The sequence below is a fragment of the Bacillus sp. B28 genome, assembly GCF_029536185.1.
Classification (GTDB): Bacteria; Bacillota; Bacilli; order Bacillales; family Bacillaceae; genus Bacillus; species Bacillus halotolerans.
Genome location: NZ_CP120511.1, coordinates 977501 through 1035171, shown reverse-complemented (window position 1 = coordinate 1035171; position 57671 = coordinate 977501). Strand labels below are relative to the sequence as shown.

Annotated in this window: 56 protein-coding genes, 15 tRNA genes, 3 pseudogenes and 1 riboswitch (2 of these 75 running past the window's edge); of the genes and pseudogenes, 13 read left to right on the top strand and 61 right to left on the bottom strand. The window is 44.0% G+C overall.

The genetic code is table 11. The features are described from left to right. The 12 genes from P3L57_RS05045 to P3L57_RS04990 form a co-directional block, all read right to left on the bottom strand. On the bottom strand, positions 1-95 hold the 5' portion of the coding sequence (locus tag P3L57_RS05045) for a GAF domain-containing sensor histidine kinase (protein WP_069486301.1). It extends 1048 nt beyond the left edge of the window; 95 of the gene's 1143 nt are visible here — the first part of the coding sequence; the start codon lies at positions 93-95; its stop codon lies beyond the left edge, outside the window. A 147-nt stretch (positions 96-242) separates the two neighbouring features. After that, on the bottom strand, positions 243-1988 hold the full coding sequence (locus tag P3L57_RS05040; protein ID WP_069486300.1) for a phospho-sugar mutase: 1746 nt from the start codon (positions 1986-1988) through the stop codon (positions 243-245). Between the two features lie 133 nt (positions 1989-2121). Beyond that, on the bottom strand, positions 2122-3789 hold the full coding sequence (glpD, locus tag P3L57_RS05035; protein ID WP_083244442.1) for a glycerol-3-phosphate dehydrogenase: 1668 nt from the start codon (positions 3787-3789) through the stop codon (positions 2122-2124). Positions 3790-3933: 144 nt separating this feature from the next. After that, positions 3934-5424 (bottom strand): glycerol kinase GlpK, encoded by a 1491-nt coding sequence (glpK, locus tag P3L57_RS05030; protein WP_069486298.1) that lies wholly within the window; start codon positions 5422-5424, stop codon positions 3934-3936. Positions 5425-5442: 18 nt separating this feature from the next. Continuing rightward, positions 5443-6267 (bottom strand): glycerol uptake facilitator protein GlpF, encoded by an 825-nt coding sequence (gene glpF / locus P3L57_RS05025; protein ID WP_059293161.1) that lies wholly within the window; start codon positions 6265-6267, stop codon positions 5443-5445. Between the two features lie 170 nt (positions 6268-6437). Then, positions 6438-7013, bottom strand: coding sequence for a glycerol uptake operon antiterminator GlpP (gene glpP, locus P3L57_RS05020; protein ID WP_029441192.1), 576 nt, complete (start codon positions 7011-7013; stop codon positions 6438-6440). 30 nt (positions 7014-7043) lie between these two features. Continuing rightward, positions 7044-8396 carry an aspartate aminotransferase family protein gene (locus P3L57_RS05015; protein ID WP_083244441.1) on the bottom strand — a complete coding sequence of 451 codons (1353 nt, stop codon included), beginning with the start codon at positions 8394-8396 and terminating at the stop codon, positions 7044-7046. Positions 8397-8533: 137 nt separating this feature from the next. After that, positions 8534-9448: an AEC family transporter gene (locus P3L57_RS05010; protein ID WP_069486297.1), complete on the bottom strand. Its 915-nt coding sequence runs from the start codon at positions 9446-9448 to the stop codon at positions 8534-8536. 107 nt (positions 9449-9555) lie between these two features. Continuing rightward, entirely contained in the window at positions 9556-11097 is a 1542-nt protein-coding gene (locus P3L57_RS05005; protein ID WP_024120710.1) for a bifunctional GNAT family N-acetyltransferase/carbon-nitrogen hydrolase family protein, read from the bottom strand. A gap of 15 nt (positions 11098-11112) precedes the next feature. Then, complete coding sequence (locus P3L57_RS05000; protein WP_044156626.1) at positions 11113-11775, bottom strand: HAD family hydrolase; 663 nt, start codon at positions 11773-11775, stop codon at positions 11113-11115. Positions 11776-11899: 124 nt separating this feature from the next. Further along, a complete protein-coding gene (locus P3L57_RS04995) occupies positions 11900-12322 on the bottom strand; it encodes a CBS domain-containing protein (protein WP_024120708.1) in 423 nt (140 codons plus the stop codon). 136 nt (positions 12323-12458) lie between these two features. Then, entirely contained in the window at positions 12459-12854 is a 396-nt protein-coding gene (locus P3L57_RS04990; protein WP_024120707.1) for a YhcU family protein, read from the bottom strand. 111 nt (positions 12855-12965) lie between these two features. Here P3L57_RS04990 and P3L57_RS04985 point away from each other — a divergent pair, with 111 nt between their 5' ends. After that, complete coding sequence (locus tag P3L57_RS04985; RefSeq protein ID WP_069486296.1) at positions 12966-13874, top strand: RluA family pseudouridine synthase; 909 nt, start codon at positions 12966-12968, stop codon at positions 13872-13874. Between the two features lie 28 nt (positions 13875-13902). On the opposite strand, the gene srtA is transcribed toward P3L57_RS04985, so the two are convergent. Together srtA and P3L57_RS04975 are read right to left on the bottom strand one after the other, a co-directional pair. Continuing rightward, positions 13903-14496, bottom strand: a complete 594-nt coding sequence (gene srtA, locus P3L57_RS04980; RefSeq protein ID WP_069486295.1) for a sortase SrtA — start codon at positions 14494-14496, stop codon at positions 13903-13905. After that, entirely contained in the window at positions 14493-18056 is a 3564-nt protein-coding gene (locus tag P3L57_RS04975; RefSeq protein WP_069486294.1) for a 5'-nucleotidase C-terminal domain-containing protein, read from the bottom strand. The genes srtA and P3L57_RS04975 overlap by 4 nt, the downstream gene beginning before the upstream one ends. Positions 18057-18200: 144 nt before the next feature. On the opposite strand from P3L57_RS04975, the gene P3L57_RS04970 reads away from it, so the two are divergent. Beyond that, complete coding sequence (locus P3L57_RS04970) at positions 18201-18848, top strand: spore coat protein (RefSeq protein ID WP_069486293.1); 648 nt, start codon at positions 18201-18203, stop codon at positions 18846-18848. On the opposite strand, the pseudogene P3L57_RS04965 reads toward P3L57_RS04970, so the two are convergent. Together P3L57_RS04965 and P3L57_RS04960 are read right to left on the bottom strand one after the other, a co-directional pair. Further along, positions 18780-19746 (bottom strand): annotated as a pseudogene (locus P3L57_RS04965) (gluzincin family metallopeptidase). The gene P3L57_RS04970 and the pseudogene P3L57_RS04965 sit on opposite strands and share 69 nt — an antisense overlap. 121 nt (positions 19747-19867) lie before the next feature. Next, entirely contained in the window at positions 19868-20437 is a 570-nt protein-coding gene (locus tag P3L57_RS04960) for a YhcN/YlaJ family sporulation lipoprotein (protein WP_024120703.1), read from the bottom strand. 154 nt (positions 20438-20591) lie between these two features. Here P3L57_RS04960 and P3L57_RS04955 point away from each other — a divergent pair, with 154 nt between their 5' ends. Beyond that, the gene (locus P3L57_RS04955) at positions 20592-21032 is read left to right on the top strand and encodes a hypothetical protein (protein WP_059293169.1); all 441 of its coding nucleotides are present in this window, start codon (positions 20592-20594) and stop codon (positions 21030-21032) included. Positions 21033-21075: 43 nt separating this feature from the next. Here P3L57_RS04955 and P3L57_RS04950 read toward each other — a convergent pair whose 3' ends face one another. After that, positions 21076-22467 (bottom strand): L-cystine transporter, encoded by a 1392-nt coding sequence (locus P3L57_RS04950; RefSeq protein ID WP_044156640.1) that lies wholly within the window; start codon positions 22465-22467, stop codon positions 21076-21078. Between the two features lie 172 nt (positions 22468-22639). Here P3L57_RS04950 and P3L57_RS04945 point away from each other — a divergent pair, with 172 nt between their 5' ends. Beyond that, a complete protein-coding gene (locus tag P3L57_RS04945; RefSeq protein WP_044156642.1) occupies positions 22640-23731 on the top strand; it encodes a diguanylate cyclase DgcK in 1092 nt (363 codons plus the stop codon). Here the strand turns inward: P3L57_RS04945 and P3L57_RS04940 are convergent. Beyond that, positions 23721-24551, bottom strand: coding sequence for a MetQ/NlpA family ABC transporter substrate-binding protein (locus P3L57_RS04940; protein WP_069486292.1), 831 nt, complete (start codon positions 24549-24551; stop codon positions 23721-23723). The two genes, P3L57_RS04945 and P3L57_RS04940, sit on opposite strands and share 11 nt — an antisense overlap. A gap of 444 nt (positions 24552-24995) precedes the next feature. On the opposite strand from P3L57_RS04940, the gene cspB reads away from it, so the two are divergent. Beyond that, positions 24996-25199, top strand: coding sequence for a cold shock-like protein CspB (cspB, locus tag P3L57_RS04935; protein ID WP_010333511.1), 204 nt, complete (start codon positions 24996-24998; stop codon positions 25197-25199). 91 nt (positions 25200-25290) lie between these two features. Here cspB and P3L57_RS04930 read toward each other — a convergent pair whose 3' ends face one another. From P3L57_RS04930 to queG, 18 genes and pseudogenes are all read right to left on the bottom strand, one after another. Next, on the bottom strand, positions 25291-26232 hold the full coding sequence (locus tag P3L57_RS04930) for an ABC transporter permease (RefSeq protein ID WP_069486291.1): 942 nt from the start codon (positions 26230-26232) through the stop codon (positions 25291-25293). After that, the gene (locus tag P3L57_RS04925) at positions 26225-27142 is read right to left on the bottom strand and encodes an ABC transporter ATP-binding protein (protein WP_044156647.1); all 918 of its coding nucleotides are present in this window, start codon (positions 27140-27142) and stop codon (positions 26225-26227) included. The genes P3L57_RS04930 and P3L57_RS04925 overlap by 8 nt, the downstream gene beginning before the upstream one ends. A gap of 16 nt (positions 27143-27158) precedes the next feature. Continuing rightward, complete coding sequence (locus P3L57_RS04920; RefSeq protein ID WP_069486290.1) at positions 27159-27857, bottom strand: ABC transporter ATP-binding protein; 699 nt, start codon at positions 27855-27857, stop codon at positions 27159-27161. Next, the gene (locus P3L57_RS04915; RefSeq protein WP_277617508.1) at positions 27854-28225 is read right to left on the bottom strand and encodes a GntR family transcriptional regulator; all 372 of its coding nucleotides are present in this window, start codon (positions 28223-28225) and stop codon (positions 27854-27856) included. The genes P3L57_RS04920 and P3L57_RS04915 overlap by 4 nt, the downstream gene beginning before the upstream one ends. Before the next feature lie 5 nt (positions 28226-28230). Next, positions 28231-29010: a hypothetical protein gene (locus tag P3L57_RS04910; protein ID WP_069486288.1), complete on the bottom strand. Its 780-nt coding sequence runs from the start codon at positions 29008-29010 to the stop codon at positions 28231-28233. Between the two features lie 169 nt (positions 29011-29179). Beyond that, on the bottom strand, positions 29180-29554 hold the full coding sequence (locus tag P3L57_RS04905; RefSeq protein ID WP_044156652.1) for a hypothetical protein: 375 nt from the start codon (positions 29552-29554) through the stop codon (positions 29180-29182). A gap of 12 nt (positions 29555-29566) precedes the next feature. Continuing rightward, positions 29567-30097 (bottom strand): NAD(P)H-dependent oxidoreductase, encoded by a 531-nt coding sequence (locus tag P3L57_RS04900; RefSeq protein WP_044156653.1) that lies wholly within the window; start codon positions 30095-30097, stop codon positions 29567-29569. Between the two features lie 22 nt (positions 30098-30119). Beyond that, positions 30120-31724: an MFS transporter gene (locus tag P3L57_RS04895; RefSeq protein ID WP_044156655.1), complete on the bottom strand. Its 1605-nt coding sequence runs from the start codon at positions 31722-31724 to the stop codon at positions 30120-30122. 40 nt (positions 31725-31764) lie between these two features. Next, positions 31765-32431 (bottom strand): annotated as a pseudogene (locus P3L57_RS04890) (biotin/lipoyl-containing protein). Positions 32432-32466: 35 nt separating this feature from the next. Beyond that, positions 32467-32931: a MarR family transcriptional regulator gene (locus P3L57_RS04885; RefSeq protein ID WP_044156656.1), complete on the bottom strand. Its 465-nt coding sequence runs from the start codon at positions 32929-32931 to the stop codon at positions 32467-32469. A 159-nt stretch (positions 32932-33090) separates the two neighbouring features. Then, positions 33091-34269 carry a sporulation protein YhbH gene (gene yhbH / locus P3L57_RS04880; RefSeq protein ID WP_059336478.1) on the bottom strand — a complete coding sequence of 393 codons (1179 nt, stop codon included), beginning with the start codon at positions 34267-34269 and terminating at the stop codon, positions 33091-33093. A 178-nt stretch (positions 34270-34447) separates the two neighbouring features. After that, positions 34448-36343 (bottom strand): serine/threonine protein kinase PrkA, encoded by a 1896-nt coding sequence (gene prkA / locus P3L57_RS04875; protein ID WP_024120689.1) that lies wholly within the window; start codon positions 36341-36343, stop codon positions 34448-34450. 357 nt (positions 36344-36700) lie between these two features. Then, positions 36701-37408, bottom strand: coding sequence for a polymer-forming cytoskeletal protein (locus tag P3L57_RS04870; protein WP_059352593.1), 708 nt, complete (start codon positions 37406-37408; stop codon positions 36701-36703). Positions 37409-37418: 10 nt separating this feature from the next. Beyond that, entirely contained in the window at positions 37419-38132 is a 714-nt protein-coding gene (locus P3L57_RS04865; protein ID WP_059352592.1) for a bactofilin family protein, read from the bottom strand. After that, a complete protein-coding gene (locus tag P3L57_RS04860; protein ID WP_069486287.1) occupies positions 38123-38764 on the bottom strand; it encodes a YhbD family protein in 642 nt (213 codons plus the stop codon). Before P3L57_RS04860 ends, P3L57_RS04865 begins: the two co-directional genes overlap by 10 nt. Before the next feature lie 112 nt (positions 38765-38876). Then, on the bottom strand, positions 38877-39359 hold the full coding sequence (gene trmL / locus P3L57_RS04855; RefSeq protein WP_081638260.1) for a tRNA (uridine(34)/cytosine(34)/5-carboxymethylaminomethyluridine(34)-2'-O)-methyltransferase TrmL: 483 nt from the start codon (positions 39357-39359) through the stop codon (positions 38877-38879). 37 nt (positions 39360-39396) lie between these two features. Next, positions 39397-40326, bottom strand: a complete 930-nt coding sequence (locus P3L57_RS04850; protein ID WP_081638259.1) for an amidase domain-containing protein — start codon at positions 40324-40326, stop codon at positions 39397-39399. Positions 40327-40405: 79 nt separating this feature from the next. Beyond that, positions 40406-41551, bottom strand: a complete 1146-nt coding sequence (gene queG, locus P3L57_RS04845; protein WP_069486286.1) for a tRNA epoxyqueuosine(34) reductase QueG — start codon at positions 41549-41551, stop codon at positions 40406-40408. An 83-nt stretch (positions 41552-41634) separates the two neighbouring features. On the opposite strand from queG, the gene P3L57_RS04840 reads away from it, so the two are divergent. Then, positions 41635-42258, top strand: a complete 624-nt coding sequence (locus tag P3L57_RS04840) for a hypothetical protein (RefSeq protein ID WP_083244439.1) — start codon at positions 41635-41637, stop codon at positions 42256-42258. A gap of 90 nt (positions 42259-42348) precedes the next feature. Here the strand turns inward: P3L57_RS04840 and P3L57_RS04835 are convergent. Further along, positions 42349-42422, bottom strand: a tRNA-Gly gene (locus P3L57_RS04835). Positions 42423-42615: 193 nt separating this feature from the next. Here P3L57_RS04835 and P3L57_RS04830 point away from each other — a divergent pair. Together P3L57_RS04830 and P3L57_RS04825 are read left to right on the top strand one after the other, a co-directional pair. After that, entirely contained in the window at positions 42616-42816 is a 201-nt protein-coding gene (locus P3L57_RS04830) for a helix-turn-helix transcriptional regulator (RefSeq protein WP_010333491.1), read from the top strand. A gap of 1 nt (position 42817) precedes the next feature. Beyond that, positions 42818-43291: a hypothetical protein gene (locus P3L57_RS04825; protein WP_059352588.1), complete on the top strand. Its 474-nt coding sequence runs from the start codon at positions 42818-42820 to the stop codon at positions 43289-43291. A 17-nt stretch (positions 43292-43308) separates the two neighbouring features. Here P3L57_RS04825 and rpsN read toward each other — a convergent pair whose 3' ends face one another. The 6 genes from rpsN to P3L57_RS04795 form a co-directional block, all read right to left on the bottom strand. Further along, complete coding sequence (rpsN, locus tag P3L57_RS04820) at positions 43309-43578, bottom strand: 30S ribosomal protein S14 (RefSeq protein ID WP_069486284.1); 270 nt, start codon at positions 43576-43578, stop codon at positions 43309-43311. Between the two features lie 107 nt (positions 43579-43685). After that, positions 43686-44216, bottom strand: coding sequence for a hypothetical protein (locus tag P3L57_RS04815; protein WP_069486621.1), 531 nt, complete (start codon positions 44214-44216; stop codon positions 43686-43688). A 91-nt stretch (positions 44217-44307) separates the two neighbouring features. After that, a complete protein-coding gene (gene ssuD / locus P3L57_RS04810; RefSeq protein WP_069486283.1) occupies positions 44308-45444 on the bottom strand; it encodes an FMNH2-dependent alkanesulfonate monooxygenase in 1137 nt (378 codons plus the stop codon). Positions 45445-45463: 19 nt separating this feature from the next. After that, positions 45464-46297, bottom strand: a complete 834-nt coding sequence (locus P3L57_RS04805; RefSeq protein WP_081638258.1) for an ABC transporter permease — start codon at positions 46295-46297, stop codon at positions 45464-45466. Continuing rightward, positions 46291-47292, bottom strand: coding sequence for an aliphatic sulfonate ABC transporter substrate-binding protein (locus P3L57_RS04800; RefSeq protein ID WP_069486282.1), 1002 nt, complete (start codon positions 47290-47292; stop codon positions 46291-46293). The genes P3L57_RS04805 and P3L57_RS04800 overlap by 7 nt, the downstream gene beginning before the upstream one ends. 17 nt (positions 47293-47309) lie before the next feature. Beyond that, positions 47310-48077, bottom strand: a complete 768-nt coding sequence (locus P3L57_RS04795; RefSeq protein ID WP_069486620.1) for an ABC transporter ATP-binding protein — start codon at positions 48075-48077, stop codon at positions 47310-47312. Positions 48078-48474: 397 nt separating this feature from the next. Here P3L57_RS04795 and katA point away from each other — a divergent pair, with 397 nt between their 5' ends. Further along, positions 48475-49926 (top strand): catalase KatA, encoded by a 1452-nt coding sequence (gene katA / locus P3L57_RS04790; protein WP_069486281.1) that lies wholly within the window; start codon positions 48475-48477, stop codon positions 49924-49926. 39 nt (positions 49927-49965) lie between these two features. Here the strand turns inward: katA and P3L57_RS04785 are convergent, their stop codons facing one another. From P3L57_RS04785 to P3L57_RS04775, 3 genes and pseudogenes are all read right to left on the bottom strand, one after another. Beyond that, positions 49966-50151 carry an FbpB family small basic protein gene (locus tag P3L57_RS04785; protein WP_044156673.1) on the bottom strand — a complete coding sequence of 62 codons (186 nt, stop codon included), beginning with the start codon at positions 50149-50151 and terminating at the stop codon, positions 49966-49968. A 142-nt stretch (positions 50152-50293) separates the two neighbouring features. Then, positions 50294-52066 (bottom strand): phosphomethylpyrimidine synthase ThiC, encoded by a 1773-nt coding sequence (gene thiC, locus P3L57_RS04780; RefSeq protein ID WP_069486280.1) that lies wholly within the window; start codon positions 52064-52066, stop codon positions 50294-50296. Between the two features lie 132 nt (positions 52067-52198). Further along, positions 52199-52306: riboswitch (TPP riboswitch) on the bottom strand. 68 nt (positions 52307-52374) lie between these two features. After that, positions 52375-53066: pseudogene (locus tag P3L57_RS04775) on the bottom strand (Type 1 glutamine amidotransferase-like domain-containing protein). Positions 53067-53167: 101 nt separating this feature from the next. On the opposite strand from P3L57_RS04775, the gene P3L57_RS04770 reads away from it, so the two are divergent. Genes P3L57_RS04770 through P3L57_RS04760 form a run of 3 tightly spaced genes read left to right on the top strand, consistent with a single transcriptional unit; the run spans position 53168 to position 54905 of the window. After that, the gene (locus P3L57_RS04770) at positions 53168-53392 is read left to right on the top strand and encodes a hypothetical protein (protein WP_024120670.1); all 225 of its coding nucleotides are present in this window, start codon (positions 53168-53170) and stop codon (positions 53390-53392) included. After that, positions 53389-53748 (top strand): spore coat protein, encoded by a 360-nt coding sequence (locus tag P3L57_RS04765; RefSeq protein WP_010333479.1) that lies wholly within the window; start codon positions 53389-53391, stop codon positions 53746-53748. The genes P3L57_RS04770 and P3L57_RS04765 overlap by 4 nt, the downstream gene beginning before the upstream one ends. A 20-nt stretch (positions 53749-53768) precedes the next feature. Next, positions 53769-54905: a zinc-dependent alcohol dehydrogenase gene (locus P3L57_RS04760; protein WP_069486279.1), complete on the top strand. Its 1137-nt coding sequence runs from the start codon at positions 53769-53771 to the stop codon at positions 54903-54905. 40 nt (positions 54906-54945) lie between these two features. Here the strand turns inward: P3L57_RS04760 and P3L57_RS04755 are convergent, their stop codons facing one another. After that, positions 54946-55143: a hypothetical protein gene (locus tag P3L57_RS04755; protein WP_010333477.1), complete on the bottom strand. Its 198-nt coding sequence runs from the start codon at positions 55141-55143 to the stop codon at positions 54946-54948. Between the two features lie 153 nt (positions 55144-55296). Between P3L57_RS04755 and spo0M the strand changes: the two genes are divergently transcribed. Then, positions 55297-56073 carry a sporulation control protein Spo0M gene (gene spo0M / locus P3L57_RS04750; protein ID WP_069486278.1) on the top strand — a complete coding sequence of 259 codons (777 nt, stop codon included), beginning with the start codon at positions 55297-55299 and terminating at the stop codon, positions 56071-56073. A gap of 98 nt (positions 56074-56171) precedes the next feature. Here spo0M and P3L57_RS04745 read toward each other — a convergent pair. The 14 genes from P3L57_RS04745 to P3L57_RS04680 form a co-directional block, all read right to left on the bottom strand. After that, positions 56172-56253: transfer RNA gene (locus P3L57_RS04745), tRNA-Leu, on the bottom strand. A 253-nt stretch (positions 56254-56506) separates the two neighbouring features. Further along, a tRNA-Leu gene (locus tag P3L57_RS04740) sits at positions 56507-56595 on the bottom strand. Positions 56596-56602: 7 nt separating this feature from the next. Next, positions 56603-56673, bottom strand: a tRNA-Cys gene (locus P3L57_RS04735). A gap of 5 nt (positions 56674-56678) precedes the next feature. Next, positions 56679-56753 (bottom strand) — tRNA-Gly (locus P3L57_RS04730). A gap of 49 nt (positions 56754-56802) precedes the next feature. Continuing rightward, a tRNA-Gln gene (locus tag P3L57_RS04725) sits at positions 56803-56874 on the bottom strand. Between the two features lie 9 nt (positions 56875-56883). Beyond that, positions 56884-56959, bottom strand: a tRNA-His gene (locus P3L57_RS04720). Between the two features lie 24 nt (positions 56960-56983). Continuing rightward, positions 56984-57057: transfer RNA gene (locus P3L57_RS04715), tRNA-Trp, on the bottom strand. Between the two features lie 5 nt (positions 57058-57062). After that, a tRNA-Tyr gene (locus P3L57_RS04710) sits at positions 57063-57147 on the bottom strand. A 22-nt stretch (positions 57148-57169) separates the two neighbouring features. Next, positions 57170-57242, bottom strand: a tRNA-Thr gene (locus P3L57_RS04705). Positions 57243-57247: 5 nt separating this feature from the next. After that, positions 57248-57323: transfer RNA gene (locus tag P3L57_RS04700), tRNA-Phe, on the bottom strand. A gap of 12 nt (positions 57324-57335) precedes the next feature. Then, positions 57336-57412, bottom strand: a tRNA-Asp gene (locus tag P3L57_RS04695). A 56-nt stretch (positions 57413-57468) separates the two neighbouring features. Beyond that, a tRNA-Met gene (locus P3L57_RS04690) sits at positions 57469-57545 on the bottom strand. 7 nt (positions 57546-57552) lie between these two features. After that, a tRNA-Val gene (locus P3L57_RS04685) sits at positions 57553-57628 on the bottom strand. Between the two features lie 9 nt (positions 57629-57637). Then, positions 57638-57671, bottom strand: a tRNA-Glu gene (locus P3L57_RS04680); it runs 38 nt beyond the window's last position.

Genomic DNA, 57671 nt, shown 5'->3' with positions numbered 1-57671 from the left:
ACTTCATTCAGCGTTGCTTTGACATCGTGTCCTTGATTCAAAGTCTCGGCAATGGTTTTCAGCGTTCTTAATTTTTCCACCCTCGGTTTGGTCACGTCTCTCACTCCGGCTATGGTTATTATCTAAGATTATACCAGTTTTTTGAATATTGTTACTTCACATGAAGGTTGATTTTCTTTCAGACTTTTGGATGAGAAATAGAAAAAAGCTGGATCACATTGCGTGATCCAGCTTTTTTCAAATTATTTTGCTGTTGCTTCGACAATTTCGTCAACTGTCTTCATGACATCGTCAGAAAGTGCGGCAAGACGCTGTTCACTATCTTGTAGGGATGTTCCTTTTACAGCGAAATAAAATTTGACCTTCGGCTCAGTACCAGAAGGACGGAGGCAGAACCAAGATCCGTCTTCCAAGAAATATTTCAATACATTTGATTTTGGCAGGTCGATGGCTTCTTCTTTATTTTCCGTCAAAACCATCCGTTTGCTTACAGCGTAATCCTCTGCTGAGACAACCTGTTTACCGGCCATTGTTTGCGGCGGATTTTGTCTGAAGGAAGCAAGAATCGCTTCAATCTGCTCCGCTCCCTGTTTTCCTTTCAGCGTCAGTGATTTCAGCCCTTCACGGTAAAAACCATATTCTTTGAAGATATTCATTAACGCTTCGTATAATGACGTTCCTTGTTTCTTATAGAACGCGCAAACCTCAACTGCCAAAAGTGCGGCCTGAATGGCATCCTTGTCGCGGGCGAAATCTCCGATTAAATAACCATAGCTTTCTTCATATCCGAATTGGAAAGTGTACTGGCCTGAGGCTTCGTATTCTTTAATCTTTTCACCGATAAACTTAAAGCCCGTCAGTGTATCAATCGTATCGAGTCCGAATGAAGATGCGACATCGCGGCCGATTTCACTTGTTACGATTGTTTTGAGAACGACGCCATTCTCAGGCAGGATTTCTTGTTTTTTCTTTTCAGAAAGCAAATAATGAAGCAGCAGGGCACCGGTTTGGTTTCCTGTCAGCACTGTATATTTGCCTTCATCATTTTTCACCGCAATGCCAAGGCGGTCCGCATCTGGATCTGTTGCAATAAGAATATCTGCATTTTGCTCTTCGCCGAGCTTAATAGCGTATTCAAATGCAGCATGCTCTTCCGGGTTCGGAGATGTTACAGTTGAAAAGTCCGGATCTGGCAGTTCCTGTTCCTTCACGACCGTGACATTTTGATAGCCGAGGGCTTCGAGTCCGCGTCTGACCGGTTTGTTTGCGGTTCCATGCAGCGGAGTGAAAACCACTTTCACATCCACTTCTCCGGATAACTCAGGGTGAACGGAAATAGATGTCAGTTTTTCAGTATAGACCTTATCAATCTCTTCACCGATGATCTTTATTAAGCCTTTTTCTTTTAACGTTTCTTCATCTTCGACTGTGATTGTCAGTTCATTTTCGATGGCGTTTACCTGCTCAATGACGATGTCTGCTTCACGCGGAGGCAGCTGGCCGCCGTCATCACCGTACACTTTGTACCCATTATATTCAGGCGGGTTATGGCTAGCCGTCACAACAATTCCTCCGTAAGCGTTCAGTTGTCTGACAGCGAATGACAGCTCCGGCGTCGGGCGAAGCTCATCAAATACGTACGTTTGGATGCCTTGTGCAGCAAGCGTTTTTGCCGCTTCCATCGCAAACTCCGGTGATTTATGGCGGGAATCATACGCAATGACAACGCCCCGTTTTTTCGCTTCCTCACCCTGCTGCAAGATGTATGCCGCAAATCCCGCTGATGCCTTGCGCACCGTGTAAATATTCATCCGATTCGTACCGGCGCCAATTTCTCCGCGCATACCCCCAGTTCCGAATTCAAGGTTTTTATAGAAGCAGTCTTCAAGAGCCTGATCATTCCCCTCTAATTCAGTGAGGAGCTTTTTTAATTCAGGATCTAAATTTTCTGTCTGTTTCCAGCGTTCATAGCTCTTTCTCCAAGTCATAATTCGTCCTCCTATGTATCAGCCATATGCCATTATTTTAATATGAAGAGAGCGTCTCTGTCACTTGATATCTTGAGATCTGACGCTTTCTGGCTCATAAAAGAAAAAACGGGCTGCAGACAGCCCGTTATTTTTATTGTTCGACCGGTACAACCGCATCGTGTAATAGCTTGTTAAGGTTTTCTGTATGTTTGTTTTGCGTCTGCTCATCCCACTGGAATCGCTCGCTCATAAAATCAATAACGGCGTCTTTATATGTTTTTACCCAATTGATATCAAAAAATAAACGTCCCGTTCTGCGGACAAAGAAGTCAGCAGGCGTTGCAGTCAATTCTTCTTCAATGCTGTATTCTGCCTCGGCAAGGATATGAACCGGGATATTTCGCTTCACAGCCTCGTCTTTCAGTGCCTCGACCCGATTAAAGACACGCTCTACGTTGGAGCCGTATCTGATAGCCAGCTGTTTCGCATCCTTTTCTGATAAGCCGGCCGCAATGCCTTCTTTCGTTTTCGCCGTCACGAAGGATGCAAGGTTTTTAGAACCGCCGACGTGCCCGCCTGAAATCGGCATGTTTTTCGTTTTGCATGGGCCGAAATCCTTTTCGCCTTCCTCTTTTAATCGATCACGAACAAGATCGACAATGTGCTCCGCCATTTTTCTGTACCCGGTCAGCTTACCGCCGGCAATAGTAATCAAGCCTGAATCTGACGTCCAAATTTCATCTTTGCGTGAAATCTCGGAAGGGTCCTTTCCTTCTTCATGAATGAGCGGACGCAGGCCAGCCCAGCTTGATTCGATATCATCCGCTTTCATATTCAGTTCCGGGAACATGTAATTGATTGAATTGATGACGTAATCGCGATCCTCAGTTGTCATGCGCGGATGCTCCAGGGCCTCTTTGTAAACAGTATCGGTTGTGCCCACGTATGTTTTGCCTTCACGAGGAATAGCAAACACCATGCGGCCGTCCGGTGTATCAAAATATACCGCTTGTTTCAAAGGAAAGACAGATTGGTCAAATACAAGGTGAATACCTTTTGTATGCTGAAGGTGCTTTCCGTTTTTAGAATGGTCTTTTTCTCTGAGCTGGTCTACCCAAGGGCCTGTCGCATTGACGATTTTTTTCGCGTATACTTTATATTCTTTTTTCGTCAAAACGTCTTCAATTAATACACCGACTGCTTTGCCTTTTTCATAAAGGAGTTCTTTTACTTTGGAATAATTCACAGGCTCTGCCCCGAATTTGACCGCTTCCTTCATGACCTCGATTGTCAGTCTCGCATCGTCAGTGCGGTATTCAACATAGTAGCCGCCGCCTTTTAAGCCGTCTTTTTTCACCAAAGGCTCTTTTTGCAGCGTTTCTTTTGCTGAAAGCATGCTTCTGCGTTCGGATTTTTTTACGCCGGCTAAGAAGTCATAAACTCTTAAACCGATAGAGGTTGAGAATGAACCGAATGTGCCGCCTTTATGAAACGGAAGCAGCATCCATTCCGGTGTGGTAACGTGCGGGCCGTTTTCATAGACAATCGCCCGCTCTTTCCCTACCTCAGCGACCATTTTCACTTCAAATTGTTTTAAATAGCGCAATCCGCCATGAACCAATTTTGTTGATCTGCTTGATGTTCCAGCCGCGAAATCCTGCATTTCGCTGAGTGCGACCTTCATGCCCCTTGATGCCGCGTCAAGAGCTGTACCAGCTCCTGTAATTCCTCCTCCGATAATAAATAGATCATATGTTTTTTTCGTCATGTCTGTCAGCATGCGATCCCGCTCAAGACTTGAAAATTGATTTTTCATTATTACGTTTCCTCCTTGTTGTCACGGTAAGTAAATAGAAAAAGAGACCACAACACCCAAAGTGCATGTTCACACTTTGGTGCTGTGGTCTCTCCTCATCTCAGGACCGTTCTTATTAACTTGTAACCATTATAACATACTCTTATTTTATTTAAAAGCCATAGCTGCTTTAACGGCTTTTTGCCAGCCTTTATACAGCTCATTTCGTTTTTCTTCTTCCAATTTAGGTTCAAAACGCTTATCCAGATTCCACTGGTTAATAATGTCAGAACGATCCTTCCAGAATCCCACAGCGATACCTGCCAAATATGCCGCGCCAAGCGCAGTTGTTTCATTGATTTCCGGTCGTTCCACAGGCACATCTAAAATATCCCCTTGAAACTGCATCAAAAAGTTATTTTTAACAGCTCCGCCATCCACACGAAGCGTTTTCAATGAAATGTTAGAATCCGCTTCCATTGCATCAAGCACATCTTTCGTCTGATAAGCCAATGACTCCAGCGTGGCCCGGATAAAATGTTCTTTTGTTGTGCCTCTAGTCAGGCCGAAAACTGAACCGCGCACATCGCTGTCCCAGTAAGGCGTTCCCAAGCCGACAAAGGCCGGAACGACATATACGCCGTCAGTTGAATCAACTTTCTCTGCGTATGATTCGCTAAGCGAAGAGTCCTGGAACATTCTCATTCCGTCTCTGAGCCATTGGATGGCTGAGCCTGCGACAAAAATACTTCCTTCTAAAGCATATTCAACTTTACCGTCAATGCCCCAGGCGATTGTTGTCAGCAGCCCGTGTTCCGACTTAATTGCTTTTTCCCCTGTATTCATCAGCATGAAACATCCTGTGCCGTATGTGTTTTTCCCCATGCCTGCTTCAAAGCACGCCTGGCCGAACAGCGCGGACTGCTGGTCGCCTGCCGCTCCAGCAATCGGAATATTTTTTCCGAAGAAGTGATAATCAACTGTCTCCGCATACACATGAGAGGACGGTTTCACTTCAGGGAGCATTGATTTCGGAACGCCTAAAATCTCAAGCAGCTCATCGTCCCATTTCAAATCGTAAATATTAAACATCAGCGTTCTTGAGGCGTTGGAATAATCCGTCACGTGTGCTTTTCCGCCTGACATTTTCCAAATGAGCCATGTGTCAATCGTTCCAAACAGCAGCTCGCCTTTTTCCGCTTTTTCTCTTGCGCCTTCCACATTGTCTAAAATCCATTTCACCTTCGTGCCAGAAAAATATGGATCTATCAAAAGGCCTGTTTTCTCTCTGAATGTATCATTAAATCCTTTTTCACGAAGCTCCTCGCAGATTCCAGATGTCTGTCGTGACTGCCAAACGATCGCATTATACACAGGCTTTCCTGTATCCTTATCCCAAACAACTGCTGTTTCCCTTTGATTGGTAATGCCGATTCCGGCAATTTGAGAAGCGCTGATTCCCGATTCAGAAATGACAGAGGCGATAACAGCAAGGACAGATCCCCAAATTTCATTTGCATTATGCTCAACCCACCCTGGATGCGGGAAGTATTGTGTAAATTCCTTTTGAGCGGAGTGAACGATTTTGCCTTCTTTATTAAACAGAATCGCTCTTGAACTTGTTGTCCCTTGATCTAAGGATAAAATGTAAGTTTCCATAAGATGTCTCCCCTTTGCTTAAATATATTTTGAATTTGATAGTGTTTTAGCTGTATGTTTTTTCGTATAGCCATAGAGTCCTAACAATACCACAACCAATACAACGCTTACAATCCAGAAACTGCTTGTAATCTGCCCCTGAAACGCGGCGCTGTAAAATACACCGCCGAATGATCCGCCCAAAATCGGGCCGGCAACAGGAACCCATGCGTACTTCCAGTTTGATGAGCCTTTCCCCGGAATCGGCAGAAGTGCGTGGGCAATCCGCGGACCTAAGTCGCGGGCGGGATTAATTGCATATCCCGTGGTTCCTCCAAGAGAAATACCGATAGCAACGATGAGAAAACCGACGATTAAAGGGTTAAGTCCCTCTGTAAACTCATTTGCCCCAATCGCCAAAATTCCAAGCACAAGGACAAATGTCCCAATAACCTCACTTAAAACGTTTGCAAACGTATGCGGAATGCTGGGTCCGGTTGAAAAAACACCCAGCTTGGCAGCGGGATCATCGGTAGACTTCCAATGCGGCAGGTAATGAAGGTAAACAATTACCGCACCGATCATTGCACCGATCATTTGCGCCGCAATGTAAACCGGAACCTCTTTCCACGGAAAATCACCAACAAAAGCAAATGCTATCGTTAACGCGGGATTGAGATGGGCGCCGCTGATGCCGCCGACCGCATAAGCGGCCATTGCCACACCTAATCCCCATCCAAATACAACAACAATCCAGCCAGATTGATATGAAAGCGATTTCTTCAAATTGACTCCTGCACAAACACCTGCGCCAAAAATAACAAGCAGCATCGTACCGATTAGTTCTCCCCAAAATGCTGTCATAGATAATTCCTCCTAAGGTTGCGATTAAGAAGTATGATAGAGAATAAAAAAACCACAACAAACCGCTTTACGGATGTATAACTTTTACCGTAAAGAGCTGCTGTGGGTCTCCGGATTCTCCATCACATTGTATTAACCTAGTGCAATTGTATCAGTGGATGAAAGCGGTGTCAATCACTTTCTGTCAAAAAGTTTTCATATTTTTTCCATAATTTGGTGTTAGATGTGGTGACAGCAACGGCACCAGCTTTCAGTGCCTGTTCTACATCTTGTTCTGTGCGGATGAAACCTCCCGCAAAGATAGGGATACCTGTTTTCTCTTTAATTTCCTGAATAAGTGACGGCACGATGCCCGGCAGCACTTCAATGAAGTCAGGCTTATGCTTGCCGACAAACTCCATGCTTTTTTCCATTGCGCTTGTATCAAGCAGAAACAAACGCTGGATCGCATAGATTTTCTTCTGCTTCGCTTTTGCAATCACGTTTGATCTTGTTGAGATAATCCCCGCTGGCTTGATATCCTGGCAGATGAATTCCGCTCCGTATTCATCATGTTTGATCCCTTGAATTAAATCGACATGCACCATCATCTTCTTCCCGTGCTTTTGCGCCTCTCTGATCACGCCCTTTAATTGTCCGAGATGAATATCAAGTATCACGCCGTACGAAAACGAGCTGTTTAAAAACTCATCAAATTGCTTCATATTGCGAATAGCCGGTAAAATAGGCTGGTTGTGAAAACTCATAGTGTGCTCCTTTAACAAATCACTTTTGTATCAAATCGTCAGTATGCTTTCCTTCACCGTTTTTACGATAAATGCAAGGTCTTCTTCTGTCAGACAAAATGGCGGGGCGAGCTGAATGACATTGTTATATCCGGCGACTGTATCGCCGTTTTTGCCGATGATCAGCCCTTTCTCTTTGCATGCCGCAACCACTTGGTTCACTTGGTCAGCGCCAGCCGGCTCTTTAGTCAGCTTATCTTTGACAAGTTCGATTCCGACCAGCAGCCCTTTTCCCCTTACATCCCCTACTGCAGGGTGTTCTCTCAACGACTGAAGCTCACCTAAAAGCTTTGCTCCGAGATCGCGGGATCGCTGAATCAGCTGTTCATCCTCCATAATTTGCAGGTTTTTCAAAGCCAATGCGCAGGCTGCCGGGCTGCCGCCGAATGTGTTGACGTGGCGGAAACGGTCATAAGGAGCTTCTCCTTGGTATGCTTCAAAAATCTCCCGTTTAACCGCGGTCGCTGACAATGGCAGATACGCGCTTGTAATCCCTTTCGCCATTGTAATGATATCGGGCTTCACGCCGTAGTGCATAAATCCGAACGGCTCGCCAGTCCGCCCAAATCCGCAGATGACTTCGTCACAAATCAGCAGGGCGCCGTGCCGGCGGCAGATTTCCTCCACTTTCTTCATATATCCGTCCGGCGGCATTAAAATGCCTCCGCCAGTAATAATGGGCTCCATAATGACACCGGCAATCGTTTCGCTTAATTCCCATGTCATGATGCGGTCAATTTCATTTGCGCTCTCTAATGTATTGGCGTCCTCAGGATTTCGGTAGACATCAGGCGGGGCGGCGTGCAGGAATCCTTGGCTTAACGGTTCATATTTATATTTCCGCTGTGCCTGGCCGGTGGCAGAGAGCGCTCCCAACGTATTGCCGTGATAGGCTCTATATCTAGAGATGAATTTATAACGGCTGTGGTCACCGTTTTCCAGATGGTACTGGCGAGCGATCTTAAAAGCGGTTTCATTTGCTTCCGATCCGCTGTTGGAAAAGAAAATCACATAATCGCCGCCAAGCCACTCATTCAGCTTCTCCGCCAAGTGAATCGCAGGTGCGTGACTTTGCGTTAACGGGTAATACGGCAGTTCCTTTAATTGTTCATAGGCAGCCTCCGCAAGCTCTTTTCTGCCGTAACCAATATTAACGCACCACAAACCGGACATCGCATCAAGATAGCGGCGTCCGTCTATATCAGTCACCCAGGCTCCTTCCGCCTTTTGGGCAATCAGACTGTCCGCTTGATGCGCTCCCTTCATAGCATGCCACACGAATTGCTCATCCTTTTGCTTTAATCCCTGATTTTGCTGAATGTTTTCCATCCCCATCATCTCCATTTCATTAGCGTTCAATAAATAAATTGAAACAGACCTTCTCTTATGTGATGTCTAGGTGATGATTTCCCTGACTTCAATATAAAGCCAGACGACAAAGGAGTCAATAAACCGCCGGGTAATTAAAACATCCTCTTTCATCAAGAAGAAAGAGGATGCAGCATCCAAAGCAGGACCGGCAAAGTGACTATGCTCAGCATTGTGCTGATAAAAGTGGCACTGGAAACGACTTCGGGCCTTGTATTAAACTGAACGGCTATTAAGGTCGTATTGGCAGCGGTCGGCATGGCCGCTACGAGGATCATAATTTGCTTCGTCATGTCATCCACAGGCAAAATCAATGTGAAGGCCAGCGCAATTAACGGTGATACCATCAGCTTCAGCAGCAGAGAATAAGAAATTTTTCTGTATTCAATATTCCTGAAAGAGATCAGCGCAAGCTGCATGCCAAGAATAATCATGATCGCCGGAATCGTCGCATTTCCGACCAGTTCAATGCCTGTCATTAACTCTTTAGGGACTGAAATATGCATAAGCTGAAGAATTGCGCCTAAAAGTGCTCCGTACGCCACAGGCATACGGATAACCCGAGTCATCACCGTTTTACATCCGCCTTCCTCCGAACCGCCCTTTGCAGCGTAATACATGCCGATAGTACTCATAATTAACTGCTGCAGCACCATTAACACAACAGCCGTATCCAGCCCCGCCGTCCCAAACACAAGCAGTACGACAGGCGTGCCGTAATTGCCGTTATTCATAAAGGCTGATGAGAGAATCATGGCACAGCGATCTTGGTTCGGATACCTATGTAAAAAGGATAAAAAGGAGACCAACAGCACAAGAACCAGGTATAGACCCAGCACAAAAATAGACAGATACACATAGTCCATCGTCAGCTCGTTTGAATAAAACGTATCAAAAGCCAAAAAAGGAGACATTAAATATAAGGACATTTTGGACAGTGTCTGAATATCAAAACCAAGTGTTTTCTGTCCGATATAACCAATTGCGAAGATTCCGAAAACGGGAACTAAAACAAGCAGAAACTCCATAAGGCACCTTCTTTTCCGATGTACACACATTTATATCTATTTTACGGCAGAGTTTCAATTCCGCTTTTTTTTTTAAAAAAACCCGCCAATTCAGGCGGGTTTCCGGATTATTTCTTATAGTGAATATGATAAATATCACGCCGTCTGTCTTTGAGCTGACGCACCGTTCCGTTTTGGCGCTGTCTTCTGAGAATTTCTAAGTCAACATCGCCAATGACGACCATTTCAATATTCGGGTTGGTTTCCCCAACGATGCCGTCTCTTGCGAATTCAAAATCAGAAGGGGCAAAGATGCCGGACTGAGCATATTGAATATCCATATTTTCAGTTTGCGGCAGGTTTCCAACCGTTCCGGAAATGACGGTATAAATTTGATTTTCGACCGCTCTTGCCTGTGAACAATATCTGACACGCAAGTAGCCTTGGCGGTCTTCCGTACAAAATGGCGTAAAAATAATTTTTGCGCCTTTATCGGCCGCAATGCGGGCAAGCTCAGGAAACTCAATGTCATAGCAAATTTGGATCGCAATTTTCCCGCAGTCCGTATCAAACACACGTACCTGGTCGCCCGCGCTGATTCCCCACCATTTGCGTTCATTCGGCGTAATATGCAGTTTATATTGCTTCTCAATCGTTCCATCGCGTCTGAACAGGTAGGCGATATTATAAATTTTCCCTTCCTCTTCTACAAAATGAGATCCGCCGATAATGTTGACATTATACTTAACAGCCAAGTCTGTAAACAGACTGATGTAATCCTCAGTATACTCGGTAATTCTCTGTACCGCCAAGCTTGGTGAACGTTCCTCAAGGAAGGACATCAGCTGGGTTGTGAAAATTTCCGGGAACACTGCAAAATCAGACCTCGCGTCAGATGCGACATCGACATAGTACTCTACTTGATTCGCAAATTCCTCAAAGGAATAGATTTTTTTCATTTCGTATTGAATGACACAAATTCTCACAGGGAAGGCCGATTTATAATAACGCTTTGTCTGCTGCGGCAGATAATCGACATTATTCCATTCCATCAGCGTCGCATATTTAATTGAAGCTGTATCATCCGGGAGATAATCCGGGTTAATCCGCATCAGGGTAAAACCGTTCATCAGCTGAAAAGAAAGGACGGGATCGTAAATTTGATGGCGTGTTACCTGTTCAACATACTCTCTTGCAGTCATTTCATCAGCATATTTATGATAGTTCGGTATCCTTCCGCCTATGATGATGCTTTTCAGATTTAAACGTCTTGCCAAATCCTTTCTTGCCTCATACAAACGATGGCCGATTTTCATCCGTCTGTAATCAGGATGCACCATGACCTCGATCCCGTACATGTTTAAGCCATCCGGATTGTGATTGGTGATGTATCCGTCATCTGTAATGTCCTGCCACGTATGGCGGTCATCATATTCATCAAAATTAATCAGGAGGCTTGAGCACGAACCGATAATTTCACCTTCGAATTCTGCACAAAACTGCCCTTCCGGAAAATGCTCCAGATGGCTGATTAAATGCTCGCGCTTCCACGGCTCCATGCCTGGAAAGCAGTCCTTTTGAAGGTCTATAATGTTGTCGATATCTTTCTCTTCGATATTACGGATGACCATTTTCTTTTCAAAACGGGTCAAATCTAATTTCTCAGACAATCTACTCGCTCCTTTCTAGTTTTGTGCGTTCAGATGATCAAGCAATAGGGCGAGCTCCATCTCCGCCATTGATTCGAGCCTGTGATCATATTCTTCAAACATCAAGGTGCCTGTTACTTGATTCGGAACGATTACACACTTCATGCCCGCTCGCTTGGCAGCAATCGAACCATTGACGGAATCCTCGAATGCGAGACATTCCGACGGCGATACTCCAAGATTCTTTGCCGCTAACAAATACAGCTCGGGATTGGGCTTGACCTCTTCTACATCATCAGCTGTCTGAATCACTTCGAATTCGTCAAACAGGCCAAGTTGCTTCAAATGGCCGGATACCCATTTATAATCTGAGCTGGAAGCCAGTCCTACTTTTAAGCCTAAATCCTTTGCCGCATTCAGATACGCTTCAACACCAGGTCTCGCTTTTTCTGTTTCCATGCGTTTTGCAAACCGGTCTCTTCTCAGTTTTGTCAGCTCTTCATGGTTCAGCTTTTTGCCTATCTGCTTTTCTAAGTATTCAAATGGCCGAAATCCCGCCGCTGTTCCGATAACCTTGCCCCAAACGGATAACGGCAGAACTGAGCCATGTTCCTCAAAAATTTCCTGAAGGACTTCATATTCATGTGTTTCTGTATCAAGAATAAGCCCATCAAAATCAAAAATTAACGCTTTTATCACTGCGTACAACTCCTTTGGCCCGAATTGAGACATATATGTATACACTATACCCCGAAACGTCTCTGCTTTCAAAAAGTAAGGGTTTATGTGAAGAAAGAGCCTGCACACTGCAAGCTCTTTCTTATTAATGCAAGTTTTGATGAGAAATGTTTGTCAGCGCTTCTCCAGCAGACTCGTTCGACATCTGATTGACAGCCAGGTCTCCAAGCGCAACGATCCCGACTAGATTGTTTTGATCTACAATAGGAAGGCGGCGGATTTGGTGCTGGGCCATCAGATGCGACGCGTCTTCCAGACTCATATTAGGATTTCCTGATACGAGGTCTGTTGACATCACTTCTGAAACGGGTGTCTGGCCATCTCGGCCTTGAGCTGTGGTTCTCAATGCAATGTCACGATCAGTCAGCATTCCTTTTAAAACACCTTGCTCTACCACGGGAACCGCCCCGACGTTATGCTGTTTCATCAGAGAAGCCGCTTCCTGAATCGTTTGATTCGGAGAAACGGTTGCTACCTGCGTTGTCATTGAATGTTTAACTGAACTCATTGGTCAGCACCCCTTTCAATCATTAGTATGTTCAGACACCGGATGATTAAAAAGGGAGTTGCAGGAAAGGATTTGTGGTATGATTTCTCTGATGCAAAAAGAGCTTTTCTCAAAATGGAAAAGCTCTTGCCGCAGATTATATCAGCCTTCTGTGACCAGAAAAGGCATTGTTTGTTTTCGGTTGAAAATCAGATAAAGCAAACGGAAAATATACTCCGCAATCATTCAGCATCTTGCTGTTTTTATCAAAAATGGCTTGATCACTCAAGTCATCGTGCGGTGAAGGCTTTGTCAGAATAATATGTATCATTTGCAGACAAGCCATAATTTGAAAAGCTTCTTTTAATGTTCCTTGGTAATATTGGTTATTTAAAGACAGAACGCCTTTCTTTTTAAAGCGCTGAATGTCCAGTTCGGAGAAATAAAGAGGAAATACATGATGGAAAAGCTCCATTGACAGTTCCTTGATAAAGCTTTCCTGTTCTTCAGTTGCTGCGTTCACGATTCTCACGTCTATCACCTTTCTTGCCATCGAATATCCAAAGTCTTTCTCAAGAATATCACAGAAAAAAACGCGAAAGCTAAGGTAAGTGTTTCCTATGAGAAGCAGCGGCCTTTCGCGCAAAAAAGGAGCCATTTGATCATGAAAGAAAAAGGCAAAGGGCTAGAGCTGATAATCAGTGAAAAACAGGACGGACAATGGCTGTTTTCTGTGCTGAAAACAGAGCTCAAAGCTTCTAAACCCGTTATCCAAGAATGGATGACTTATCACAATATAAAGGTCAATCACGAGCCTGTCAAAAACAACATACTCGTAAAAAAGGGTGACCGCCTGTTTATTGATCTTCAGGAAAACGAAGAGTCCTCCGTCATACCTGAGTATGGAGAGCTTGATATTTTATTTGAAGACCGCCACATGTTAATCGTCAATAAACCAGCTGGCATTTCCACTCATCCCAATGAAGAAGGCCAAACCGGCACACTCGCCAATTTGATCGCATATCACTTTCAGGTCAATGGAGAAACAATCAAAGTGCGCCATGTCCACCGTCTTGATCAGGATACATCAGGCGCTGTCGTATTCGCCAAGCACCGTCTGGCGCATGCCATCTTAGACCAGCAGTTAGAGCAAAAAACGCTGAGGCGTACGTACCTCGCAATTGTTGAAGGAAAACTGAAACCGAAAAAAGGCAAAATCGATTCACCGATTGGAAAAGACAGATCACACCCGACAAGACGGCGGGTTTCGCCAGGCGGACAAGCCGCCGTCACCCATTACCGTACCCTTGCTATCAATGCGAGAGAACAGCTCTCGCTTGCTGAATTAGAGCTGGAAACAGGCAGAACACATCAAATCCGTGTGCATATGGCAAGCATCGGCCATCCGCTTACGGGGGATACACTTTACGGAGGCGGGAGCCAATTTCTTAACAGACAGGCGCTGCATGCCAAAAAGGTACAGGCTGTTCATCCGATTACCCAAGAGCTGGTCGTTGCCGAAGCACCTCTTCCCGCTGATATAGAAAGCATATGCCATACGTATTTATCATGAAAAAAGCCGCAGGGATTGTCCTGCGGCTTTAAATACGTTTTCCGTAAATAATATAACGTTTCGGGGCATTCCCGACGTATGAAAAAGGGTAGCAGGTGGTCAGAATGAGCTCTTCCTTTTCGTGCTGCAGCGTAATAATGGAGGTATCATCCTTGTCCACGATTTTTGTTTTGTCAATTTCATATGTGAAATCACCATATGAAAGGATGATATTGAGCCGGTCACCTTTTTCAAGCTCTCCTGTCCGGCGAAACACGGTGTCCCGATGTCCTGACAGTACAATTTGCCCGTTTTCATCTGGATAATAGCTGTCCTTGTAATGCCCCACACCCTTTTCTAAATCATCCGCATCGGTCCCTTCCACGATCGGAAGCTCCGCATTGATTTTCGGTATTTCCAGTATGCCGCTTGCTTGGCCGGTCTTCGGCTTAAACGATGATTTTTTCTCGGCTTGATTATCGTTTTTCTTCGTGCCTGCAATGGCCCGCGGCTGTTCAGCCGCCTTTTTTGCTTCTTTTAATGTCTGCTCTGTTTTCATGCTGGTATCAATCAGTTTGAAGCCCCCGTAGCCTGTGATCACAAGACCGATCACAATGATCACAAGAGGAATATATTTTTTCACGACGTAGCGGCACTCCTTTTCCTTCTGATATATAAATACGTTCCGGACAGTGAGACCGCTGCGCCGATCACAATAAAGTTGTAGTATCCTGCTGACGTATCCGGAAGCTTATGATCAAAACCGCTTCCCTCCCTTTCTTTATGCAAAGGCAGTGTGTTGATACGGCCGGCGGCAGTGGCAGGCTGTTTGGTCTCTGTTAATTCTTCAAAAGCCGAAATGACTGCAGGCGGCAGCTGATGGACCGGAGCTGTAACCGGAGTCTCTCTTAGATCAGGCTGTTCTTCCCCAGGTGTCGGATTTGCCTTGCCCGGATCGTCTGTTCCCGGACTGTCTGCCGGGTCTTCAGTGACTGGGTCTTCAGCATGACTGTCTTCAGCCAGTTTAATTCTGCCTTCTTTTGTATATGAAATCGGCTTATCAAAGCTTTTTACATACTCTACAGTCGCTTCTAAATCCTCAGGCCCTGTAACCGGATGTTTCCCAAGCAATCCGATTGGCTGGTATTTGGCTCCTGTCGCCGTCGCCATAAAATTATTGACGGTTAAAGTGTATGTAGCATCCGGCTGGATTTCAGTTCCGTCTGCCATCTTTATATCAACCGCTTTGCCTGTTTCTGTATCCCACGTATACGTAAACCCGCTTATGCTGTAGTCAGGGCCGAAAACCGGTGAGATTTGCGCATTGATGATCTCCCGCAAATCTTTTCCTTTAATCTCAAGCTTCGTCAGCACATTTCCAAACGGCTGAATGTTATAAAGGTCTCCCCATGTAATTGGGCCTTTCTTCAGTCCTTCCCGTATCCCGCCGCCATTCATTAGCGCAAAATCCGTTTTCATCGCCGCTCTCATGCCATCAGCAATTAAATTCCCAAGAGGTGTGTCGCCATCATTAGAATAACCGCCTTCCATATCAACAGCCGCTTCACCGACGACTTCGCTGATAATCGGTTCAGCAAGGGCCTGATACTTATCTAAAATAACTGAGGCGCTGGCATCAGGTTTTTTCTTGCTTTGATCGACGTATTCGATTTCAGCCGACTTTTTGACGATGTCTTTTGTCTGTTTATTAATCTCCAGATCGACGACACCTATCGCTTTTCCGTATTCAAACGCCTGAACGATCAGCTTGCCGTTCACTTCACCATTGACGACCTTATGGTTATGCGCTGCAAAAATGATGTCTATCTCAGAATCTGATTTGTTTGCAAGGTCAGCGGATTCACCTGTAATTGTGGTGCCGTTTTGTTCGGCAGACATATGCGCGAGCACTGCAATGGCCCTGATGCCTTTTTTCTTCAGTTCTTCGGCAGCGTCATTTACCGCTTGTACTTCATCGGTAAACTCAATATCCTTTATTCCGTCAGGCATGACCATTCCTGCCGCCGACTGTGTGACAACCCCAATAAAAGCAACGGGTATGCCCTCTACGTTTATAACGTCATAAGCCGGCAAAAAGGGTTCTCCGGTAGACTTCATTTTACAATTGGCGCACACAAGGGGAAAGTTTTGTCCGTCATAGCCGCTAGTGCCTTTCGGGTGATCTCCCCCTTTTAACATTCTCATGAGTTCATCCGTACCTTCATCGAACTCGTGATTGCCCACAGTTCCGACATCAAATCCGATATCCTCCATCAGTTCCACAGTTGGTTCATCTTGAAGAAGAGATGATACGGGCGAACTTCCCCCGATCATATCCCCGGCGTGCACAGTGAGCGTGTTTTTCTTTTCCGCCTTTTTTTCTTTCAAATAGGCAGCTGCATAGTCCATGCGTCCGAATGTGCCATCTGGAGTGCCGTCTCCATCAAGATCAAGCTCGTATTGCTGATCGATTTTCCCATGTAAGTCGTTCATGCTTAACATCCTAAGCGGTATATTTTCTTGGGAGGTTTGCTTTTTCTTGTAACCGGCACTCTCTGCTTCAGCTGCTGAAGAAAAGAAGATCCTGTTTTCCACAGCCACCTGCTTCCAGTCTGCTGGCGAAACATAGGTCTTGTTTGATGAGTCTCCCACATACCTTGTCAGCCCTTTCCCCTGGTCTCTGGCTCTAAATTCAAACGGCATTTCCATAAGAGGATCCGCTTCATCCCAAATGCCTTTTTGCTCTTTTTTAGCATTGGCGGCTGCGGCCTGAAATTCCTGATAATCCTCTTCATTTTCAACAGGCCAAATAAAATATGTTGGAGCATAGCCATTTTTCACGAGTTCTAAATTTACATTTGCCCCTGTCTCAGTCACAACCTGTCCAAGAAGTCTGCCATAGCTGTCCTTGGCTTCGCTGCCGACTTTTACAGTAATGTGATCTCCTGGAGACAAAACCGTTTTTAAATAGTCAGAGGCTTTCTTTCCAAATCTTAATTGATTTTCATCCGCTTCATTTTTAGGTGTATGGTACGTTTCTGGCGTGTCTACATTTACAAAACGGATTTTTGCCGTGCCAAGTATCGGTTTTTTGACATGAATGGTATCACCGTCTACAACGCGATCAACCACAGTTTCATATTCGCCTTCTGAAGACGGCGGGGCAGGCTGCTCATGAAGCAGCTTCATGTCTCCTGATTTTCGCGGAAGAAGCTGAAGGGATTGATATCTGCTCAACACGCCAGTGATTTTATACCATTTATCCTCAGTCAGTTCATCAATGATACCTGTCTCCCTCATAACACGCAGTGTCATTGCGTGGTGATCATTATCAATCATCGTAACATTGTAACCGCCGCCTGCTTGAGAATTTGGAATGGAAGAAATATAAGCTTTGACTGTTACAAGACGCCCTTCATATTGATCACCCAAGCTGCCATTGACCAGTTCATTGATCGTTGAAAATTCAGGGACAGGGAGAGGCTGATTTGATTGGGTAATACGGATGCCTGATGTATCCGGAACTATTTCAGTAAGCCCTTGGTAAGTCGTTATTTTCCCTGTCACCGTAATGTCCATTCCTTCTTTTAACTCAGGGAAATTCTCTGGCGCTGCCGAATAAATGTTGATGCCGCCTGTGTCATCCTGCATAAAGGTCGACAGCTTTCCGCCTCCGATTGTGCTCTGATCGGCAGTAACAACGCCTTTAATCGTGACATGTTCATTCATTCGGCCGCGCGCTTCCTGTATTGTAGTAGGCTGTGCTGCCGGCGGAGGTTCAGCGTCATCCTTTAAGATTATTGACTGAACCTTCTTAAGACCTGTCGTATTAAAATAATGTTCAAGCTCGCCTTGAACAGCTATCTTTTTTCCAAGAAGCAGCGGGTTCGTTTGCAGTCCGAATTGGCTTCTAAACGCGGAGGGGATTTGCACGGGAAGAATGTGATCGGGTGATGTCTCGTTTTTGCTGTCCGCTATAGCAACGTTATAATCATTTGAAAAAGGGCTTGTCAGATTGTAATGCTGAGGTGAAACGGCTTGGCCGATTGTATATCCTTCGACAAGAGCTTGACCCTCTTTTTGCTGTATCGCTTTTTCAACCGATATTGGTTCTGGCTCAGCAGCTCTTACAGCTTCATAAGCGGACATAACATTCAAGAAAATGAAAAGTATGATCAAAACAACATGCAAAAAACGCCTCATCAATTTTCCTCCCTTACATCTTGCATAATTCGTTTATTTGCTAATCACTTCGACAATCAGCATATAAATCCTGTCAGGCGCTGCATAAAACACCGCAGACAAGCACAAAATACAGCTGATCTGAAAAAAAAGGAGGAATTCGGTTTGGATCAGCAATTTCAGCAGCAATCACAGAATAAAGGGATACCAGGCAAACCGCATCAAAATCACGGCGGACATGAAATGTTTGATATGCACGAGGTGCTTTCCGGAACGCTTACTGTGCTTGATCAGTTTATGATGCTGAGACAATTCTGTAAGGATCAGGAATTATTAAACATCCTTGACCGTCAATATCAATTCATTACATCTCAATATAACTTAACGGCAGAGTGCTTCAAAACAGGAAGCGAGCCTTCACAAAAAACGGCAACTTATATGATGAAAGAAGACAACCAGACTGTTTACGGTATGCAGCCGGCACAGCCTAAGAAACCTGTTCAATCCATGAATGACATTGATGACAGCATCATCAGCCGCCAAATGCTTTGCGCTGTTAAGGCACAGGCATCTATGCTCACGATGGCTTCTCTAGAAATGACAAATCCGGCCGTAAGACGTGTACTGTCTGCGCAAATTCAGCAGTATGTCGAAATGGCTTTTGAGATTTTCCTTTACCAAAACAAACATGGTTATTACCAGGTTCCGCAGCTTGAAGCGCAGGATATGGAACAACTGAGAAATTCATTTGCCCCTGCACAAGGACAAATGCCTCCGACTCAAGGCGGTATGGGCCAGCAGGGACTTCATTAAATAAAAAAGGCATTGGATAGAAACTATCCAATGCCGCATTTTCTTCAAACCTTCTGGTAAAATCTTTTTCAAATTGATAAAGGCTATCCTGCGTCGCCGCTTTAAACCCTTTTTTAAAATCCCCTTTTTTCGCTGTTTCCTTTATAATCTCCAAAATAATGTCTTTCCCATATGTTTCCGTCAGCTCATTGATCATATAAAAGCTTTGCAAATAAACATCGGTTTCATATTCCGATCGAGCTTCCTGCCAGTTCTGATCTGTCTGCAAACGGTCAAACGGCACGACAGTAAACGTGATCGGATCTATGAGCAATTCATAGTTCGCGATCCACTCGCTTAATCCTTCATGGAACCATAAGGGGAACTCATCAGGATCTGCTTCGAGCTCCCGTAATTTCTGATGAAACGCATGGTGTGTGTACTCATGAATCAATAATCTCTGATACAGATAAACCGCTACATCATCACCTTCTAAAAGCTGCTTTTTCTCTTCAGGCAATAATCCGATCAGCTGCTCCCGCTCAGAATAAAAGCCGACAACATCCAATAAACCGGAATAAGCCTCCATCTGTTTTTCATTAGAAAAAAAAATAATATCAATAGGCTTATGATTCGAATAGTCAAGCATGACCTGATTAATACTCACCGCATATTCTAGCGTTTCTTTCGTTAATGGCAGTAAGGATTTTTCCTTAGAAGTGTAATAAACATCGGCCTGTTTAAATGACTCTTTCTTCATGTGCTTCGTCACTTGTTCTTTCGTTATCCCAGATGTCTGCCCTGGCAAAGACAGAATATACATCGTGCTTGATACGATGGCCGAGCTTACGGCCAGCATCACAAGGACTCCGCACAGGAATAGAGCGGATGCCGCACGCTTTCCTATGCCACCCTGCAAACGTCTCCCTCCCTGAGCCGGTCCGTCTTGTACCTTTTATTTTTACTCTATGCAGCCTTAGTTCACAGCGTGTCATTTCTGCAAAGAAAAAAGCCGCACAAGTTATGCGGCTTTTTATCTGTTATTCAGCTTGCGGAAAGACACGTTGTACTGTTTGACTGAATTCATCAAAGAATCCTGCAATCGGATCACCATTTTGAATCCGTTCGCCATACCCCTGCATCCGATCAACAAAGTCTGGATTTGCAGAGACATAAACATTGTCCATGTTCTTATCAGTGTCTCTTACTTTATCGGAAATTTTCTTTTTCAGATCTTTTCCAACTTCTTTTTTCCCATTTGTTAATACAACTGCAACATACGCTTGATTTCCGGCAACAATCACATTCGCGTGTTTAACTTCTTTCATATCGGTAATTTTATCGGCTGCATCATCAGCAACTTCCAACTTACGGTTATCATTACCATTATTGTCATTACCATTATTCGTCATATTATTGTCAACGTTGTCACGGCTATCATTTGCATTGTTGATATTTCTTGTGCCATTATCATTTGCCGGATTGCGGTAGTTAACATTTTCAGGCTCTGCATTATCACGTCTGCCCTCACCCTGATTGGCCATACTGCAGCCAGTCATAAGCAAAGGGATAAGAAGCATGGACGCAAGGACTTGTTTTTTTCCAAGCATGTGAATTCCTCCTTTATCACTTTACTTATAGGTTTTTCTAATTGGCTCTAAATATGCATGAAAAAATAGCGGAAATGCTTTCCCGGGAAATAAAACGGTTAATTTGTCTAATCAGAGGGGAAAATATCAATACACTTATAAAGGAGGGATCACGTTGTTCAATCAGCGAAAAGGAATCAGTCCTACAGCCTTAGTTATCGGTTCAACTGTGCTTGTTGCTGCTTTATCCCCGCAGATCCGGCAAAAAATCAGCGGGTTTATTACAGGTCAAATGAACAACCGGAATGCTCAAAATAAGTCGTTGGATCTTTCTAATGTTGGAGGTATGATGAAACAGGCGTTTGGCGGAAATAATCAAGATCAATCTCAAAATCGTCAGCAAAATGGCCGGCAGCATCAGCATGCAGGCCAACAGCAAAGCCAACCTCAACAGCATCAGTCTCAGTCTAAGCAAAATCGTCAAACGGACACAACAACAGCCAGAAAAAGACAGCAGCAATATGCAGAGCCAATCCATTTCGAACAAAGCGCAATGAATGTAATGGATGACAACACTGTAATGGGAATGCTGGAAGACTTAGAACCCGGCCGTTAAAAAAAACGTGTAATCCTCCAATGGATTACACGTTTTAATATGACTAGGCTTCTTCCGCTTCGATCACATTGGATCGATCTTGGAATACACCAGAATCTATTTCCTTCGTAACTTTGCTGGTAATCAGGCCTGATGTCATACTTCCGCTGACATTCAGCGCAGTACGTCCCATGTCAATCAACGGTTCGATAGAGATTAGTAAACCGGCGAGCGCGACGGGCATATTTAACGCTGATAAAACGAGCAGCGCTGCGAATGTAGCTCCGCCGCCAACTCCGGCGACACCAAACGAACTGATGGCAACAACCGCGATCACTGAGATAATAAACGCCGGATCAAACGGATTTTGACCGATTGTCGGGGCAATCATCATCGCCAGCATAGCCGGATAAATCCCGGCACAGCCATTTTGGCCGATAGATAGCCCGAACGAGCCGGCGAAATTCGCAATTCCTTCCGGGACACCCAAGCTTCTTTGTGTTTTAATATTCAGCGGCAAAGCGCCTGCGCTTGATCGTGACGTAAATGCAAACACGAGTACAGGCAGCGCTTTTTTCAAATAAACAACCGGATTTAATCCGCTGATCGTCAGCAGAAGCAAGTGGATGATAAACATTACAATTAACGCGGCATATGAAGCAATGACAAACATACCCAGTTTCAAAATGCTGTCAATATCACTTGTCGCAATCGTTTTTGTCATAATGGCCAGCACACCGTAAGGCGTCAGTCTCAAAATGAGAGTAACAACACGCATGACAATGGCGTAAACAGCATCAATCAGTTTTTTGAACGTTTCAGCCTGTTCCGGCTGTTTCCGTCTCACACCTAGAAATGCAATGCCCAGAAAAGCGGCAAAAATAACGACTCCGATAGTTGATGTCGGTCTAGCCCCTGTAAAATCCAAAAACGGATTTCCAGGAAGCAGCTCAATCATTTGCTGCGGCAGTGTTTTCGCTGTCATCTCCTCTGATTTCTGTTCAAGCTCCTGTCCTCTAGAAAGCTCTGTATTTCCTTGATCAACCTGAATCGCATGAAGATCAAAGGAAAGGGCGGACGCAATACCAACCGCCGCGGCTACCGCTGTAGTCGCAACCAAAATCCCGATAATCAAACCGCTGATTTTCCCGAGATTTTTTGTCAGCTTCATCTTTGTAAAAGCGCCTAGAATGGAAATAAAAACAAGCGGCATGACAATCATCTGAAGCAATTTGACATATCCGCCCCCGACAATATTAAACCAGTCGGCTGTTTGAACCACAATGTTTGAAGTCGGACCGTATATCAGCTGAAGCGCAAATCCAAAAACGATCCCCAGCCCCAGGGCAGTAAACACACGTTTTGAAAAAGAAACATGTTTCTTCTGCATGGCAAATAGCCCAATAATGAGTAAAAGTAAAATAAATACGTGCAAAATGACTAGCAAAGTCTCCAATTGAGGCAAACTCTCCCTTCAAAATTTTTCTTATATACTATATTACACAAATTCCGATAGTTCAAGTAAGAATTATTCCAGCATCAATATTTTGATAAAAAAACCCAATGAATACCGTTTTTGTTCTTTTCATTACCCCCTTTCTTTAGTAACTTATATAAGGGTGATAATATTGCTGAAAGAACTGTTCGTAAATTTGACCATTTTAATCACATTTAATTATCTGTTCACCCACCTGTTTAAAGAAAGGTTAATACATAAAAAAGACCGCCTGTCCTTTCAGTTAATAAAAGGAACTGCCTGCGGTCTCCTCGGGGTTATTCTTATGAATTTTGGTTTGACGTATCACCATTCAATCATAGATTTTAGAAATATCCCTATTATGATCGCCGCTCTTTATGGAGGCTGGGTGTCTACAGCGACAGCTCTGATAATAATCGCAGCAGGCCGCATGCTGATCAGCTTGAATGAATCAGCGCTGTATTCCATGATTACAATTTGTATCGCTGCCGTGCTGTCACTTATTGCATCAAGGAGAGAAAAAGTTCAGCTGAAACACGTTCTGTTGCTTTTAATCATTTCAAATGGTTTCATCTCCTTTTTCTTCTATGTATTTGTTGATATCCATTCACTTAAGCTTCACTTTTACTTTTGGCTGATTTCAATTATCGGCGGCATGCTCAGCCTATATATTATCGAGCATGAAACAAATGCACATCTTTTATTTAAACAGTATAAGTTCCAGGCGCACTTTGACTTTTTGACAGGTATTTATAACCGCAGAAAGTTTGAAGAAATCACAAAAGACCTGTATCAACAGGCTGCACACACTCCATCTTTACAATTTTCGCTTATTTATATGGATATCGATCACTTTAAAACGATTAACGATCAATACGGCCATCATGAGGGGGATCAGGTTCTAAAAGAGCTGGGATCCCGACTAAAACAAAATATCCGCAACACTGATCCTGCCGCACGGATCGGCGGCGAGGAATTTGCCGTCCTCTTGCCAAATTGCACGCCTGAGAAAGCATTCCAAATCGCCGAACGGATCAGGCACTCGATTAGTCATACACCGATTGTATTAACAAACGGGGAAAAGCTTTCCGTTACGGCCTCACTGGGAGTAGCCCATTACCCCCGAAACACAGATAAGCCGGAAACCTTGCCGGTTCTTGCTGATCAAATGCTGTATAAAGCGAAAGAAAACGGCCGAAACAAAGTATGGTTTTCCAAAAAAAAGAATGAATTCATGTTTTGAATTCATTCTTCCAATCTGAAAGACGATGTAAAGGCAAAAAAGCGGGAACAAGCATCCCTTGATACTCTTTCTCTATAAATGCCGCTGTATCATCTGATTGATAGAGTTCAAGGATGGTTTGCAGTGTTTCGCGATCTCTGTCCTCAGCTCTGACAACAATTACATTCATATCTTCCTTCCCGGTTTGCCTGGCGCCCTTTAATGTATGCTTCTGCGGGTTCAGCCCCGCTTTTTTTGCGGCGGCTGTTTTCATCACAAACACGTCGGCTCCGCTCAATACATCCTGTTGGCGTACGGTTTTCAATTTCAAGTGTTTCGGATTATCTTTTATCACATCAATTGAACCGGTTCCATTAAATCCGTTCTTCAAAGTAAGCAAACCCGATTCCTGCAGCAGCGTAAGGGCTCGCCCAAAATCGAGCGCTTCATCCGGGACAGCAACAACAGCACCGCGCGGAATATCTTTGATTCGCTGATAACGTTTTGAATAAATGCCCATAGGCGCTATGTATGTCGTGCCGAGCGGCGCCAGTTTATGTTTGTATTTCTTTGAAAACGACTGAAAATATGAAATGGATTGAATAGCATTCGCATCAATCTCTTTGTTAGCCAGCGCAATATCTGATTCTGCATAATCAGAGAATGGAATCAGCTGAATATCAAGCCCTTCCGCTTCAGCCTTTTTTACAATATAGTTCCATATCGCTTCGTCCGACTCAGCAATTCCAATTTTTATCGTTTCATGTTCTGCAGACGGTGAGCATGCAGTAAATGAAATGAAAAGAATAAGAATCAAACTGCATACAAGCCACTTTTTCATTGTGACACCATACTCCTATCTATTTATTAGAGCATGCAAGCAATATCAGACATAAAAATCAGACGCTCTTCGTTGATAAACGTTGTCATTTGTAACATTGGTTAACTTTACCTTACTCATATCAGATAGGGTTGTCAATTACTATTACCCTGCCTTTCCGTAAAGAGATATTAAAGTAAAAAGTCCTGCAAACATATGATCACGTATCGAAAAAACAGATACATTTCGGCAAATAAATATCAAAATGAAAAATAATATGTTATTTTCCGAAAAAAGTTTCGTTTAACAGTTGTTTTTTCTCAAAATTACTGGTAGAGTAAAGGTAATTATTTTTGTTCGAACTATCTTTAAGAAGAAAGTTTTGTAAGAGTTTTCGTCTTGGAAGTTTGTTTTAGAGCAAGAATAGTGAATTTAAGCGTTATGATCGCTTTAGGAGGAAATTTCATGTTAGAAGGTAAAGTAAAATGGTTCAACTCTGAAAAAGGTTTCGGATTCATCGAAGTAGAAGGTCAAGACGATGTATTCGTTCATTTCTCTGCTATTCAAGGCGAAGGCTTCAAAACTTTAGAAGAAGGCCAATCAGTTTCTTTCGAAATCGTTGAAGGAAACCGTGGACCACAAGCTGCTAACGTTACTAAAGAAGCGTAAGCATAAATTGATAATAAAAACTGCAGGTGCACGCCTGCAGTTTTTATTTTAAAGAAAAAGCTGTTTTGCTTATGCAAAACAGCTTTTTTCATTAGTTCGCAATATCCCGTTTCATAAAGATTCCGAAAGCAAGCAACAGGAAGACGACAAAGTAAATCGCCAGCATCACAATAGAGAAAGTCGTTGTCATCCCTTCCACTAACGGTGTTCCCTCTACATACTGCATCAGATTAACATTGGCAAATAAAATATACTTCGCCCAGTCAAACTTCATCGCTATAAATGCAGTGGCTGTCGTGCCCGTTACCAATAAGAAGATGGAAAACCCTACAGCAAGAGAGCTGTTTCTAAATACTGCGGACAGCATAAATGCCATCGTAGCCAGCATTAAAGCCGCAACAGATTCTGAGAGATACGTTTTGGCCAAATATCCCAGCATGTTTTGTTCCAATACATGACCGTCCTTATAAATTAAATGAACATTCGCGGCAGTGTCCCCGCCTGTTCCGAAAAAGACCAGTCCCAGCAAAGTTGAACCCATAAATAAAATAAACAGCAATAAGAAACCAAATAAAAGAACGGTTATATATTTTGAAAGCAGAATTTGAAAACGGCTGAGCGGCCGGATCATCAACAGCTTAACCGTACCCCAGTTAAATTCGTTTGCGACGATGCCAGCTGCGATTATAATCGTGAACAGCCCAGTAAGGATTGTAAAACCGGCAGAATCCGTTACATAAGACCAAACGGTATATCCAGTGTCACTCGGGATATTATGTTCAATGCGATAGTTATTGATTGTGATCGTTTCTTCATATTGTCCTTTCAGGGAAGGATCTTCTTTCATTGCCTTCTTCAAATCAGCATTTTGTGCTTGAAGCGTTTCTTTCCACTTCGGATTTGCTTCATCGGTCGAAAAGTGGTTTGTTAAAAATGCCCACCCGATCATTGTCAAAGCAAGAATTCCGATCATCACCCATGTTCCGACACGGCTGAAAATTTTGATCCACTCATTATAAATCAAATTAAGCATGTTGAACCTCCTCTTTTGCTTCGCCTGTGATTTCTAAGAAACGGTCCTCTAATGATTTTGTAATCACTTTGACTTCATAAATACGGATTTGCTGCATGACCAGCAATTCAATGACTGCAGGGACGTCCTCTTTAGCCAGTTTGATTTCCAAACCGTTTGTCTTGATTACCGAATCATATTCTTTTAGAATCGCAGCAGCTTCCTTCGGCTGCTCCACATGGAAGAAATATGTATCCTTTTCATCAGTTATTTCATCTCTTACATTCTGAATGTCGATAAGCTTTCCTTTTTGAATAATCGCAATTCGGTCACACATCAGTTCCATTTCTGACAGCAGATGGCTTGATACGATGACAGACATTCCTCTTTCTCGCGTCAGCTTCTTTAAATGGTCCCTGATTTCTCTGATTCCCGCCGGATCAAGGCCGTTTGTCGGTTCATCCAAAATCAGCACTTTCGGATCGTGCAGAAGGCATTGTGCCAAGCCGAGACGCTGTCTCATTCCCAGAGAGTAGGTTTTCACTTTATCATGGATTCTTTCTTTGAGGCCTACCAGTTCTACCACTTCATCAATTTTTTCCTTCGTGACACCCTTTACCATCCTTGCGTATTGCTGGAGATTTTTATATCCGCTTAAGAATTTATACAGCTCTGGATTCTCTACAATAGCCCCGATATGTTTGATTGCCTTGGCATAATCTTTCGTGATTGATTGGCCGCAAATGAGCACATCGCCTTGTGATAGCTTCATTAAACCGACCATCATTCTGATTGTCGTCGTTTTCCCTGCTCCGTTCGGTCCCAGAAATCCAAATACTTCGCCTTCGCGAATCGAAAAGCTCAGATGATCAATGATCGTCCGGCCTCTGATGTTTTTTGTCACATTTTTTAATTCCAATACTGTTTTCATCAAATTCCTCCTCTTTCTAGTAAACTTCCATATTCGTTTTAAACCATTGCAGCACGGACATACCTTCCTGCTCGCGAATCTCTTCCACATCACGCTGCGCCATTTTTTCTCCGTCGGCGAGCACGATGACCTCGTCAAGCAGGATTTCAATTTCATCAATTTCATGTGTCGCAATGACAACGATCTGCTGCTCAAAATCAATATAAGAAACGAGGCTGTTTACGATTGAATCCCTGACCATTGGATCAAGACCGGAAAAAGGCTCGTCCAGCAGAATGACGGAAGCTTTTCTTGATAGTGCCAGCACAATTTTAAGACGGCCTCGATTCCCCTTGGAAAGCTGCTTTATCTTTTTTTTAGGCTTCAGCTGCATTTCCTCAAGCAGCTGATAGGCTTTTTCCATCTGAAAGTCAGGGAACTGTGATTCGTAAAAATCGAGCATATCTTTCACCGTAAATCCGGGATAAAACATGTCTAACTCTGTTAGATAAGCCGTCTGCTTGATCATGTCTCTTGTTACAGGCTGTTCACCCGCTTGCACTGAACCTGAAGTAGGAAACATCAATCCGGCGATTAATTTCAAGGTTGTCGATTTCCCGCTGCCATTCGAGCCCAAAAAACCGTAAATTTTTCCCGGATATAAAGTGAAGGATATATTGTTTAGCGCCGTGTGGCCGCCGTATCTCTTAGACACATTGTCAAATACAATATTCATTCCTGTCCTCCTTCCGTGTATTTTTTAATGCCTGCCAGCATTTCTTCTTTTGTTAATCCCAGCTCTGCCATTTGATGAATAAAGCTTTCAAACACTTCACGGATAAGCCTCTCTTTCAGTTCATCCACGATTTCAGCTTTTTCAGCGATAAACGTCCCTTGCCCTCTTCTTGTCTCCACAATTCCCAGCCTTTCCATTTCACTGTAGGTTCTTTGAATCGTATTCGGATTTACTTTTGTTTGAATTGCCATTTCTCTGACAGACGGCAGCTTGTCTCCGGGAACAAGCTCCTGTCTGACCAGCCTATAAAAGATTTGATCAGCAATTTGCAAATAAATCGGTTTAGAGGATTGAAAGTCTTGTCTCATGTTCTCTACACCTCAACTTTTCGCTGCAGGAGCCTGGAAGCCAGAAAAAGAAATACAGCTGCCAAAACCAGCATGACAATAATAGACGGATATGGAAGATGAAAGATGTTTAATTCCACGCTCCACCCTAACGATCCCTTGTATGTAAAACCGACATCTCCATACGTTGTGAAATAATACAGTTTATCCAGCGGTGTCAGCCAAGGCATGATCAAATGGTCCTCTGCATAAAACCACCCTATCCCCAGTAACATACAAATGAACCAGCGAAACCGCCAGATGAGGGAAGAACTCGATTTTAAAGAATGAAACACATTCCACAGCAGGATCACCGCACAGGAAAGATAAGCAGTAAATACCAGCCCATAAAGATTAAAGATCAGTATAGTGCCTGCAAGCGGAACTTGATCAGCAATGAGCGTTTTTGAGTTAAGGTATTGATAAAGAAAGACTCCGTAAACTGAAATCAAAAACTGAAAAATAAATTGATAGACAAGACCGGCAGTCAGTTTCGAGAGTAAAAGCGCGGCTGCGCCGTTCGGATTATATAACCATAGCTGGTTTTTCCCCTCTACACGAAGACTATTGTAGATCAGCAAAGGAGCTAAAAACACTTGAAAAATGGCAAGCATTACCCAGCATCCAAAAGCAGCTAAAGGTTCTTCAGTCAATCGTTCTAATAAAAAGCTTCCGGCAGCTAAAAGTATGACTGCACCGAGACATGCAAAAAACCGCATTATTGACAGTCTCAAATCCTTTTTTACTAAACCCCAAAACGGTTTCATTGTTTTTCCTCCTAAAAACACTCATGAAGTGTATGACTCAAATAGTACACTAGAACTTTTTGAAATACAACATATTCCATGGATTTATTTTATAAAAAACCAAGTTTTATGCATTTAAACAGCATAAAAAAAGCAAACCCGCCATGAGTAAACGGATTTGCCTTTGATATTATTTCTTTTTATTTTTCATGGAGAGCAGCGCATCACGATAACTGCTGTCCTGCATTTTGTCACTTTGTTCAGTGACCTCTTTGTCTTTCTGATCTTCCTCAGAATGCTTAAACTTTTGAAGCGCCTGCCTGTAGAAGTCATCCCCAATTGAGTCACTTTTCTCTTTTTCAGAGTCAGTTTTTACAACGGCTGGGACATGCTCAGCAGCCCTTGCTTCAGCAGGGTATTGTGCTTCGTTTTCTTCCTCTTCTGGAGGGGCGATTTTTTCAGCTGATTCTCGCTTCTCGAGTCCAGCAGAGGCGTTGCGGACGTTATACGTGATAAGGCCCGCAATCACAATGACAGCAGCAATAATTGCTATAATAATGGCCATTTTAACCTCTCCTTACTGTCCGGCTGTTAAGTTTCCTGTGACTTGGCTGACGCGTCTTCCTAATGCGCGGCCCAGCTGGATACCTTCCTCAGACATTAACTCATCACTGTCTACCGGGCAAGTGACGCCCGCTCCGTAGTAAGAACCGTACAGCGCGTTTTCAGGCACATTGCCAGGTAAACCGACAACAATCATCCCTTGGTGGAACATTGGCGTGATTAAGTTGTGCATTGTCATTTCCAAGCCGCCGTGTGTTGTTGCCGTTGTGCAGAATACTGCGCCGACTTTGTTGATCAGCTCGCCTTCAGCCCATAAGTAGCCGAGTCTGTCGATCCAAGTTTTCAAACCTGCACTGATTGTTCCGAAATGCCCGGGGCATCCCCAAATAATCGCGTCCATGTCTTTAAGCTGGCGGATATCCGCCTGATCTACGTGGTCGATGAATACTTCAGCCGCGTCGTTTTCCCGAGCGCCTTCAGCAATCGCTTCTGCCAATACCTTTGTATGTTCGCCTTCACTGTCATACACTACATAAATTTTCATTCAGGAAACCTCCCTGTACAGTTTAAGATTCCTTAACTTCTTTTGGAGCCGGAAGCAATGAAAGCTCCTCTTTTTTCTTTTTCTCCGCACGCAATTTATCTTTTCTGACATCACGCAGGAAAAGACTGAGAATCACACCTGCCACACAGAATAATGTCGCCCACATAAAGGCGTCATTAATCCCCATGACGTTTGAATCGAGTGTCGCGTGTTTATAAATATGTGAGTAAACATACGTTTTCGCTGTTTCATAAGGCACATTCATATTCACCATTATATTCGAAACTGCATTTTGGAACGCATGGAGGAAGTTCGGGTCCGCCGTGCTTGTTTTATCTGCAATTTGTGAATAATGGAATGTCGTGCGGTTTGTATAAATCGTCGTAATTAAGCTTGTTCCAATTGATCCGCTGATTTGGCGGAGCGTGTTGCTCATCGCCGTTCCGTGACTGTTCAGACGGGCAGGAAGCTGGTTCATCCCGGCTGTCATGACAGGCATCATTAAGAGTGACATACCGAATGCGCGAATTGAGTATACAAGCATAATGTGTGTATACGGTGTATCGATGGTCAATTGCGTATATTGGAATGTTGTCACCACTGTCACGACCAGACCGATAATCGCAAGCGGTCTCGGGCCGAATTTATCAAACAAAATACCAGAGATCGGTGACATGATCAGCATCACGATCGCACCTGGAAGCAGAAGCAGACCGGATTGAAGCGCCGTAAATCCGACCAGATTTTGCAGATAGATCGGTAACAGGAACATACCAGTGTAAAGTGCCACTGTAATAATGATATTAATAACACTTGAGAGTGAGAAAATGTCGTATTTAAACACTCTGAAATCAAGCATCGGATCATCATGGCGCAATTGCTGAACAACAAAAGCAATAATTGCAATGACGCCGATTATAACTGTAGACAGTACAACCGGGTCGGTCCAGCCGTCAGAACCCGCTTCACTGACTCCGTATAATAAGGATGCGAAACCGACAATTGAGAGGATCGCTCCAAGTGTGTCGAGTTTGATTTTTTGCGGCTCCACCAGATTCTTAAAGATGAAGAAAGCCACGATGATAACAATTGCGCCGACCGGCACAAGTCCGTAAAACATAATGCGCCATGTGTAATGCTCAATAATCCACCCAGAAAGAGTCGGGCCGACCGCTGGAGCAAACATCATCGCAAGTCCGAAAATCCCCATTCCTTTCCCCCTGCTTTCAGGCGGGAAGATTAACAGAATGGTTGTCATAACGAGCGGCTGCAAGATACCTCCGCCCACGGCCTGGATCAAACGGCCGATCAGCATTACAGAGAAGTTAGGTGCGATACCGCAGACTAACGTACCGAGCGTAAAACAGAACATGGCGACGAGAAAGAGACTCCGTTGGCCAAAACGTGTAATCAGGAAGGCAGATAACGGAATCAATACGCCGTTAACAAGCATGTAACCTGTTGTCAGCCACTGAATCGTCGTTGCACTTACGCCAAATTCTGTCATTAAGTGCGGCATTGCGACGTTAAGCAATGTTTGGTTTAGTATTGCCAAAAACAAACCCGCCATTAGCACAATCAGCAATGTCATAGGGCTTTTTGTATTTTTTTCTTTGCCTGTAGCCATCTAAGACAACCTCCTTTCATGGTTTGATGACTGATCTGTTTTACTCAGAAATCTTAACAGATGCATTCATACCTGGAAGCACCTTATCAGATGGGTTTTTAATTGAAATTTTAACAGGAACTTTTTGCGTTACTTTTGTGTAGTTTCCGCTTGAATTTGTAGATGGAAGCATATCAAAAGTTGAGTTCGTCGCATAGCCAATTTCTTCTACAGTACCGTCAAAAGTTGTATCAGGATCTCCGTCAACGACTACGTCTACACTATTTCCTACTTCAATATCCGCAATATCTGTTTCTTTAATATTTGCTGTGATGTACAGGTTGTCCATGTCAATCGTTTGCGCAATTGTTGTACCAGCCTGTACGGTTTGTCCGTTTTTCACTTCGTTTTTCACAATTGTTCCATCCATGATGGATTTCACATCAACAGTTTGTTCACCTTTGATTTTTGCAACTGTGTCGCCTTTTTTCACTGTTTTTCCTTCTTCAAGATCCCAATCGGATACTTTACCTGCTGCTGGAGCTGAGATAGCTGCCATATCGCCGGCTACTTTTGCTTCATCTGTTTTTACGTAGTTTGTGCTTTGATAATAGTAGTAAGCACCTCCGCCTATAATTGCAAGAACAACAATCAAACCGATAATGTTGGTCAGAATTAAACGTCCTCTGTTCATTTTGTTTTTCTCCTTTCGTTTCTTCCTCTATCATTTTGTGGAAAGCTGGTGAAAATATGTGGGAAGTTTTCAATTACCGCTTTTTTCTGCACAGCCTTCAGCGAGTTTTGATAAACTCCCGGCAAGCTTACGCAAATATTGAAGCTGAGACGTGTCAAGCTTCTGATACAGGCTCGCGCCCATTTTTGCGTATTGCACAGCGGCTTTCTGTAAAAGTTCTTCCCCCTCTTCGGTTAACTGAATCATGACGATACGGCGGTCATCCGGACTGTCATATCGATTCATCAATTGCCGGTTATATAGGATATCGGTCATCCGGGTCACAGAAGCAGGTTTAAGATCAAGAGACATGGCCAGCTTGCTGAGCGGCGTGCTTCCGCTTTGATGAATTTTAAACATCAGTAAATATTGAAGGACTGTAATATCAAAAGGCTCAAGCACAATCTCCAATATCTTCTTCTGTTTTTTATAGATAGACCGAGACGTATCGAAGAGCTGTTCAAAAGTGAGCAAAGCACGTTCTGATTCAGTCAACTCCTTTTCACCTCATTCCTCAATAATAGTTCACAAGATAAAATATTAATAAATGAAAGAAGATTTGTCAAAGGAAAAATTCCTTTTTTCTTCTTATTTTTTTCGTAATCGCTTTCTTACTTTTTTTAAATAAAAAAAAGCCCTGAAATGGGCTCTTCACTAGGATAATTGATGGCTGATGCCAGTTTCTTCATTTCTAAAAAAGTTCTTCAGCGCCTGAAAAACGTCTGACTTCTGTTTTAAAATATAGTATTTGAATTTCTCGTCTTTCACATTTTTATAAGCCGACATTAACGTCGAGTGTCTATTGTATTGATTGACCTCGCCATAACAGAACAAATTCGCTTTCTTCATAATATCATTCACCAATTTCACGCACCGGGCATTATCAGATGTGAGATTGTCGCCGTCGGAGAAATGAAAAGGGTAAATATTATAACGGGCGGGGCTGTATTTTTCATCGATCAGCTCAAGCGACTTTCGATATACGGAAGAACAGATTGTTCCGCCGCTTTCTCCCTTTGAAAAGAAATCTTCCTCAGACACAACTTTTGCTTCTGTATGATGGGCAATAAATTCAATTTCAACAGTTTCATATTTCGTCCGTAAAAAGCGGGTCATCCAGAAAAAGAAGCTTCTCGCCATGTACTTTTCCCACACGCCCATACTGCCGCTCGTATCCATCATTGCTAACACGACAGCTTTTGACTCAGGCTTCGTGACATCATTCCATGTTTTATATTTTAAGTCCTCCGGATAAATCGGATAGAAAGACGGCTTCCCTGTCATCGCGTTGCGTTTAAAAGCCGACATCATTGTTCTTTTCTTATCAATATTACCGGTTAACCCTGTTTTACGGATATCGTTAAACTCAATATCCGTGTGGATGATATCATCTCTTTCTTTTTGCTGAAGATTCGGAAGCTCTAATTCTTTGAAGAGCGCTTCTTCTAAATCCATTAGTGAAACTTCTGCTTCATAATAATCTTCGCCTGCCTGATCTCCGGCTCCCTGGCCTTTACCCGGCCCCTGCTTTTTGTCTGATCCGTCCCGGGCTACAACATCTCCAACCTGGCTGTCGCCGTCCCCTTGCCCTACATGTTTATTTTTATCGTAGTTATAGCGGATTTTATACTCATCCAGTGAGCGGATTGGAATTTTCACTACATCTTTGCCGTTAGACATAATAATGCTTTCCTCGGTTACGAGATCCGGGAGATTGTTTTTTATGGCTTCCTGTACTTTTTTCTGGTGGCGCTGCTGGTCATCGAAGCCTTTGCGATGGAGGGACCAGTTTTCCTCAGAAATCAAAAAATGGCCGCTGTCATTTTGGGACATGAATTCCCCTCCTTAACCATTTATGGTCGTGATACATACCTATTCCGGCTTGTGCCAGATTATGAAACAAGTCTTTCGAAAAGATTTATATTCATCTTATGCGCATCACTACAGTTAATTGACAAACTATTTAGAAAATGGTACAAAACAACCCGCCCTGTTCGGACGGGTCACTTGCTTATCGGTTCAGCAGGCTGCCGACGTATTTCAGCAGCTCATTGGCACTCGTCGAGTTGTAGCCGTGCTCATCAATTAAACGGGCGACGACTTCATTTACTTTCTTCAGCTGCTGCTCATCAGGCGTTTTCGTTGAGGTCGTAATTTTAACGACATCCTTCAAATCAGCAAACAATTTTTTCTGAATGGCTTCACGCAGTCTTTCGTGGGAATTGTAGTCAAACCGCTTTCCTTTTCTCGCATACGCGGATATGCGGATTAAGATTTCTTCGCGGAACGCTTTTTTCGCGTTTTCGGAAATGCCGATCTGTTCTTCAATCGATCTCATCAGCTTTTCGTCCGGATTCATTTCTTCCCCTGTCAAAGGATCACGCAGCTTATTTTTATTGCAATAAGCCTCTACGTTGTCGAGATAATTATCCATGAGCGTTTTGGCTGATTCTTCATATGAATACACAAACGCTTTTTGGACTTCCTTCTTCGCAATATCATCATATTCCTTACGTGCTGCGGAAATAAAATTCAAGTACCGCTCCCGATCCTCGTTTGAAATAGACGGATGCTGATCAAGTCCTTCTTTTAAAGAACGGAGAACATCAAGGGAATTGATCGACTCCATATTTTTTCTGATAATGGTTGAAGAAATGCGGTTGATCACGTAGCGCGGGTCAATTCCGCTCATCCCCTCATCATTATATTCTTTCTTCATGTCCTCAACGTCTACTGAATTAAAGCCTTCCACACTTTCTCCGTCATACAGTCTCATTTTCTTCACCAGATCAATATCAGACCGCTTCGGCTCTTTTAATCGGGTAAGGATTGAAAACATCGCGGCGACCTTAAGGGTGTGAGGAGCAATATGAACATCTGATACATCACTTTCTGCGATCATTTTTTCATAAATTCTTTCCTCCTCAGACACTTTTAAGTTATAAGGAACAGGCATCACAATAATTCTGGAGTGCAGGGCTTCGTTTTTCTTATTAGAAATAAATGAGCGATACTCCGTTTCATTCGTGTGAGCTACGATCAGCTCATCAGCAGAAATTAACGCAAATCGCCCGGCTTTAAAATTCCCTTCCTGTGTCAGTGAGAGCAAATGCCAGAGAAACTTCTCATCACATTTCAGCATCTCCTGAAACTCCATCATGCCTCGGTTCGCCTTGTTCAGCTCTCCGTCAAACCGGTAGGCGCGCGGATCAGATTCAGAACCGTACTCGGCAATGGTTGAAAAATCAATACTTCCCGTCAAATCGGCAATATCCTGAGATTTCGGGTCAGACGGGCTGAAGGTGCCGATTCCCGTACGCTTATCCTCAGAAAAGAAGATCCGCTCCACCCTCACATCTTCAATACGCCCTCCGTACTCTTCCTCCAGCCTCATCACATTTAATGGTGAAAGACTTCCTTCTATTCGAATGCCGTATTCTCTGTAAAAATCCTCCCGCAAATGATGGGGGATTAAATGAAGGGGGTCCTCGTGCATCGGGCAGCCTTTAATCGCGTATACAGCACCATTATCCGTCAGCGTGTACGCTTCAAGACCTTTTTTGAGCATCGTGACCAGCGTTGATTTACCGCCGCTCACAGGGCCCATTAAAAGCAGAATCCGCTTTCTGACATCAAGCCTTTTCGCTGCCGGATGAAAATATTCTTCCACAAGGCGCTCGAGGGATTCTTCAAGCCCGAACAGCTCGCGGTCAAAAAAGCTGTACTTCTTCCGTCCGTCAATCTCCTCTATCCCGCTGTCTTTTATCATATTAAAAACACGAGAATGAGCAGATTGCGCGACCATTGGATTTTCTTTAATAATCTCCAAATAATCAGCGAATGTTCCTTCCCATTTCAGACGCTGCTCTTCCTCTCTGTACTTTTCAATTTTCTTTAATATATCCATAAGGACCTCCTCTATCATGTTTGATGCGCTGTGCAAAAAAAGGTACTTTGATACAATCTATGCCGTCAGCTCGTGATACATGCTTTGGTTTCTTAAAAATAAAGATACCTTATACAGCGTTGACAAGGCAGACTGCGTGCGTTCATAATAAAGAAAATACAGAATCATCCAGACTCGGACAGCAGGAAAAATTGAAGAGGGGGAGAGACGGTGAAAACAATCATCATGATGGGAGTCATTGTCACTTTTTTAGTATCAATTTTTACCTCAGGGTACGATAGCAAGCCGGGAAAAGAATAAAAAGAAAAGGGTGCTCCCTCCTGAGAGCACCCTTTTTCTTTGTAACAGAACAATGTTTTACAACTTAATTCTTTTCATCATTTTTGAATGCTGATCGCATTCGCATTTGTTTTCAAACTCAACTGTGCCGATTTTACAGCCTGGCCCGATAACGACTTCTTTCCCTCTGACAACCGCCGCCTCGGTATTTTCCAAATAGATTTTATCTCCTTCAATTAGCTCCGCAGTTAGTTTCGCTTTTTTTCGCGCAAAAAAACGCGCACGTTTTTTTACTGTAATGGACGTTCCGCCTATTTCCCGGACCCGGCTGGCATCATGACTTAATCGGATATCAATCTCGCCTGCATTCAACAAACCTGTTACGTCCACACAGCCAGTGATATGAAACGATTCGGTTTCACAATCGCCTTTCACGCTGAGCTTTCCTTTTGCTTCGCACGAATCCCCTGCCATATTGCCGCCGACCTCAGTCAGACCCTTCAGCTTCAATCGGCCAACATGAAGAGCGCCTCTGACTTGCATCGTCCCATATATACTGATTTTGTCCGCAGTCAAATCGCCTTCAAACTCGCTTTCTCCGAATACTTTCAGCCGTTCAGTCTCCGCGTTCCCGAGAAAACGGCCTGTGCCGTATATGCGGCAGCCTGCAGCGGACAGTCCTTCTCCAACCGTACCTTCACCTTTGATGCTGACATGGTGATAGGCGCCTCCCGCAGCGTGCCCGGCACCATATAATTTTAAATTCCCTAATTTTACTGTTTCCATATGATCCTCCTTACATTCTTGTGTACGTGCCTACCGAAGCGTTCGGATCACAAGTATAATCGCCGCTGTATTCCACGGTCTCAATCCGGCAGTTCGGACCGATTTTCACTGTATTTCCCCGCACAGTCTTGGCGTTCGTATTTGTCAGCTCAATCACGTCCCCCTCGATCAGTTCAGCCGTTAACACAGGGGTCGGCATCAGCTTCAGCAATGTCAGCATCCCTTTTCTGCCCGTCACTTGAAGATGGCGGCAGCCGATTTCCCGCACATAACTCTCTCCGGAAGAAAGCTTGATATTCACCTGATCAGCATTTAAAAGGCCGCTGACTTTGCATTTGCCTTCGGTCTGAAATGTTTCCGTTTCACAATCAGCTTCCATGACCGCCTTTCCGGTGATCACAATGTCATCAGCCTTGACTGTTCCGCCAAATGTTGACGATCCCGCAACCTTCAATTGTTTAGCGGCGGTATCACCTTGAATAAAGCCTGTTCCATTCATGCGGATGGATTCTGCTTCAACATCCCCATGAATTTTCCCTGAACCGCTGATGGTTACTGTTTTTGCCTTGACGCTCCCATCCGCTTTACCGGTCCCGTTAAATGAAAAAGAGTCACACTCCACGTCTCCGGCCACGGTTCCGCTGCCATTAATCTCAACTGATTGAAATTTTCCGCCCTTTGAACTCCCTGTACCGTTTATCACCAGATTATCCATTATTTCCATTGATGGCCCTCCTGCATATATTTTGTCTTTAGTTCCTCTGAAGCATTTGCTAAATCCACTCTTTCGACAATCTTGACGGACGACTCAAAAAGGATGCTGTCTGCGGCAGCCGCTATAAAACAAGTCGTTACACCCAGCTTGCGTAAAATGATCAGTTCCGTCTGCTTCTTGATCTCCGCTGTATCATACTTCCTCAATACCTCAGCAGCCATTTTCGCTTCTTCCAAGCTGACATTTCCGGATTGTAAAAGCCCTTCAAGCACATACAGCGACAACAGATCCCGAGAAGAAAACATCGTGTCTGCTCCGCCTTCTGAAAAGACATGGAGAGCCGGCTTTGATATCAAACCTTTCGTCAGCAATTCATCAGCTGTCATGCTCACATCCTTCATTTTCGGTGACAGCATCTCCCGCATCTCATCCAAAGACAAATTTTCTTTCATCTTTTGAATGATTGAAATGCGCTTTAAAATATCCTCTCTAGGAAAAAACGTCTCTTGCCCTGTAAATGTGGATTTACGTATAAACCATTCCTCAGGAATTAAATTTTTTCGTTTCCATCGATACAGCTGACCGTATGAGATGGATGTTTCTTCAAGCAATTCTTTTTTAGAGATTAATTGATCTTCCATAAGTCCAGCTCCTTTGATGGATACATTGTAACATAACACTGTTACGTTGTTAAGCCCAGAATAAAGTTCCATAACACAAAAAACCCGCCCATACACATGAGCGGGTTTTTCACTATTTTAAATCTCGGTAATTTTGCTGACGCAGCGCCTCATACACAAGAATTGCTGCGGTATTGGACAGATTTAGCGATCTGACATGCTCTGTCATCGGAAGACGCAGGCATCGGTCCATATTATTTTGAATTAATTCCTTTGGCAAGCCGCTTGTTTCTCTTCCGAACACAAAGAAATAATCCTCGTCAATATCCGTGTAGTCAAAAGATGTGTGCGGCTTTTGGCCGAATTTCGTGATAAAGAAAAACTGCCCTTTTTTATATGCCTCAAACAATTCTTCTAACGAGTCATGATACACTACGTTTACAAACTCCCAATAATCAAGTCCGGCGCGCTTCAGCATTTTATCATCTGTTGAAAAGCCGAGCGGACGAATCAGGTGGAGCGTTGTATCTGTTGCTGCGCAAGTACGTGCGATATTCCCTGTATTAGCAGGAATTTCTGGTTGATATAAAACGACATGTAATGCCACTGTGTTCACCTCTATTTTTCTTATCCGCCCATCATTATATCATTAATTACTCTTTTGTCGTATCATCAACGATATGAAAAAAGGCATATCGGATAGACGGTGTGTATGCAGTTGAATCCTCGTATGACCAATACCTCATCCGGCTGTCATAGGACTGGGCGTTGACAAGCGGCATATTGCCTTTGTCCTTCGCCACCACAATCGTTGTGTGATTAAACCGGCCGTCTCCCTCAAAATCATAGCAAATCACATCACCCGGCACCAGCTCTTCTGCTGATTTCACCCGAACCGCCCGAAGGCCGGCCTTGGAATTCGTCAAATACATTTTCATCGAGTGCGCCACCGTCCAGCTATAGCTCCAAGAGCTTTGTTTCATCCACCAGCCAGATCCTCTGTTCGGGTGGCCGCGCATTGGCGCTCCTCCTGCATGAAGACACTGAGAAATAAAATTCGTACAATTATCGCTGAAATTTTTATAAGCCGGATTACGCTTGTTCCAATATTTTTCGGCATATTGTACCGCTCCGAGCCGGTCATATTGAAAAGCTCGGCCAAACGCTTCCCTTTCTTCCTGTGAATAGTCAATAATGCTTTGGCCTTCACTAAATCCCGCCGGTTTTTTTATCACTTCCTGATCCTTAATCAGAATTTGATCATAAACAAAAGCGACTCTTTCTTCTATCTGCTCTTCCATATACAGACTGTCATCCTGCTCCTTGTATAGATATTCGAAGTGTATGATATACCTGATGCAGGCGGTTCCGTCATCCTCAACCTGCACATAGTCAATGACAGCTTTTGCTTTCGCCTTTATCATCTCAATCTTACGTTTTTCCAGAAGCTTTTTCTTTCGTTCCATGACTTCCAGGTCTCCGACTTGAGGCTCCTGTCTCAGATCATGCCCGTTGACCAGATAGCTGAGACGCTCCTCCGCTAGTTGTTCTAATATGTGCTTCAAGCTCACCCCACCCGACATACTTTTTTATAGAGAAAAAACACTTGGCTGCATCTCAAGTGTTTTTTCCTTCTGCTCTATACGTATGTCAGGACAAGACTTATTTAGTCATGCCGGCTTTTAGCAATTCAATTCCTTTTTCAATTTCCTGCTTTGCCTCTTCATCATTTTCTTTTTCCAGTGCTTTTTCAAGCTCCTCCGCGTATGTGTTGTCTCCGATTTTCCCGATAGCCCAGGCAGCCGTTCCCCTGATTACCGGGCGCGGATCTTTATGCATAAGCTCCGTCAGTTCAGGCAGTGCGGAGGTGTCTTTAAAGTGGGCAAGCGCCAAAATCGCATTCCGCTGAATCGGTTTTTTTCCGCGCCAGGAGCCTGAAACATGTCCGAATTTCTCTTTAAATTCACGGTTGCTGATGGTTAAAAGCGGCTTCAATAACGGTTTTGCAATTTCGGGGTCCGGTTCCATTTCAGGATGCAGATGAAAATCCTTCCCTTTATTGATTGGACATACCGTTTGGCACGTATCGCATCCATACAGGCGGTTTCCGATTTTCGTGCGGAATTCATCCGGCAAAAATCCTTTTGTCTGGGTCAGAAAAGATATACAGCGCTGAGCGTTGAGCTGCCCAGAGTTCACAAGCGCTCCCGTCGGACAGGCGTCTAAACATTTGGTGCATGATCCGCACATATCCTCAATCGGCACATCCGGCTCGAAAGGTATATTTGTAATCATTTCCGCCAAATACACATAAGACCCGTACTCTGGCGTTGTAATCATACAGTTTTTGGCGCTGAACCCAATTCCGGCCCGTTCCGCCACTGCCCGATCAGACAATTCACCCGTATCGACCATTGATTTTGTCCTGACATCCTCATGCTTTCTTCTCAGAAAATCCTCCAGAAGATCGAGCTTTTCCCGCAGGACGTCATGATAGTCCTTTCCCCAGGAGGCTCTGCAAAAAATGCCTCTGCGCTCAGTTCGCGTGCTTCTTGGCGCATCCTTCATTCTCGAAGGATAAGCAAGTGCAATGGCCACGATTGATTTCGCTTTCGGCAAAAGCAGCGTCGGCGTCACTCTTTTTTCAATATCAGGCTCTTCAAAACCGGAAAGATATCCGAGTGACTCCTGAAGAATCAAACGGTCTTTTAAACTGGCAAATGTATCAGCGGTCGTAAAACCGATCTTGTCTACGCCAATGCTTTTTGCGTATTCAATTAATTCGTCTTTCAGCTGATAAACGTTCATGTTTTGCACAGCCTCCTTTCTTTGTGATAAAACAATAAGCCGTTGTATAATAGGTTGATATCCCGTAATTGGAGTGAATGCATGTGAATATCAAACTCGATCCTGTTATTACTGAACGTGCGGCAGGAATAAATGCAGCCGCTGTGATATATGAAAATATTGAAGTCGGATCCTCTCCGCAAATGCTGAAAGGCAGACTTCGTTTATTTCAAGAGTCCCTGTTTTTTGACTATGCGGACGGCGGTATTTCCAGCCAGCCTTTCGTCAAAGAATGGCAGACAATCTTTAAGCAGCTTGACCCTTCATTCGAGGGAGAAAAAACGCCGATGGAGCAAATGCTGATCCCGATATCCAAAGAACAATTCATGGAAAGCGAGGATTCAGCCCATGATACCATACATTTTTTCGCGTTAAAATATTCTCTCCCCATTATGATCTATGATGCCGGCAAGCTTCGGGAGCCAGTCCGGATTTCAGCAGGAGAAAAAGATAACATACTGATTTATTCTGATGAAGACGGGGTATTCGGCGATTTCAAAAACAAAGCCAATCAAAAACCCGTCACAGCAGATACAAAAAGCATGCTGCAAATCATCTTTTTCCCGCCATCAATTAAAAAAGAAAACGCCGTTAACCTATTAACATCATTAACGAAAATGTTTGAACAAATTCACGGCGGCGGCCATACAGTACATTGGCTTACGTAAAAGAACACGAGATTCGTGTTCTTTTTCACATAAAAAAACGCAATACTTCGTTTATCTGAGAAACGAAACACTGCGTTAATAACGTATGTATGGAGCGGGTGATGAGAATCGAACTCACGACATCAGCTTGGAAGGCTGAGGTTTTACCACTAAACTACACCCGCATTTGTTATTGTCGGTGTCAGCACCGCTTTGACTTTTATTATGTTACACGTTTATTAATTTTTCGTCAAGAGAATATAAAAAATTTGTCGAAAGAAATTTTTATTTTCGCAATGTTGTTAAGTTCCATTTACATAATGTTAAATAAACTATACAATAGAAGAAAGTGAGAATGTGAAGGTGGCAGACGTCATGATGAAAAATAAAGTGAAAGAGCTCAGAGCGCGCTTCAGCTATTCTCAGGAAAAACTCGGAGAAACGGTCGGCGTCACGAGACAAACGGTCGCAGCAATTGAAAAAGGAGACTATGTTCCCTCACTGTTATTAGCATTAAAAATCTGCAAAGCCTTCTCCATGAAAATGGAGGATGTCTTTTGGCTAGAGGAGGAAGACTAATATGGGCATGAAAACAAAAGCAGCATTTCACCTCGTTTTGTTCGGCCTTGCATGCTGGACACTGATTTCATACTTTGAAGCTTCGGAAGGCATTGGAGCCTTTTTCAGCACAAGGAACGGCCAGATGATGTTTGATATAAACATTACCCCGTTTATTCTTTTTATTGCGGCAGCTGCAGTTTATATCTATTTACAAAAGAAAAGCCGACCTGCGTCAAAAAATCTCCTGCTGCCAGATGAATTTGAGGAACAGGATGAAAGAGAGCAGATGATGACGGCAAAAGCCTGCCGTGCGTCATATATCGCCGTCTACTTTTCACTGCCTGCCGCCGCTGTCCTGCTCATTTTTTACCCGCTGTTTCAGTCACACATTCCCTTTTTCCCTATTATTATCGTGTTTATCATCATGATTATCCAGCACATATCCTACGTCATTTCCTTCAAAAAAAATGAAAAAAACTCCGGCGCGGTGTAATCGTCCGGAGTTTTTTCTTACCAGCTTGCTTTTTTTACGCCCGGAATTTGGCCTTTATGCGCCAGCTCCCTAAATGTAATTCTGGACATTTTAAATTTTCTCATATATCCTCTCGGGCGGCCCGTTACCATACAGCGGTTATGGAGTCTTCCCGGTGCTGAATCTCTCGGCAGCTTGCTGAGTGCTTCGTAATCTCCTTTTGCCTTTAACTCTTGTCTAATAGCAACATATTGTTCAACAAGCTTCTGGCGTTTTAATTCTTTTGCCACTTTTGATTTCTTAGCCAAGAAAAAGCCTCCTTTAAATCGTAATATTTACGATTTAAAATGTATCATGATGTATTCTAAAATGCAAGCACACCGCTCGGTAAAACAGACGGCCGAAGCCGTCCATTCTATTTATGCAATTCAACATAATAAAGCAGAGCATCTTTATGTTTAATCAGTTCATTTTTGTATTCAGAGGTTTTCATTGTACCGTTAGAATCCTTTATGCTGCTGCCGATCAATACCGGTTTCCCGAAAGAAATTGGCTCCGCTGATGATAAATTTTGAGTCATTTCCTGTGCAGCGCTGACGTCACGCTGAAACGTTGAAGCAGCCGTGCTGCTCCCTTGTTCATCAACAATGCCAAAGTGAACGGTGCTCATTTTTTTCTGATCTTCCTCATTCTCAAAATAAACAAATTGTAATGTAGCGGGATTTTCTTCCGTAAAATCAGCAGTTACCGGACCTATCGTTTCAACAAGCTTTCCGTTTTGGTAATGTTCAATGTACATGTCAGCCTCAGAAATGCTTTCGTTGATATTAGTCACTTCAGCAGCGAATGAATACGGAGCCGCAATCTTCATTCTGTTTTTTTCAATATCTGAAACATCTGCCTCTTTGATTTCCATGTGCTTCGTATTTCCGCATGCGGACAGCATGACCAACAGAGTAACGGCACTTATAAGTATTCTCAGGAAAAACAGCCCCCTTTTTTGATTATCATACCATGTTCGGAGACTGTGTTTTCACTCAAACTGATGCATGATTCTCTTTGACAAAATAAGTGTTACCTACGGCTTCTCCTCTTTTTTTCTGAAGTTTCCTTGTCCGCTCATTTTCGAACGGCAAAAGCGGGAAGACGAGCTCTGCAAAATAGTACGCTTCTTCTAAATGAGGATAGCCGGAAAAAATAAATGATTCAATGCCGAGGGCCTGGTACTCCGCTATGCGGTCGGCAATGGTCTGCGGATCTCCGACAAGAGCCGTGCCTGCCCCTCCTCTGACCAGGCCGATACCCGCCCACAGATTCGGGCTGATTTCAAGCTTTGTCCGATCGCCTCGATGAAGCTCCGCCATCCGCTTTTGACCCGAAGAATCAGCACGGCGCAAAGCGTTCTGTGCTTTGGCAATCGTGTCATCATCCAAATGGCTGATTAAACGCTCAGCCGCTTCCCACGCCTCATGTTCTGTTTCACGGGCGATCACATGCAGCCTAATGCCGAACCGCACTGTTCTTCCCTCTTTTTCCGCTTGCTTTTTGACTCTCTCAATCTTTTCTTTTACCTGTTCAGGCGGCTCACCCCACGTTAAATACACATCTGTATGCTTTGCCGCGACTTCAATTCCAGCCTGTGAGGACCCGCCGAAATAGATAGGCGGGTGCGGTGCTTGCCGCGGCGGGAATAGCAGATTGCTGTTTTCCACTTTTATATGTTTTCCTTCATAGGTGACCGTTTCTCCGCGCAAAAGCCCCCGCCAAACAGTTAAAAATTCGACCGTTGCTTCATAGCGCTCATCATGACTGATAAACAGTCCGTCCCCGGCTAGCTCGTACGGATCGCCCCCTGCCACAACATTAATCAGCAGCCGTCCATCTGAAATGTGATCTAAGGTAGAGGTCATTCTGGCTGCAAGAGAAGGCTGCATTAACCCAGGCCGTACCGCGACTAAAAACTTTAAGTCTTTTGTTTCCCCGGCTAACGCCGAGGCTGTGAGCCAAGGGTCTTCGCACGATCTTCCCGTCGGCAGAAGAACTCCTGTATACCCCAGCCTGTCAGCGGCCTGCGCCACTTGTTTAAAGTATTCATGATCCGCCGTCCGTCCATCGCTTTCCGACCCTAAATACCTTGCGTCTCCATGCGTCGGAATAAACCAAAGAATGTCCATATCAATCTCTCCTTTTCGTCTATTTTCCCTCGTAACTGTTTCTCCACTTTAATAGCTTTCGTTCAAGCAGCCTGACAAAAGAATCCGTCAGCTTTCCAACCACCGCAAAAATGATAATCCCCGCAAACACTTTATTTGTTTGTGAAAATTGTCTGGCATCCATGATCATATAACCGACCCCAGAGCTTGAACCCATCAGCTCCGCTACAACAAGCCCAAGCCATGCAATACCCAGCGATAAGCGAATGCCGAGCAATATATTGGGCAGGGATGCCGGCACAATCACTTTTGTCATCTGCTGGTGCCATTTAAATTCAAGCACCCGGGCAACTTCGAACAGCTTAGCGTCAACTCCGCGAATGCCGTTAAATGTATTGATATACACAGGGAAGAAAGCGCCGAGCGCAATCAGCAAAATTTTAGATATTTCATCAAAACCGAACCATAAAATAAACAGCGGCGTGACAGCCAGATGCGGAACAGTTCTGAGCATTTGCAATGATGGGTCAAGATACAACTCCGTCCGTTTAGAGAATCCGGCCAAAATTCCGATCAAAAGTCCAAGCCCCGCACCAAGTACAAAACCAAGCGCTGCCCGATATATACTGATTTGCAGATGGCCAAAGAGCTCGCCTGTCAAAATGAGCTCTTTAAACGTCAGCAAGATCGCAACAGGCGTAGGGAGCACTGTCGCCGACACGATGCCAAGACTGCCGATCACCTGCCAGATGGCTATGATCACAGCAGGCAGCAGAAGCCCCTTTGCCCACCCGTATTTGATTCTATGGGGCTTTCTTTGGATCGCTTCAGCATTTGCTTTCGGCAGTGAACCTGCAGCCTCTGCTTTCATGATGGATCACCTCCAGAGACTTTTTCCTTTAACGCTTTTTTGATAAATGAATTATCAACAACTTCTCTCACATCAATTTTCTTATCTATCGCTTTTGTTTTAAATTGAAAATCCGCTGTCTCCTGCTGCGCTTTTATAATGTCTTCACTAATAACCTCATTCAGAGGCTCCGTATTTTTCAGCACATTTTCAACGACCTTTTTATCGAGATCTTTTATTTTTGCATACAAGTCAGCCGCTTCACCCGGATGTTCCTTTTGCCATACAACCGCCTGATTAAATACCTGCAGAAAACGGACCACTTCGTCTGGATGTTCCTTAGAAAATGTTGTTCTAACTAATGTAAACCCTGGTGAATATAAATCGGTGCTTTCCCCATTCACAAGAAGTTTCGCTCCGTGTTTGATTGTTTCTAAGGATAGGTACGGCTCCCAGATGGACCAAGCGTCAACCGAACCGTTTTCAAACGCAGAGGCCGCTTCATCAGGCTGCAGCTGAATAACAGTCACGTCATCAGCTGACAAGCCTGATTGATCAAGCGCTTTATACAAAAAGTCAAAGCCGCTGCTGCCTTTCGCTACAGCAATTTTCTTTCCTTTTAAATCTTTGACCTCCTTAATCCCGCTGTCTAGATTCACAAGTATGCCGTTCGCCTTTAATCCGTCCTGAGACAAGCCGATTTCTTTAAAATCAATGCCTGCCGCCTGTCCAGCGATCACTGGTGAATTGCCGACTTGAGAAAAGTCAAGTTTATCTGCTGCAAGCCCTTCAAATTGTGGCGGCCCGCTTTGAAACTCCACCCATTTCACCTTGATGCCTTCTTTTTCGAAAGCCTCTTCAAACCAGCCTTTTTCCTTGGCAATTAAAAGCGGGCTTAAGCTTTGCTGTATCCCGATCCGAATTTCTTTCAATGGTTTTTTATCACCGCTGGCTCCATTTGCTCCGCACCCTGCCAGCAGAAAAAAAATAGATGCCAATACAATGATTCCTTTTTTCATCTCTGCTTCAGCCCTTTCTATATCCCTGATCCTTCTGCATACTCAAAGTCTTCTGTTTTTTCGAATTCCGACAGCACTTTCTGTCTGATCGCTTGGAAATCAGGCGTCGTCCTGTTTCGGGGATAAGCCAGATGAATTGGCATCAGCTTATGAATTTTTCCCGGTTTGGCTTTTAGGATCGCAATCTCATTCCCTAAATAAACAGATTCATCTATATCATGAGTGACGAGTATCATCGTTGTTTTTTTCCTCCGCCATATATCCAGCAGCACGTCTTGAAGGTGTTTTCGAGTAAACGCGTCTAACGCACCGAACGGTTCATCCAAAAGCAGCACCTCCGGCTCCCGCAGAAGAGCACGTGCGATGGCCACTCTTTGAGACATACCGCCCGACAGCTCACGCGGATATGCTTTCTCCGATCCTTTTAATCTGACAATCTCGATCAGCTCATCTACCTTCTGTTTGACTTCAGGATCTTTCAAATTCAAATCGGCGGCAATATTCTGCTCAACCGTCAGCCAAGGAAAAAGACGGTGTTCCTGAAAAATAAATCCTTGCTGAATACCTGGTGCAGTCACATGGCGTCCGTTAATTTCGACACTCCCGCTAAAATCAGAATCAAGTCCTGCAATTATCTTTAAAAGTGTGCTTTTTCCGCATCCGCTCGGTCCGATGATCGTTAAAAACTCACCCGGTGCAATTGATAATTGAATATTCTCCAAGACCGTAGTTTGGCGGCCTTCTTGAGCAAATACTTTTTCCTTGATGTTGATGGTCACAGCCACTTTTATCCCTCTCCTTCCGCCAACCCCGCCTTCTAAAAAAACAAAAAGGCCCCCATCTCTGTTTTTGTAGAGATGAGAGCCTTCGGCGGTCCGATCAGCTGCCCAATTGTTTTTTTGTTTGAATATCATGTTAATTCAAATTATTCCGATATGTCAACTCTTTTTATTCGGCATTTTTTGGATGAAAGTTTATCACTTACTTTTCATATTCGCAAATAGCGCTTATTTCTATAAACCCTCGATCATCTCTATTAAACTGTTCTGCCAAGGGTTTTCTGCTTTTTTTAATAGTTTTTATCGTATTATACAAATAATTATTTTATAATCATTATAAAATAATATTGACTTTTTACTTAGAGATGATATTATGTTCTTATCAATTCCAAGAGGTGATGACATGAGTTCAAATAAACTGACAACTAGCTGGGGAGCTCCAGTTGGAGATAATCAAAATTCAATGACTGCCGGTTCTCGCGGACCAACTTTAATCCAAGATGTACACTTACTCGAAAAATTGGCCCATTTTAACAGAGAACGTGTTCCTGAGCGTGTCGTTCACGCTAAAGGTGCAGGCGCACACGGTTATTTTGAAGTGACAAACGATGTAACAAAATATACAAAAGCTGCTTTCTTATCAGAAGTCGGCAAACGCACACCTTTGTTCATCCGTTTCTCAACAGTTGCCGGTGAACTTGGCTCTGCTGACACCGTTCGCGACCCGCGCGGATTTGCTGTTAAGTTTTATACAGAAGAAGGAAACTATGACATCGTCGGCAACAATACGCCGGTCTTCTTCATCCGCGATGCGATTAAGTTCCCTGATTTTATCCATACACAAAAAAGAGATCCAAAAACACACTTGAAAAATCCTACAGCTGTATGGGATTTCTGGTCACTTTCACCGGAAGCCCTACACCAAGTGACGATCCTGATGTCTGACCGCGGAATTCCTGCTACACTTCGCCACATGCACGGTTTTGGTAGCCATACATTCAAATGGACAAATGCCGAAGGCGAAGGCGTATGGATCAAGTATCACTTTAAAACAGAACAAGGCGTGAAGAACCTTGATGTGAAGACAGCAGCAAAAATTGCCGGTGAAAACCCGGATTATCATACTGAAGATCTGTTCAATGCAATTGAAAACGGCGATTTCCCTGCATGGAAATTATATGTGCAAATCATGCCTTTAGAAGATGCAAATACGTACCGCTTCGATCCGTTTGATGTCACAAAAGTATGGTCTCAAAAAGACTATCCGCTCATTGAAGTCGGCCGTATGGTTCTTGACAGAAATCCGGAAAACTACTTTGCCGAAGTAGAACAAGCAACATTCTCACCTGGAACACTGGTCCCCGGTATTGATGTATCACCGGATAAAATGCTTCAAGGGCGTCTGTTTGCGTATCATGATGCGCATCGCTACCGTGTCGGAGCAAACCACCAGGCCCTGCCGATCAACCGCGCACGCAACGAAGTAAGAAACTATCAGCGTGACGGACAAATGCGCTTTGACAATAACGGCGGCGGCTCCGTCTACTACGAGCCAAACAGCTTCGGCGGACCGACTGAGTCACCTGAGGATAAACAAGCGGCTTATCCGGTACAAGGAATGGCTGACAGCGTAAGCTACGATCACAATGATCACTACACACAAGCCGGCGATCTCTACCGTTTAATGAGCGAAGAGGAACGCACCCGCCTTGTAGAAAATATCGTAAATGCAATGAAACCGGTAGAAAAAGAAGATATCAAACTCCGCCAAATCGAGCACTTTTACAAAGCTGATCCTGAATACGGAAGACGCGTGGCAGAGGGCTTAGGTTTGCCGATTAAAAAAGAAGTTTAATAGCATAGAAAAAAACCCGCTGAATAAACAGCGGGTTTTTTACATAGATTTATGGATTGCCGTATGCTTCTCGTCAATCTTCATATAAATTTTCTCCATTAACTCCTCACTATTCATTATCTCCCGCTTGTTCTTTTCAATAAGAAGCGCCAGCGGCAGCATCTGATTGCCATATGTTTTTCGTTTTCTGAAGCGTCTTCTCCCTTTCTCTTTTTTGGTTCCCATCATTTCTCCCTCCTTTAAAAATAAAAAAGGCTCTTATCTCAAAAGATAAGAGCCTTCGGTGATCCGATCAGCAAATGTTGGAAATGTATATTAGCTATATTTAAACGTATTCAATTCGGCCTGTCAATGACTTTCTATACTGTTACTTATAAAGTTTGCTGCCTTGATTCACAAATTCCTCGGCTTTTTCTTTCATGCCCTCCTGAATGGCATCCCACTCATTAAGCTCTTTGTCTTTGGCATAATCACGGATATCCTGAGAAATTCGCATGCTGCAAAATTTCGGCCCGCACATCGAACAGAAATGAGCCGTTTTCGCCCCTTCAGCAGGCAGGGTCTCATCATGATATTCGAGCGCTCTTTCCGGATCAAGCGACAGGTTAAATTGGTCTCGCCAGCGGAATTCAAAGCGGGCTTTTGATAAAGCGTCATCTCGTATTTGCGCTCCCGGATGCCCTTTTGCAAGGTCAGCCGCATGCGCCGCAATTTTGTATGTAATAACCCCTTCCCGCACATCTTCACGGTTTGGCAGCCCGAGATGCTCCTTCGGCGTCACATAACAAAGCATGGCCGTTCCATACCAGCCGATCATCGCTGCTCCGATCGCAGAAGTAATGTGGTCATAGCCCGGTGCAATATCCGTCGTCAGCGGCCCTAGCGTGTAAAAAGGCGCTTCTTTACAGATTTCCATTTGTTTATCGACGTTCTCTTTGATTTTATGCATCGGCACATGACCCGGCCCCTCAATCATCACCTGAACATCATGCTTCCAGGCGATTTGTGTGAGTTCTCCGAGAGTCTCTAATTCAGCAAACTGCGCTTCGTCATTGGCATCGGCAATTGACCCTGGGCGAAGCCCGTCTCCAAGAGAAAAGGCAATATCATATGTTTTCATAATTTCACAGATTTCTTCAAAATGAGTATACAGAAAGCTTTCCTGATGATGAGCCAGACACCACTGGGCCATAATCGCTCCTCCGCGTGACACAATTCCCGTTGTCCGTTTAGCAGTTAGCGGCACATATCGCAGCAAAACACCCGCGTGAATCGTAAAATAATCCACACCCTGTTCAGCCTGCTCAATCAGCGTGTCACGGTAGATTTCCCACGTTAAATCCTCCGCTACACCGTTTACTTTTTCAAGCGCTTGATAGATCGGAACGGTGCCAACAGGAACCGGGCAATTTCGGATAATCCATTCACGCGTCGTATGAATGTCTTTCCCTGTGGAAAGATCCATCATCGTATCTGCTCCCCAGCGAATTGCCCACGTCATTTTTTCCACTTCTTCTTCAATCGAAGATGTAACCGCTGAATTCCCGATATTCGCGTTAATTTTCACATGGAAATTTCGGCCGATAATCATTGGTTCACTTTCCGGATGATTAATATTTGCTGGAATAATCGCCCGGCCGCTGGCTACTTCATCTCTGACAAATTCGGGGGTCACATGCTCACGAATAGCGATAAACTCCATTTCAGGGGTAATTATCCCCTTTTTCGCATAATGCATTTGAGTGACATTTTGGCCTGTTTTCGCCCGCAGCGGTTTCCGTTTTAACCCGGGATAGCTTACATTAGGGTTAGCCTTTTTATAGCCGTTGTCTTCTGGCTTCACAGCACGTCCATCGTATTCCTCAACATCGCTGCGCCCAGTGATCCACTGGTGCCGAAGCGGTTTTAAACCTTCTTGTATATTAATTTTTACATCGGGGTCCGTATACGGTCCGCTTGTATCATAGACACGAACCGGCGCGTTTTCCTCTTCGCCGAATGATCCTGTCGTCGGACTGAGTTCGATTTCTCTCATCGGCACTCGAATATCCGGCGAAGCCCCCTCTACATATACTTTTTTACTCCCCGAAAAACTCGACATAATGGAAATGTTGGCTTGCTGCACTGAATGATTTTGCATCACTTATCCTTCCCCTCTCTTTGTTTGAAAGGACAAAATCAAGCCCATAACCAGCACAAAAAACCGGATTCAATTGAATGAACCCGGTTACAGTCAGAAAGAAACATATTATTGCAATATTCAGCAATAATAAAAACAATTCCTCTACTTCCCCACGCTGGTACGAACCAGATCAGGTCCAAAGGGTTAAGAAGCATATCTTCTCTCTCAGCCCGTCAGCGGGCACCCCCAGTAACTATTAATTTCGCACTTATCGTATCATAAAAACAAACTGAAAAAAAGAGCAATGTATAAAATATTCAGCAAATTCAAAACAAATATGTAATCGGCAATGCTATTTCAGAGATTTCATTTTCATGAAGCACCACCTGATACGCATTTGCATCAGATCTTGAACTTACAGCCTGAAAAAACTGATCATCAATAAAATGCAGAGCTGCTCCATCATCCGCCGCATAACCGCTGCTCAACGCTTTCGCTGATATCATGTGATGATATGCAGGTCTCCGATCCTTTTCTCCATCATAATGAGGACAAAAACTGCCTTGCAAAAAACCCAAGCTTTTCAAACCGGTCAGCGGTCCGGCAGAATCCGTCACACCTTCTTCAAACCAGCAGATCGCACCTGCACTTAATCCCGCTAAAATAATCCCCTTCTCCCAAGCTTTTTTCAATATGTGATCCAGTCCCCACTCCTTCCACAGCACCAGCAAATTTCTTGTATTTCCCCTCCGACATAAATCACATCTTTCTCCATAATAAAGGAGGCTAAATCTGTTGTCGGCGGCTTAAATAAAGACAAATGAGACGGGTCACAATCAAGCTTTTGAAAAGCATGGTAAAACCGCTGAACATAGTTCTCCGCATCCCCGCTTGCCGTTGGCAAAAAACAAATGCGAGGTGAGGGCTGCTTTGACTGATTAATGATAAATTGATCAAGAACGAGATGATCTGGTGCCATTGAAAAACCTCCGCCGCCCATCGCAATAATCTGTTTCATCATCCGACTCCCCCAAGAAAATATTTTACCCATTATAGCACTTTCGCATAAAAGCATGATACAAGGTAAAAATACCTTTGAATCAGGAGGTGACCGAAAAAATGGAACAAGACCGTTTGGCAAACCACGAAACAGTTGATTTACACGAAATCCTCAACTTCAAAACCGTATGTTTACTTAAATCAAAAATGATGCAGGGACTGGTGTTCGATCAGGAACTGAGAGCCCTTATGGAGAAGGATGTACAGCAGTCTGTACGGGACGTAACTGAGCTTCAGAGCCTCTATCAAAAGGCCCCGACAATAACAGGAGGTGACTATCATTGAACGATTTCTTAGACCCAAAAAACGCAAAAGGCATGCCTGACCTTGCTGATTCAGCACTTGCCCTTGATTTCTTAATTTCCGTAAAAACCGGTATCAAAAATTATGCTGTCGCCATCACGGAAACCGCAAGCCCAGAACTCAGAACAGCATTGCGCAATCAATTAGACGCTGCTATTTACCTGCATGGAGAACTATCACAGCTCATGATGGAAAAAGGCTGGCTTTTCCCTTCTGACTTGGACAAACAATTTCAAATCGATATGAAATCAGCACAAACAGCCGTTGATATCGCCGGGCTAAAACTTTTTCCTGATAACACGAACCGTCTCGGAACATTCGCCACGCCCGATCACTAAACAATAAGGAGACATCATGAATGAAAGCTGTTACGTATCAAGGCATTAAAGACGTCCGCGTCAAAGAGGTAAAAGCGCCAGAAATCAAAAAGCCTGATGATATCATTGTCAAACTGACAACCACAGCAATCTGCGGATCTGATTTACACCTAATTCACGGCATGGTTCCCAATTTTCCTGAAGATTATATCATCGGCCATGAACCAATGGGCATTGTTGAAGAAACAGGCCCCGACGTTCACAAGGTTAAAAAAGGCGATCGTGTCATCATACCGTTTAACGTCAGCTGCGGCGAATGTTTTTTCTGCAAAAACCAGCTTGAAAGCCAATGTGACAATTCAAATGCAAACGGCGAAGTCGGCGCTTATTTTGGCTATTCAGACTCAGCAGGCGGCTATCCCGGAGGCCAGGCTGAATACATGCGCGTCCCCTATGCTAACTTCACTCCCTTTAAACTGCCTGATGACTGTGAAGTAGAAGATGAGAAATTAGTATTGCTTTCAGACGCTATGTCGACAGCCTATTGGAGCGTAGACAACGCAGAAGTAAAAGAGGGAAATACCGTCATTATTCTCGGCTGCGGTCCTGTCGGGCTGCTCGCGCAAAAATTCGCATGGATGAAAGGCGCCAAAAGAGTCATTGCAGTGGATTATGTAGACTATCGCCTTCAGCACGCCAAAAAAACAAACAATGTAGAAATCGTTAATTTCGAGCATCATGAAAACGCCGGTTCATATTTGAAAGAAATCACACAGGGCGGTGCAGATGTTGTCATCGACTGCGTCGGAATGGACGGCAAAATGTCCCCGCTTGAATTTCTCGCCACCGGTGTAAAAATGCACGGCGGAGCCATGGGTGCGCTGGTAACGGCGGCACAGGCTGTCAGAAAATGCGGCACAATTCAGGTGACAGGTGTGTACGGAATGAGATACAATGCATTTCCATTCGGAGACATCTTCCAAAGGAATGTAAATGTTAGAACCGGGCAAGCCCCTGTCATTCATTATATGCCGTACCTGTATGATTTGATTGCTACAGGTAAAGTAGATCCGGGCGACATCATCACACATGTTCTGCCGTTAGATCAAGCAAAGCACGGTTATGAGGTGTTTGATACGAAAACAGACGGAGCCATTAAAGTGCTTCTTAAACCATAAAAAAAGACGGTCTCTCATTTTGAGAAGCCGTCTCTCTATTTTATTGCTCCACTCTTCGTAACGCTTCGTTTACTGTTTCTTTTATAAACGCATCTTCCCCAGTCAAACTGTCTAATCTAAGTTCACCGCTTCTCAGTCTTTCTGAAAGATTGTTAATGTCCTCCTCGACTGTGATTTGCAGCTCACCAGCTAAAAACATTCTATGTAATTCATCAGCGACCATCGTTTCTTTATTCATTCACGTCTCCTCCTTTACTTAAGCATCACTTTTAGTCTGTCCCTCAGATAAACGAATATAGGAAAAAAGGTTCATTTATTTCAAAATAAACGAACCTTTTTTCCTTCTTTCCACGTATAACTGTTGAGAAAAAGAAAAAGGGGAAGATCTAATATGTCATTTTTTAAGAAACTTGCAGCAAGTGCCGGCATCGGCGCAGCAAAAGTCGATACCATTTTGGAGAAAGATGCGTATTATCCAGGAGAAGAAGTCCGCGGAACTGTACATGTAAAAGGCGGAAAAATCGCCCAGGATATCCGTTATATTGACTTACAGCTCAACACAAGATATGTCATTGTAAAAGACGATGAAGAACACCGGAAATACGCAACAATTCATTCTTTTCGGGTAACGGGTTCATTCACCATTCAGCCTGGAGAAGAACACCAATTTCCGTTCTCCTTCATCCTGCCTCTTGATACACCGATTACTGTAGGGAAGGTAGAAGTCGCCGTGGTGACAGACCTTGATATCGAAGGCGGTATCGATAAGTCCGACCATGACCGCATTTTCGTTGAGGCACACCCTTGGATTGAAAATGTGCTGGAAGCAATCGAAAACCTGGGCTTCCGTCTTAACGAAGCAGACTGTGAACAGGCATCTTACTTCCAGCGCCGTCTGCCTTTCGTTCAAGAATTTGAGTTTGTTCCAACATCAGGCTATTACCGTCAGATGCTTGATGAATTAGAGCTTATTTTTCTTTTAGAGGAAGACGGTTTAGAAATTATTTTCGAAGTCGATCGCCGGGCAAGAGGCCTGCGTGGATGGCTGGAAGAGATGTATAATGACGGAGAGCAGCTCGTACGTGTCCGTTTCAGACAATCAGAGCTTGAAGATATCGAACAACTTGAAGAGGTCTTAGAAGAGATCATCGACCAATATGCTGAGTAAATTAAAAAAAGGAGCCTATGCTTATTAATATAGGCTCCTTCTTTTAATAAAAACAAAACCCCGTTTCTTACATAAGTAAGAAACGGGGTTCTTTTGTATACCGGTGGTCGGGGTCGAACCGACACTCCAGAAGGAACACGATTTTGAGTCGTGCGCGTCTGCCAATTCCGCCACACCGGCAAGTTTTACGTCGTATCTAACCGACGAATATAAATATATCATGGATATGATAAAGTGTCAATGTATTTCAAAAAGTTTTTTGGGAAATATAATAATAAAGGGCTAAAGCGACTTTTTATGAAATACAGCCCAATGCTTACATCGACACTTTCATACAATAAAAAAATGATCTACATAAGTAGATCATTGATATGATTAGCTTCATTATATTTTCAAGCACAAACACCAATTTAACTTATCAAGTAAGTAAAATTGGTGCCGAGGGCCGGACTTGAACCGGCACGGTAGTCACCTACCGCAGGATTTTAAGTCCTGTGTGTCTGCCAATTCCACCACCCCGGCAAAAGAAAGGCGACACCCGGATTCGAACCGGGGATAAAGGTTTTGCAGACCTCTGCCTTACCACTTGGCTATGCCGCCGTAATTGGAGCGGAAGACGGGATTCGAACCCGCGACCCCCACCTTGGCAAGGTGGTGTTCTACCACTGAACTACTTCCGCATCTTAAGGGACTTAATACATTATATTCAATTGATATAAAAAAGTGAGACTGGGCTAGCTGGATTCGAACCAACGCATGACGGAGTCAAAGTCCGTTGCCTTACCGCTTGGCTATAGCCCAATGATAATATGGGGCGATTGATGGGAATCGAACCCACGAGTGCCAGAGCCACAATCTGGTGCGTTAACCACTTCGCCACAACCGCCATAATCTCAAGATGTCATAAATTTGGCAGGGGCAGTAGGAATCGAACCCACACCGGAGGTTTTGGAGACCTCTGTTCTACCGTTAAACTATGCCCCTATAAATGGTGGAGGGGGGCAGATTCGAACTGCCGAACCCTGAGGGAGCGGATTTACAGTCCGCCGCGTTTAGCCACTTCGCTACCCCTCCACATTAAGTTTTGAAAAAACAGTGCCGGCAAGAGGACTTGAACCCCCAACCTACTGATTACAAGTCAGTTGCTCTACCAATTGAGCTACACCGGCATAGGTGGTGGCTCGGGACGGAATCGAACCGCCGACACACGGATTTTCAGTCCGTTGCTCTACCAACTGAGCTACCGAGCCTTATTATTTAAATGGCGGTCCGGACGGGACTCGAACCCGCGACCTCCTGCGTGACAGGCAGGCATTCTAACCAACTGAACTACCGGACCATTTGATTTTAATTGGTTGCACCCTTCAGGCGCTCCTATTTAAAAGGATATTTTTTTGGTTGCGGGGGCAGGATTTGAACCTGCGACCTTCGGGTTATGAGCCCGACGAGCTACCGAACTGCTCCACCCCGCGATGATAATGGTGGAGGATGACGGGCTCGAACCGCCGACCCTCTGCTTGTAAGGCAGATGCTCTCCCAGCTGAGCTAATCCTCCATCATATAATGACCCGTACGGGATTCGAACCCGTGTTACCGCC

Coding starts and splice junctions, on each gene's coding strand:
- P3L57_RS05040 (WP_069486300.1), bottom strand. CDS start 1,988: ATGACTTGGAGAAAGAGCTATGAACGCTGGAAACAGACAGAAAATTTA.
- glpK (WP_069486298.1), bottom strand. CDS start 5,424: ATGGAAACTTACATTTTATCCTTAGATCAAGGGACAACAAGTTCAAGA.
- glpF (WP_059293161.1), bottom strand. CDS start 6,267: ATGACAGCATTTTGGGGAGAACTAATCGGTACGATGCTGCTTGTTATT.
- glpP (WP_029441192.1), bottom strand. CDS start 7,013: ATGAGTTTTCACAACCAGCCTATTTTACCGGCTATTCGCAATATGAAG.
- P3L57_RS05015 (WP_083244441.1), bottom strand. CDS start 8,396: ATGGAGATGATGGGGATGGAAAACATTCAGCAAAATCAGGGATTAAAG.
- P3L57_RS05010 (WP_069486297.1), bottom strand. CDS start 9,448: ATGGAGTTTCTGCTTGTTTTAGTTCCCGTTTTCGGAATCTTCGCAATT.
- P3L57_RS04995 (WP_024120708.1), bottom strand. CDS start 12,322: ATGAGTTCAGTTAAACATTCAATGACAACGCAGGTAGCAACCGTTTCT.
- P3L57_RS04990 (WP_024120707.1), bottom strand. CDS start 12,854: ATGGCAAGAAAGGTGATAGACGTGAGAATCGTGAACGCAGCAACTGAA.
- P3L57_RS04985 (WP_069486296.1), top strand. CDS start 12,966: ATGAAAGAAAAAGGCAAAGGGCTAGAGCTGATAATCAGTGAAAAACAG.
- P3L57_RS04975 (WP_069486294.1), bottom strand. CDS start 18,056: ATGAGGCGTTTTTTGCATGTTGTTTTGATCATACTTTTCATTTTCTTG.
- P3L57_RS04960 (WP_024120703.1), bottom strand. CDS start 20,437: ATGCTTGGAAAAAAACAAGTCCTTGCGTCCATGCTTCTTATCCCTTTG.
- P3L57_RS04940 (WP_069486292.1), bottom strand. CDS start 24,551: ATGAAAAAGTGGCTTGTATGCAGTTTGATTCTTATTCTTTTCATTTCA.
- cspB (WP_010333511.1), top strand. CDS start 24,996: ATGTTAGAAGGTAAAGTAAAATGGTTCAACTCTGAAAAAGGTTTCGGA.
- P3L57_RS04930 (WP_069486291.1), bottom strand. CDS start 26,232: ATGCTTAATTTGATTTATAATGAGTGGATCAAAATTTTCAGCCGTGTC.
- P3L57_RS04925 (WP_044156647.1), bottom strand. CDS start 27,142: ATGAAAACAGTATTGGAATTAAAAAATGTGACAAAAAACATCAGAGGC.
- P3L57_RS04920 (WP_069486290.1), bottom strand. CDS start 27,857: ATGAATATTGTATTTGACAATGTGTCTAAGAGATACGGCGGCCACACG.
- P3L57_RS04915 (WP_277617508.1), bottom strand. CDS start 28,225: ATGAGACAAGACTTTCAATCCTCTAAACCGATTTATTTGCAAATTGCT.
- P3L57_RS04910 (WP_069486288.1), bottom strand. CDS start 29,010: ATGAAACCGTTTTGGGGTTTAGTAAAAAAGGATTTGAGACTGTCAATA.
- P3L57_RS04905 (WP_044156652.1), bottom strand. CDS start 29,554: ATGGCCATTATTATAGCAATTATTGCTGCTGTCATTGTGATTGCGGGC.
- P3L57_RS04900 (WP_044156653.1), bottom strand. CDS start 30,097: ATGAAAATTTATGTAGTGTATGACAGTGAAGGCGAACATACAAAGGTA.
- P3L57_RS04895 (WP_044156655.1), bottom strand. CDS start 31,724: ATGGCTACAGGCAAAGAAAAAAATACAAAAAGCCCTATGACATTGCTG.
- yhbH (WP_059336478.1), bottom strand. CDS start 34,269: ATGTCCCAAAATGACAGCGGCCATTTTTTGATTTCTGAGGAAAACTGG.
- prkA (WP_024120689.1), bottom strand. CDS start 36,343: ATGGATATATTAAAGAAAATTGAAAAGTACAGAGAGGAAGAGCAGCGT.
- P3L57_RS04870 (WP_059352593.1), bottom strand. CDS start 37,408: ATGGAAACAGTAAAATTAGGGAATTTAAAATTATATGGTGCCGGGCAC.
- P3L57_RS04865 (WP_059352592.1), bottom strand. CDS start 38,132: ATGGAAATAATGGATAATCTGGTGATAAACGGTACAGGGAGTTCAAAG.
- P3L57_RS04860 (WP_069486287.1), bottom strand. CDS start 38,764: ATGGAAGATCAATTAATCTCTAAAAAAGAATTGCTTGAAGAAACATCC.
- P3L57_RS04850 (WP_081638259.1), bottom strand. CDS start 40,326: ATGTCGGGTGGGGTGAGCTTGAAGCACATATTAGAACAACTAGCGGAG.
- queG (WP_069486286.1), bottom strand. CDS start 41,551: ATGAACGTTTATCAGCTGAAAGACGAATTAATTGAATACGCAAAAAGC.
- P3L57_RS04830 (WP_010333491.1), top strand. CDS start 42,616: ATGAAAAATAAAGTGAAAGAGCTCAGAGCGCGCTTCAGCTATTCTCAG.
- P3L57_RS04825 (WP_059352588.1), top strand. CDS start 42,818: ATGGGCATGAAAACAAAAGCAGCATTTCACCTCGTTTTGTTCGGCCTT.
- P3L57_RS04815 (WP_069486621.1), bottom strand. CDS start 44,216: ATGCTGTCCGCATGCGGAAATACGAAGCACATGGAAATCAAAGAGGCA.
- ssuD (WP_069486283.1), bottom strand. CDS start 45,444: ATGGACATTCTTTGGTTTATTCCGACGCATGGAGACGCAAGGTATTTA.
- P3L57_RS04800 (WP_069486282.1), bottom strand. CDS start 47,292: ATGAAAAAAGGAATCATTGTATTGGCATCTATTTTTTTTCTGCTGGCA.
- katA (WP_069486281.1), top strand. CDS start 48,475: ATGAGTTCAAATAAACTGACAACTAGCTGGGGAGCTCCAGTTGGAGAT.
- P3L57_RS04785 (WP_044156673.1), bottom strand. CDS start 50,151: ATGGGAACCAAAAAAGAGAAAGGGAGAAGACGCTTCAGAAAACGAAAA.
- thiC (WP_069486280.1), bottom strand. CDS start 52,066: ATGCAAAATCATTCAGTGCAGCAAGCCAACATTTCCATTATGTCGAGT.
- P3L57_RS04770 (WP_024120670.1), top strand. CDS start 53,168: ATGGAACAAGACCGTTTGGCAAACCACGAAACAGTTGATTTACACGAA.
- P3L57_RS04760 (WP_069486279.1), top strand. CDS start 53,769: ATGAAAGCTGTTACGTATCAAGGCATTAAAGACGTCCGCGTCAAAGAG.
- P3L57_RS04755 (WP_010333477.1), bottom strand. CDS start 55,143: ATGAATAAAGAAACGATGGTCGCTGATGAATTACATAGAATGTTTTTA.
- spo0M (WP_069486278.1), top strand. CDS start 55,297: ATGTCATTTTTTAAGAAACTTGCAGCAAGTGCCGGCATCGGCGCAGCA.